The following is a 52362-nucleotide window of genomic DNA, read 5'->3' as shown; positions in this document are numbered from 1 at the left end:
ACATAGGTCGTCGGACACGGACTCACGTAAGGTGTAGCGAAAAATATGCTACCGTTATAACGGTAATATATAGCAGGGCTAAAAAATGGCATTCTGCAATTATGCTACCGTTACAACGGTAATATAAAGTAGCGCCCCAAAATAGCATTCTACGGTTTCACTGCTGAAAAAAAATAGTGCGCTGAGAGCACCTCAAATAACCAGTGCATTAATCGGCATTAAACATCAACCTGTAACGACCAGACGCTTACAATTAAAGCTAGGAGAAAGGGTGACTGATTATCCGAAACGCCTTCATGAAATTAGGGTATGGGGTGGGGCAACACCCAAGCCGTCAGGTATCTGGCCGCTTGGGTGTTATTACAAACCCTATAATCTTATTTAAGTGCGATATTAATAGAGTTAATAAGGTTTGTGCAGCCTTCAACCTCATTTACAGACAGCCCAATATAGCCTGACGCCGCATATAAAGAGAAGATATTAAGCAGCAGCTTGTGTTCTCTTTGAACAGCACTATTAACGTGTAATTTCACTTTTTCATTTTATAAAGTTGCAGTTAATCCAGTTTTTTGCACAAACTATATCAAACGCCTTCGCACCATATCCGAGAGAGATAATTTCTTCAGGCAAGAACTCGTCAAACTTATCTATTTTCTTCTCAAATACAGTGTGTGCAAGCTCTGTTGAGCTGGGGAGCTCTTTGATTGATAGGGACCGTAACGAATCCTCGACATCGCTTAAAGACGTTTTGCTGACTTCGATAACTCCCGCGTATACACCAGCTTCGTATCCATTAATAATAAGCAGTGCTGCTATCGTGTTGACGACTTTGTCACCACGCCATGTAAAGATGTATACGTCATTACCGTGTTGAAGCAATGAACTCTGCCGCAGCCCAGCCTCGTTAAAAAATGCCACGCTCTCCCTAAACAGCCCTCTAGCGTTAGCATCAGCAAAGTCTATTTGCTGGTCAGCAACAGCTATTCGGTAATCGCCATCACTCAGAATTTTAAACATCTCCTGGCGTACAACGTCATGTACCGACATACCACTACCGCCGAACTTTGGAGGCTTTCCTCCTTTTGCATGTTCAACATAAATAGTCTTTTTGTCGCTGTCGATATCTTTGACTATCCACCTTTTTCCGCCAAAAATGATGTGCTGGCCAACGAGTACCAATGAGTCGATAGGCAACGTACCCAGCGTTTTGGTACCACTGACAATCCTGAATTCTTCTGGGGTTTTGAACACGGCATAGAATGTGTAATGCCCAGTAATTCGTTCACCTAACACGCCTAACACTAACTCTCCACTACCAAGCTGAGTAATCAATTCTGAGCTTCCCATATGCAGCAGAACAGCCTTGTAGTCTGCGGGAGAAACGTTTTGGAAAGGCCCTTCTTTGCAGAGCAGGTTGTACAACTGATCCGCTCTAACGCCTCCCCACTGTGCAATTACCGCGAGGATTTGATGTAGTAGTGTCGAAAAGTGATAGAGCGATGTATCGGCCGGCTCATACCACTTACTGCTGATAAGCAGCCTTATCATTGCAAGAGACTGTATTAACTCTAAACGCAACTTATCAATAGGGTTTGAATCTTTAGTCAGCTCGTCTTCAGCAATCAACATCCTGAGAATTGAGGCGCCACCTCGGCGTCCTGAGCGCCCCATTCTTTGGCGAAGACTCGAAACAGAGTGAGGGGCAGTAACTTGGATAACGGAATGCACTTTCCCTATATCAATACCGAGTTCCAAGGTCATGGTGCATACCGCGGTTGTTGGATATTGTTCTTGCTGAAGACGCTTTTCGAGGCTTTCTCTAAGTTCTTTGGAGAGCGAACCATGGTGAGGGAAAAATTCATTCGGTACATATTGTTGGTCACACATGTCGCTTAACGTCGCCGCTATGCTTTCCGTTCTATTGCGGCTGTTGGCAAAGACAAGGTGGTTTCCACCGCGGCAAAATTTTAAGAGATCCTGGCAAATTTTGTATTCAGCATTGGTGGGATCTTCTACATCTACCTGCGTAGGATTAATGTAGCCTTTGACCTGGACTTTAAGTGTCGAGACAGAATTTGAGTCTCTAATAATTTTGCACGGTAACGATTGGTTTGGGCGCAGAGCCAAAGGGACTTTCTCTATTTCACCAAGCGTAGCGCTTAACGCCACCCTTGGAATGGGGGACTTTAATCTTCCTAAAAGATGTTCAAGCCTGTGGAGCAATGAGAGCAAATGGTGCCCACGCTCCGAGCCTAAAAAGGCATGGAACTCGTCAATGACAACGTATTTTAGATGAGAAAAAGCCGATTTAACCCAGCCGGCATCACGAATGAGTAGCGACTCAAGTGACTCAGGGGTGATTAAAACAATACCAGCAGGAGAGGTTTTCAGCCTATTTTTTTTGCTTTGTGGACTATCTCCATGCCAAGGTGTTACCGGCATATCAAGTAAGTCTGATAAGCTTTCCAAACGCCGGTCTTGGTCGTTTATTAGGGCTTTGAGTGGGCTGATATATAGAATACCAACCCCTTCCTGTTGTTCTGCAATAGCACTTATTGCAGGGAGAAAAAACGCCTCGGTCTTCCCCGCAGCAGTTGATGCACTGATTAAGACATCCGTTTTTGCAGATAAAATAGGCTCAATAGCAAGGCTTTGAATTTCTCTGAGGCCGGACCAGCCTTGCTGAAAAATCCAACGTTGAACTCTGACATCAAGCCTCTCATGGTCATCCCTCATAGCTTAAAGTCAGCCAGATCATCCTCAGTGTCTTCGATATCGAGCTCAACATCAGAAGGTTTTTCTTCTTCAATAGATACAGACGCGACGAGGCTATTCCAAGCTATGCTCGGATTCTGATCGATGACCGCAATCATATCTAAAAATGCCTTAATTGTGTTTCTGGGCGTTCTGAAATATGCATCACCGATAGTTTGGCTACAGTGTTTCAGAAACGCCTTTAACGATTCATCAGGAACAAGATACTTACTTTCATCACCTTCAGCGTAAACGTGACGCAAGTTCTTCAGCAGGATATAGAGCTCTTCTGGTGTTAAACTCGCCAGATGTAATGCAGGGGAAGAGTAATCGATAACACCGGCTTGTTTAGCAAAGGTGTTGCCAGCAAGCCTGGACTGTAAAGCCTCATAGCTATAGAGGCCTTTCCTGGGATCAAGAAGGAATTCGGGAGTACCACCAAGCAAGAAACCTAAATGCTCCGCAGTTCCTTGAAGACAGTCATTCAGGATACGTAAAATCTGTTCGTAGTTCGATGTTCTTGCTGTGGTGTTGTTAAGTTTGTACAGGTTTACCATCTCGTCAAGGTTTACTAATAATCCCTGATAGCCGGCTTGTAGAACAAACAAACTCATCAACTTGAGCGAGTCATAAAATGATGCATCAGAGATGATGGTTCTTACACCGAGGTCGTTGCGAGCATCGGTTTTAGTGGAGTATTCGGCGCGAAGCCATTTAATTGCATTTGATTTAAGGGTCTCGTTATCCGCTTCATGACCGGTCCAATAGGCCTCGATAACCTTGGCAAAATCATAGCCACCTACAAGCTCTGATAAAGACGCTAACTTTTCATGAATGACGGTATTGATGCTCTTACCTGTGCTATCGGCTTCCATCCGGGCTTCAGTAATAAACTTCTCGACGACACTTGTAAGAGCATTACCGTCAGGCTTATTACGCGTAGACATATTACGCATCAGCTCTGAATAAAGGTTTCTTGCCTGGCCGGCCGAGGCGTGGATCCGCCTGTCAGGTGATAGGTCTGCGTTTACGGTAACCAGCTTTCTTTCCAGCGCAATAGCTCTGACAACGCTCAAGAAAAAAGTTTTACCAGATCCATATTCCCCAATGATAAGCCTGAAGGCAGAACCTCCATCGGATATCCGTTCAATATCTTGGATCATGGCTTTGAGTTCATTAACCCGGCCCACCTGAATATGTTGGATCCCGACTTTGGGTGTCACACCTGATTTCAGTGACTGGATAATTGCGTCTCTTTCTTTTGCTCTAATTTTCTTAGCAATCATCATTTATCCTTTTAACTCTTCAACAATTTCGAGATCAACATAGATGTCACCATCGTCATCTAACACCGGTGCATCAACTTTTTCATACGCCCAATTGTTGATAGTTTCGATTGCACCATCAACCATTAAATTAAATTTGCTACATAGCTCGTGCACTTCTTTACGCGGCCAAATCGTTTTAGTTATCAATTCATCAAACAACGCTTTATGAGACATATCAAGGCTATCTTGCTGAGAGGATGAAGCAATTATTTGCTCTGATTCAGGCTCATCATCCACTGCAAAAATACTTTCTAACATTAATTTTGCGTCACTGGTATCACTCTCATGCATTGCCAAAATGTCTTCATCCAACTGAAACACATCTTTGGTTTTGCTTATATCTTGCTGCGGTGATAGCGGGCCATTTTGGGTCGTGGTCAGGTGATGAATATCGCTCGCTACGAGTGATTTATCCAACCCCAAGGATGTGTAAAGCTTTTCAATTTGTTTTATTTCGTGAGCATCTACCTTACCGTCTGCAAGGGCAATTGATATGATAAATTTCTTTAGGAACTGAATCTGAGTCTCGTTTAATTGCTCTATTCTAGCGCTCAATCCCGCTGTGTTAGCAGGGCTATTTAAGCGCCACGTCAGATAAGCAGATAATGAATTCTTTTCAGTTGGTGACAACTTATCATCATGCTCGATAATTCTTCGTAGTGCTCGCTCTTCGTCAAGTGCTATAACACCATCAATAGCAGCCACCATTGCGCCGAGTCTTAAGGCAAGCATTACCTCATGGAACGCAGGAGTAGACTCAAAGAACGCTCCATGGCCCAGTGAAAACAATACGATATTTCCGTCAGATTTGAATTTGGTCAGGTGAAAACGTTGGTCTGGTGCAATACCTATATCCGCCTTCGCAGCGAGATTAGTAAGCAGATCAATCTCCTTTTTGTTGAGGTTTTTTGGTAACGGCATACCAGTGTGAGACCAAAATTCTTTAACAGTTGTCAGCCCTTTTTGATCAGCAATAATTTGCTCAGCCCATTGCTTGAAAGAACCAATTACGGGAGAGCCAGACTCGTTCGCCAGCTCTTTGGGCAACAGCATTAATGCAGCGATATCATGCTTGGAAGTATCGGCTTTGCCTAAGTATCGGCTATAGCTATTTAACTCTTCAGTGCATTGCTCAGCGATTGGTATGAGTTTGTTCAGGGGCGCTTTAAGTACGCTGGGATCGGGTAAATCTTCTAAATTCAAGTCAACACTATGTATGCCGTTGCTTGCAGCATGGTAGGACAGCGTGAGTTTAGTTTTGTTGGGTTTTACCAGTATTCCGTCACCAAATTTGTCTCTAAACCTTATTTTAAATAGTCTCCTGAACTCGTCTTCGCACCTTCTAGCAGGCGTTTTCAGAGAGTATTCGAGTGTGTTTTTCAGCCAGTCTAGTGCCAGATCAGCGTTAACAGGTTGGCTATTAGCAATGGCGGTTGCCAGCTTAACTTTGAATGACAATCCATTGTTCGTCTCTGGAATATCTTTTGCCCTATGCTCAAGTAAAGCCGGCCTTAATAGAGTCATCAACTCCAGAAAGTTTGCCGAATATCCCCTGAAAGAACGGTTAGCATTGAACACGCTATTAAGGCGTAAAACCTCGTCAAATATGCCGAGGAACTCATGATCTGAGACCGTGTTATTTGTTTTGTTCTCAATAATGCGTCTTTCGAACCCATAAAAGTATATGAATACATAGCCAACAGGTGTCGTTGGGTCAGAACGGTCCGACGCTAAAAAATCAAGGTAGGCCCCTCTGCAACCTTTTGAAAGGGTTGCATAACTTGGCCAGTAACCGAGTGACTCATCAGTGTATAAATCTGAGCCGGATTTGAATGATTTAGTTAATGCCTGGCGCTTCTCATCGACGAGTGAAGGCTCAACACCATAGCCCGAGAGGGAGTTCAACACCCCACCGAAATAAAACAGACCTCTCGGCATTTGTCTTCCACTAATGGTTAGATGTTCATCATCTGCAACCCAACGACCTTTTTGTGTGTTAGATGATTTCTCCGCTTCTCTTCCATAACTTGAGTAGACCGTGAATGTTGCGAATTCATCATCTCGTGCACTGTCAGACTCAGAATTGACTGACGAACGAGCATTAGTTGAATAGTTATTGTTGCTATATGTTTTGACTGGTTTTCTGGTGTTGGTGCGAACGGAAGACTTTGATGTTGGTTTTCCAGCCCCGAGTTTATAGAGAAAATAAATAACAATTGCACCTATAATGAATTCCATTTTCTTGTCCTTATGGTGGCCGTGAATTTTTGTTGTGTCCAAATTAGGGCTTAAATTCCCTAAGAAAACAACTAAAAAAGATCTAAATCTTCTATCAGATTTTACCTTAACTGGCAATTTGACAACCTGGATGCAATAGCTGCCTGTAGAGACATTTGAACAAGTTGTACATTCTTGCTACCCAAGGTATTTTCGCTATAAAAGCGAGTAGAATGGACTTTTTGAATTACACCGTTCTCGATTAGTGTCTATTCATTTATAAGTTAGTGGACACCCAGAATCCCTCCTTCTAAACTGTCTATTAAATCGTTAAAAGCCTATATACGAGACATATTGTCTACATATCGATTTAGGAGACAGATTATGCGCCTTTTCGGTTATGCTCGCGTATCAACCAGCCAACAATCCCTCGACAACCAGGTGAATACCTTGTTGGAAAATGGTGTAGAGCCACATCGAGTCTTCGTGGACAAAGCCTCTGGCAGTCATCTCGAGCGGGATGGACTGAAGACGTTAATGATTAAAGTGGAAAAAGGTGATGTGGTTCTGGTCAAGAAGCTAGACCGACTGGGCCGGGACACATCAGACATGATTCAACTGGTTAAAGAGTTTGATAAAAATGGAGTCGCGATCCGTTTCTTGGATGACGGGATTAGTACCGAAGGTGAGATGGGGAAAATGGTTGTTACAATACTGTCAGCCGTTGCTCAAGCTGAACGCCATCGTATTTTGGAGCGCACTAATGAAGGCCGTCAGGAAGCTAAAGCAAAAGGGGTTAAGTTTGGCAGGAAGCCAAAAATTGACTCAATGAAGGTTCTACAGATGAGGGCGGAAGGCAAATCTGCGATTGAAATATCACGTGAGCTTTTAATTGGTCGCTCCACCGTTTACAAAATATGTAAGTGATTATTAAATCTTACTTTTATCCTCACTCTGACAAGTATTCAGTCAATTGCAATGTGTGAACAGGGTTAGCATACAGCTTGCTAGCAACATACCCAAAATAAGAACTAGACAAATGTAATGAAATAGTTGATTTTATTCAATCATCTCCAGCATGCATTTAATGGTCAGACAGACCGTGTGCGGATGCGAGTTAAATGGAATTGCCAAGCTAATAATAGGGATAAGAAATGGGCGAATACGGAGTTCCAGTCTATTGTCGTAATTCAGATATATTATCTGCTGAAAGCCTAAAATGTTGTTATCGGAGAGTAAGTTCCGGTAACGGCTATTATTCTTCGTCATTCACCTCGCAGCGGGATTGAACTGATGACAGGAAAAAACACTGATAAATTTTCAGCTGGCGAACAAGGCTTAGGGTACATTTATCAAATACGTCTCGCGCTATTACAATTGCTTCAATATCCAGAGGATACTGCGGTACATCTGGAGAAGGATGACGACCTCGACTTCATCGATGATAAAGGTGGTAAGTCGTTAGCATCATTAAAACATAAAGCGATCAACGATAGACTAACTGACCTCTCAACTGACTTCTGGAAGTCAGTCAATATTTGGTTGGCTCGGTACAAACGGGATGGGTGTGCTAAATCGAATCTACGATTCTTTTTATTCACTACGGGCTTAGTGTCATCTGACTCGTTTCTCACTCGATTTCTTCCCCATCAGGCGGTTACCACAGATGATATCAGGACGCTGACTGAGCTGGCGGATGCAGCGCTTGTCACTTCTGCATCAAAATTAATCACGCCGATTGCAGAGGCTTTCAATGAGCTTAACAGTCTCGAAAAACAGGACTTCCTCGAACGTATCCTGATCCTTGATAGTAGCCCACGCATCAGTGACATACCTGCACTTATAAAAGACAAACACATGAGGAGCATCCGCAGGGAGCATCGACCGTTTGTTTTCGAGCGACTGGAAGGATGGTGGACCGATGCAGTGATCCATCAATTGACTGGTGCCAATCCGGAAGGAATCTTCGGTTATGAGTTGTCGGATAAGCTTTCAAACATCGCAGAGGAATATAAGACTGATAATTTACCAATTACCTTCCGAGGAACGGCTCCTTCAGAAGAAATCAATACTGATACTGACCCCCGTCTGTTTGTCGCGCAATTACGCGAAATAGGAATCACTCCAAAGCGGATTAAGAATGCGATTTTGGACTACTACCGAGCGTTCTCACAACGATCGGCTTGGGCTAGAGAGAACTTGTTGGCATTGGGTGAAGTTGCAGAGTACGAGGATCGCTTAGTTGATGAATGGGAACGTTTCAAGGATTTTGCATATGAAAAGCTAGAAAACGATAGCCCTGAAGAAGCTCTGCGTGAAGCGGGTTCGAATCTCTATGCATGGGCTGAATTCGAGGCCGGTAACATTGAATCCCTGCGTATCCGTGCCCGGGTGACAGAGCCATATGTACTTCGAGGTAGTTTCCATATATTAGCTGATGGTTCGCCGAGCCCAAGAGTCTACTGGCATCCAAAATTCCTTGACCGTCTGAGCACGGTGCTAGGAGTTGAGTCATGAAGAGATGGGATCAGCGCCCGATTGAGATTCGCAACCTTTTCAACCCTGCATTCTGTGGATTGGTTTTGTTCCGCGCGCTGCACGGCTACGAGGAAGAGGATACCCGAGGTATGCCTTTCTCCCTAACACTGCTGATACTCCCGCTTTGTCTGCACAAGGACTCAAGGGAGGTTTTTGGCAGCAATCCTCGGAGCTATCTGCTCAAGACTGTGGAGAGAAACCAACAAATGATGGTTGGTTTAGCCGATCGAGTGACACAAATGATGCCCTTTGCTTTCGAAGCGTTTGGGCTGTTGATGGAAAAGAAGTGCATCATTGTCACAGAAGACGGCCGTATTAAAACGGTACCCAAGATGGTGCGTAAGACCGTCGACGGGACTGCTGAGAGTGTCGCTTGTCAGAAAGTGGCACGCATCATCGGAAAAGAATTCGCACGTATCGCTGACCGAGCAACTGTTTATACAACTTTTGGAATTCGACCATGAAGATTCGCTCTATCCATGTATACAGCCATGATGGCCAACGTCGTGACCTTAATTTTAAGGTAGATGGACTTAATGTTATAACTGGTCGCTCTTCCACAGGTAAATCAGCGCTTTCTGAGATCATAGAGTATTGCATGGGGCGCTCATCGTTTAACGTTCCGGAAGGCATTATCCGAGACAAGGTGGCCTGGTTTAGTGTGATCTATCAGTTCGATAGAGAACAGGTGCTAATTGCTAAGCCAACACCATACAGTGGAGGTGCAAGTTGCAGTACAGCAATGATTCGACGGGGTATTAAATTGCAGGTGCCTGCATTCGATGAGTTGATGGTAAATACTGATGACGATGGTGTCGTCGAACTGTTATCTAGGCTACTGGGCATTCCCGAGAACCGAACTCAGGTTGCGGTTGAACACAGCCGTAATAGTTTCGAGGCGAACATTAAACACACCCTCTATTACCTGTTTCAAAAGCAAGGGCTTGTTGCGAATAAAGATCAACTTTTCTACCGGCAGAGCGAGCAATATCAGCCACAGACAATCCGAGACACTCTGCCGATATTGCTAGGCGTGTCTTCGAGCAATCGTTATGAGTTGGAATCTAGGTTACGGATAGCCCAACGTGACCTGAGAATAAGTAACAAAAAGTTGGAGAAAGCCAACGACTTAGTCGATTCGTCGCATGAGCAAGTACTGAGCCTATACTCGGAAGCTAAGGCAGTAGGGATTATCAGGAGCTCCTTCGTGAGTTCTAATATTGATGACATTATCGAGGCATTCAGGTCTGCTCTTAACTGGATACCCGAAATAGTGCCGGGCGATGATAGCAGTCGTATTTCAATTTTGGAGGAGGAACTTGTTCAGTTGCGTCAAGATCGCAGAAATATTCAGGCGCGAACCGACGCCGCTCAGATATTTGCCAAAAGAGCAGGTGGTTATGAGAATGAAGCCGCTGAACAAATAAACCGACTTACCTCGATCAAGGCACTACCAAGGAACTCTGACAGTGGGGATTGGCAATGGCCTTTCAGTGAACAAAACTTAGCGCTTGAGTCCCCAATCGCAGTAGTTCTGCTCGCTGAGCTGGAATCCCTCGACAAAGAATTGCAAGTTGCAATTGGCCAACGTCCCAAACTCGAGGCCTATTTGACGGAGTTAAGAGTTAAGGTAGACGAGATAGTCAGCCTTATCCAGCTGAAAGAATCAGAGCTATGCGCGGCTATTGCCGCCAACGAAGTTATAGCCCAGATGGGTAGTCGGAACAATGCTGCGGCGCGAGTTGTCGGCCGTATCAGTCTGTTTTTAGAGACACTGTTGCCAAATGAGGATATAGCAAAACTAGAAGCCGAAAACCGCCGCCTCAACAATAAAGTCAAACAGCTCGAGGAGGAGATTGGCGCTGACGACAGTAATGAACGCCTCGACTCGATCCTTAACAGCATCTCAACTCAAGTCTCGCAGTACATTAAGAAATTCAACGCTGAGTTTGCTCCTTATCCGGCAAGATTTAACCTATCTCAGTTAACGATTATCTTTGATCGGCCTGAGCGCCCAGTGCCAATGAGCAGAACTGGGGGCGGTGAAAACCATCTTGCCTACCATTTGTCGGCTTTGCTGGCCATGCATGTATTTGCTGCGCAGAACAATTGCCCAATTCCACGCTTTATGCTGATCGACCAACCAACTCAAGTCTACTTTCCGTCTGAACAGGTATACAAAGATGCCGACGGTTCAGTACTGAACACAGAGAGGGATGCCGATCTAAATGCGGTGCGTCGGTTGTTCGAATTGTTACTTAAATTTACGCAGGAGGACGTTCCAGGCTTCCAACTAATCATTACTGAGCATGCGAATCTGCGTGAGCAATGGTTCCAAGATTCTCTGGTTGAAGAACCATGGACGAAGCCACCAGCACTGGTTCCTGCTGATTGGCGAGACATGTAACTCCTATTCAGAAAACATAAAGAAGGTGTCGAAAATGTCTGAACTAGAATATCTAATTGAGCAGGAGCAAGCTCATGCAGCACTACACGCAAACCATTGTTCTGATTTAATTAAAAAAGAGGGGCTCGCTTCTGCTTTACTGTACTGTCAGCTGCAAGGTATCGATCCGCCTCAATGCTCTCTGAAAGCTGAATCAAGTAATGCCAGGATGTTGAGGGAAAAAGCAGCAAGAATGCTAAGTGATATTAGGTGGTGGGAAAGACGATTAGGCACTAAAGCCGGGCGCGATTTTGAATATCAACAAATATTAAATGGAAAAGTAACTAACATTATTTCAGATGAATCGTTGGAATACGATTTAACTAAAAAGCGTCGTTAATTTTCGGCGCACCTGCGCCCATAAACATAATCAGGTGTACTGTGATATGACTAATCGAACTTTGTTTGAAATGTGGGGACCATTTCGGCAATCCATAATACGCAGTCACAAATTTTATGTTGAACAAGCCCACAGACGATTGCTCTCTCAGTTCGATAATATTAATAAGGATGCTGATCAAGCTGCTGAGGATTGGTTAGAAGCTCAGTCGTGTAATTTTGACCCTGAAAGACACGATCCTGCGGATTTCTACGAGCGTGCCAATGATGTTGGAATTGAATTTTACCAATTACTTGTCGACATGCATGAGAGAACTCGTCTCAGCGTAGTCGCTGGCATTTATCATGAGTGGGACAAGCAATTTCGTAAGTGGGTTTATGACGAAATTAGCCATTGGTATCGAGGTGAAATTGTTTTGGCAAAAATATGGACTGTCGACGTTGGGAAGCTATTTGAACTATTTTCTGCTCTCGGGTGGGAGATCCGTGACAAAAGTTACTTCCAGAAACTAAATACTTGTCGCTTAGTGGTGAATGTTTTTAAACACGGTGATGGAACATCTCTTGCCGAGCTTCAGCAGCACTATCCTGAATATTTGCACAACCCCTTTGACAGCTTTGGTGGACAACTCTCTGATGTAACACATCTTGATCACACAAATTTAAGAGTTAGTGATGAACATATTGATGAATTCTCTGAAGCAATGATTGAGTTTTGGTTAGATTTGCCAGAGCGAATTGTGAATTCGCCCTCAGCCTCACTACCAAAGTGGTTTGAGAGTGCAATCTTAATCGATCAAAAGAATGAAAATAACAACAAATAAATCTCAACAGTACATGAAGCAGTACTTGTTTGCGTGATTATTGAAGTTGCAACTGTCTAGAGCGTGTCGAGGGGTAATTATGGCAAGAATAAGAAAAATTGAGATCGCTAACTTCAGAGGTATTAAACAGCTTGTTTGGTTTCCATCACCAGGAATTAATTGCCTTATCGGAACAGGTGATAGCGGCAAATCCACAGTGCTCGATGCTATAGACCTATGTTTAGGGGCTCGCCGCAACATCCAAATATCAGATGCTGACTTTTTCGGTTTGGATATTACCAGCCCAATCAGCATAACTCTGACTCTGGGAGGGTTGGAAGATAACCTGATGTCACTAGAGAGTTACGGTTTATTTTTACATGGGTATAACTTAGCTACCGGGAATATTGAAGCGGAACCGTCGGTTGATTCAGAAGTTGTCATTTGCCTAAATCTCACTATTGGCAGTGACCTGGAACCGTCATGGAGTTTACTTTCAGAGCGCGCTGCCAAACAAGAAATTGTAAAGTCCCTTACCTGGAAGGATCGTGTGGCGCTAGCTCCGACCCGGATCGGTGCACTTGCGGATTATAATCTGGCGTGGCAACGCGGTTCGGTTTTGAATCGAATTTCGGAAGAGCGAGCGGATGCATCTTTAGCTCTGGTGAAAGCGGCTCGGGATGCCCGTAGTACTTTTGGAGACCAAGCAGAGAAACAATTGGCTGAAGCTCTAGGGGTGGTTTTCACAACGGCTCAGGAGCTGGGGGTTGGCATTGGTGCCAAAGCAAGAGCTCTGCTCGATTCTCATTCAGTGTCATTTAGCGGAGGAACTATTTCTCTTCACAGCGAAAGCGGAGTTCCGCTTCGCAGTCTGGGTATCGGGTCCACACGATTACTTGTTGCCGGTTTGCAGCGTAAAGCAGCTAATTGTGCGTCGATAGTGCTATCTGACGAGCTGGAGTATGGACTGGAGCCGCATCGCATCAATCGTTTCCTCAGTTCTCTCGGGGCAAAAGAAGATGCGCCACTTCAAGCATTTCTGACAACCCACTCTCCCGTTGCACTTAGAGAACTTTCGGGTAAACAGCTCTTTGTGCTTCGTCGTGGTCCTAACGGACATGAAATACGAACAGTAGGAGTTGATAACGATACTCAAAGTACAATTAGACTTTTTCCTGAAGCATTTTTGGCATCTTCAGTGATCATCTGTGAGGGCGCCAGTGAAATTGGCCTCTTACGTGGACTGGATTTGAATCGGCTGGAGCAAGGTGCGGTTTCTATGGCAGCGCAAAGCGTTGCATTGATAGATAGCGGGGGTGGTGAGGCCGATCGTCCCTATGCTCGTGCGGCCGTTTTTCAGTCTCTAGGATACAGAGTTATGGTTTTCCGTGATGATGACGTTAAACCTACACATGCTATAGAACAAGCCTTCCTACAAAAAGGAGGGACTGTTGTTAAGTATCGAGAAGGTCGTGCATTGGAAGACGAATTGTTTGGAAGCCTCTCTCCAGAAGCGTGCCAGCAACTTATCGTTTACGCTGACGAGCTTCATGGCGATGTAATTCACGAGCATTTGCGCACGGCGTCCAATAACTCAATTACAGTACAATCAGTCTGGGATGAGGTTCAGAGTTCAAAAGCGCTTTCCGCAGCATCTAGAGGTTATTTAGGAAAGGCGGCTCGAATCCGAAGGGCTGGCTGGTTTAAGTCAATTTCTTGGATGGAACATGTCGCGCGGACGATTGTTGCGAAGGACCTCAACAAGTGTGACCCAAATTTTTCATGGATGGTGAATCAAGTCTTCACATGGGCGGCCAATGGAAAGCAGTGAAGTAAACTTACTTACCGTTACACGTGGAGCGATTGCCGCCCCCGCTGGATGTGGCAAAACTCAGTTGATTGCTAAAGCTTTGGCAAATCACCGCGGCAATAAACCTATTCTAGTTCTCACCCACACAAATGCAGGTGTGGCAGCTCTACGTGGGCGGCTTGAGCGTGCGAGAGTGCCTACCGGCGCCTATAGACTCTACACGATTGACGGTTGGGCAATGCGGTTGATTGCCAATTTCCCAGCTCGCAGTGCTCATGACCCAGATATTCTCAGACTCTCCATACCTGCTCGCGATTACCCGTCAATTAGAGATGCAGCATGGGCACTACTACAGACTGGCCATGTGAATGGAGTTGTAAAAGCTTCTTATGCACAGCTCATTGTCGATGAGTATCAAGATTGCTCGGTGCCTCAGCATAATATTGTCTACTTTCTTTCTCTTATTCTGCCAACCTGCGTACTGGGCGACCCAATGCAGGCAATTTTCGGTTTTCGTGGCAATACATTGGTGGATTGGAATTTACAAGTTTGTGCGCATTTCCCTGTCGTTACTGAACTTACCACACCTTGGCGCTGGCGAAATGCCGGCGCTGAATCGTTTGGGCAATGGCTTCTGGAGTGTCGACGACGCTTGATGGCAAGTGAGTCAATTGATTTACTAACTGGGCCTCCTGAACATGTCACGTGGATTAAGACTACATCATCGGACGAGCACTCTCTTCGGTTGGCTGCTGCCCGAACGGCATCGCCAATTGCTGACGGGCGTGTGCTTATTATTGCTGATAGTCGTAACCGTGCAATTCAGCAGAACTTTGCCAGCCAAACGCCTGGTGCTTCTACAGTTGAAGCTGTCGACCTTCAAGATATGATTTCGTTCGGAAACAGTTTTGATGCCTTATCACCAAATGCTTTAGGGCAGTTACTGATGTTCGCTCAAAGCGTTATGACTAATGTCGGTGTCTCGGAATTAACTCGGCGTTTAGACTCATTGAGTCGTGGAACCGCGAAGAACCCACCCTCTATCGTGGAGAGTAATGCTTTGTCATTCCAGCGCATTCCATCGGTTAAGGCTGCAATTTTATTACTCTCGTCGTTACTCGAAACGGCTGGTGTTCGGGTTCATCGCCCAGCCATTCTTTACGGTGTACTCAAAGCTTTGCGAATTGCCGAGGCTGGCAACATACCACTTGCTGAAGCTGTATTACGAGTGAGGGAAGACAATCGTTTACTAGGCCGGCCGTTACCAAATCGCGCAGTTGGCAGCACATTACTACTCAAGGGATTGGAGGCTGAAGTTGCGGTGGTATTGCATACTGATGGGATGAGTGCACAGCATTTATATGTAGCGATGACGCGTGGTTCGATGAAACTCATTGTGTGTAGCGCCACTCATTTGCTGGGTTAGGCAGTCAGGAGATAATTTTAAAGGGTTCACGAGATGAAAAGAAATTCATTTCTTTGCCCAACTCACGCAATTGCATTAGTATATTTAACTGAATCCAAAGGATAAATTTAGGCGTACTGTTAAAGTGTAAAGTTTTCAGCTGCTTTTAATCAGTATCTTGACACTTTTTCTGCTGGAGTGATGTTAATGCGATTTTTGTCTAATGACAGGCGGTATGATTGTATGGTGCTCAATTTAATTAGATTTCACAGCCAAGCATGTCACACACACACTGAATCTTTACACAGAAGTTCCGGCACTTCCGTTCTAGGCTTACCTCAGGTCTATAGTGTAAAAATGTCAAGAAAGCCCTTACTTTAAGGGCTTTCTTGCTTTTAAACAGCGGTAGTTTGGTTGTTATATTAAGTGGTTGGAGCCGAGCATTACCGACGGCTCGCAACAGCGGCCAGCGTTCTTCTCATTGTTTGCTATAATAATGTTAGTACACGTATTCAAAAAACGGCGCAGATAATCTTAAATTATCAGGCAGCGATGAGTCGGAATTGGAAGTCTACGCGTAAACCCGTTAAGCTGAAGTTCATCTCTCTTCGCTACACTACTCAATTATCAATTGCATCATCACAGGTCAAGCCTGGCTCGGTCGATGTTTGGTTATTTTTACTGATGTATTCTAGCATCTGGAACATTAAGCATATGAACTAAAAGTAAGACAGGAGCATTATATGAGTATTAAACGTTCTCTACTTAGCTTAAGCGTTGCCTCTTTACTGGCAGCCTGCGGGGGCTCCGACAGCAGTGAGTCAACGCCCCCCATAGCAGTAACGCCTGCGCCACCGGTCAGTACCAATGTCACAACAACTGGGGTAATTACCGGTTTTGGCAGTGTAATCGTTAACGGTGTAAAGTACGAGACCAATGGCAGTGCCATTAGCACTGATGACAGCCCGGCAGCTACAGAGAGTGATCTGGCAGTGGGCATGGTTGTTAATATTGTCGGCACTCTGGATGATGATGGCCAGACTGGCAGAGCAAATGTTATTCGTTACAACGCTGAAGTTGAAGGCGTAGTTAATCGTATCGATCTGGCTAATCAACAACTCAGAGTGTTGGGTCAATGGATCAGTTATGATGATTTAACTGAATTTGACGATGTTAGTTTAACTGACTTGCGCGTTGGTGATGTTGTCGAAGTAAGCGGGTATCGCGTCGCTAATGGCAGCTTTTATGCCACCCGCATAGAACTGGAAGAGATGGATAAAGACTTGAAAGTGCGGGGCATTGTCTCTGAGCTAAATGCAGCGGCGCAGACCTTTATGCTCGGTGAGCTTACCGTAAACTATGCCGGCGCTGAATTAGATGATTTTGGCAGCACGGCGCTGGCAAACGATTTAATGGTAAAAGTTGAAGGTGAAGGCGGAAGCTATGATGTCATCAGTAATATTTTACTGGCAAGAGAAATAGAGCTGCAAGGTGATGCAGTTGACGCCAATGACGGTGATGTTCTGAAGCTGGAAGGTGCAATCAGTCATTATCTGACGGATGAGTCTTTTGAGTTAGCAGAGCGTACTATTTTCCTGGATGATGACACCGACTTTCGGTTTGGTTCTGCGCAAGATTTGGCCGATGGTGTGCGGATTAAAATCAAAGCAGAATACGAGGATGGTCGCTGGGAAGCCGAAGACATTGTGTTTATTCGGGACGCAATTACCAAACTTAGTGGGGAAGTGTCGTCTGTTGATTTAACTGCCAGCACACTGACCGTGTCCGGCGAGACCTTTTTGGTTACTGCACAAACTCAGTTTGAAGATGAGTCTGACAGTAAAGTGCGCGTATTTGATCTGTCTGCGTTGACTATTAATGACTTTGTTAAGGTGTTGGGTTTTACCAACGACGACGCAGTTCTGGTGGCACTTAAAGTGGAACGCGATAACGATGACAAGAATGAAATCGAACTCAAGGGCAAGCCAAGTGAGGTAGGTAGTGACTTTCTGCTGATATTTGGGAACACCATTACCGTTGATGCTGACACTGAATTTGATGACAACGACAGAGGTATAACGCAGCAAGAGTTTTTTTCGCGGATAAATACCGATACGTTAATTGAGGTTGAAGCAGTGCGCAGTGGTGATGTCCTTGTGGCGCGTGAAATGAAAATTGAACGCGATGATGATGAAGACGACATCGGTAAGGTTGAGTTTAAAGGCCTGATAACTGCAGTGCTGGAGAATGGTATTCAAGTGGACGGTACTGCGGTATTATTTGACGCCAATACAGAGCTTGAAATAGATGACGTTGAGTTATCGATAGATGCATTCTTAGCCGCAGTGATAGTGGGTGATCAAGCAGAAGTTGAAGGCTTCTATAATGAAAATAACCAGATAATTGCTGAAGAAGTTGAAGTCGAGCGCGACGACGACTAACCAAAAACTTATTATATCTGGTCCGGGCCATCTCTGTTATGCTCAGAGATGGCCCTTTCTATAGTATCACTGCTAACTTTTTATGCGGTTGCTTCAATATCATTAAGTGACACCTATAGTGCGATGTGCTTTTTGCTGTCAGCTGTACTATCAGGTATGATTTTGAGCTCAATTCACTAATAATTTCAGACATTGCGAATTCTTCATACCTCCGACTGGCATCTGGGCCAGCATTTTATTGGTAAAAGCCGGGCGGCTGAGCATGCAGCTTTTTTGCGTTGGCTGATTACGCAGGTCAACGAGCATCTTATCGATGCTATTATTGTCGCCGGTGACGTGTTTGATACCGTTACCCCGCCCAGTTATGCCCGCGAGTTGTATAACCAGTTTATTGTCGAGCTACAACCCAGTGGCTGTCAGCTGATAGTGTTAGGCGGCAACCACGACTCGCCCGCCGTGTTGGCCGAGAGTAAGCAATTGCTGGCACAGTTACATACCCAGGTGATTCCTGCAACTGCAGCTGAGCTAGAGCAGCAGCTGCTCATCTTGCCTGATCGTAGCGGTAAGGCTGCTTGCCTGCTGGCGGCAGTGCCTTTTCTACGCCCGCGTGATTTACTGCAAAGCCAGGCTGGGCAAACAGGCCAGCAGAAACAGCAGGATTTACAACAGGCCATCGCCGACCATTATCAGCAATTATTTGCGCTGGCTCAGCAGTATAACCAGCAACATCAGTTGCAGTTACCGATAGTGATGACCGGCCATTTAACGACGGTCGGCGTCAGCCAGTCGGAATCAGTACGCGATATTTATATCGGTACCTTAGAAGCCTTTTCGGCGAGCCGCTTTCCAGCGGCAGACTATATAGCGCTGGGCCATATTCATCAGGCGCAGCAGCTAAATAGCAGCACCGATATCCGTTACAGCGGCTCGCCTATCGCCTTAAGCTTTGATGAAGCCAGCCAGCAAAAGCAAGCCTGGCTTATTGAGTTTGCTGAGCAGCAAAAAACCGTTAGCAGCCTGCCTATTCCGTGCTTTCAGCCACTGGTCAGTATTAAAACCGATTTAACCAGCTTGCCGGCCTTGCTAAAACCACAGTTAGCCAAGTTGGCAAAGAACCAAAGTTTGTGGCTGGAGGTGGTGATCAACAGTAGCGATGGCTATCTGACCGACTTACAACCCCGGGTAGAGCAACTGCTTAGTGACTTGCCGGTGGAATTACTGCGACTGCGCCGCGACCGCAGCCAAACTGGTGCCAGCTTGCAGCAGCTGACGCAAACCAGCCTGGCCGAACTGGCACCCGCTGATGTCTGGCAGGCGCGGCTGGCTGATGAAGTGTTAACAGTGGAGCAGGCCCAACAACTGACCAAACTGCACCAGCAAGTATTGGCCAAGGTACTGGACGCTGACCCGCCAGGCAGCCCGGCGACTCAGGGAGAGCACAGATGAAAATTCTGGCGGTACGGCTGCAAAACCTGAACTCGTTACGCGGTGAATGGACTATAGATTTCCGGCTGCCACCGTTTGACAGCGCCAGTTTATTTGCCATTGTCGGCCCGACCGGCGCCGGTAAAACCACTATTCTCGATGCCATTTGTCTGGCGTTGTACCATCAGACGCCCCGTTTAAAAACCTCGCCAACCAGTAACGAGTTAATGAGCCGGCATAGCAGTGAGTGCTTAGCTGAGGTTGAGTTTGAAGTTGCGGGGCAGGGTTATCGCGCCTTCTGGAGTCAACGGCGGGCCCGCGGTCAGGCTGAGGGTAACTTGCAGGCCGCGAAAGTCGAATTGGCCCGGCTGGATGGCACCATCCTCGCTGAAAAAACCAATGAAAAACTGAAACTGATAACCGAACTTACCGGACTTGATTTTGGTCGCTTTACCAAGTCAATGTTGCTGGCCCAGGGCAGCTTTGCCGCTTTTTTAAATGCTGATGCTAACGAACGCGCAGAATTACTGGAAGAGCTGACCGGTACCGATATTTATGGCCGGATATCGATGCAGGTATTTAGCGATGCCCGTGAGCACAAAAACGCGTTGGAGCTGCTGCAGGCCAAGGCGTCTGCCACAGAATTGCTTTCTGCTGAGCAGCAGCAGGCGTTAACTGCTGAACTGGCGACGGTAAAAGTGCAGCTAAGCAAGCAGCAGCATGCAGTTAACAAGCAGCGGCAACTACTGCAATGGCGGCAGCAGATTACTGCTGCAGAGCAGGCTCTGGCACAAAGCCGGCAGGAAGCAGCAGAACTTAACACGGAGTTTACCCGCCAACAACCAAAGCTGGCCCGTCTGAAAAGCCACCAGCCGGCAAGTAAGCTGGCGCCGCTGTATCAGGCATTGCAGCAGGCGAAGCGGCGCCGGCAAGATTTGCGGGCTAACCAGCAACAGTTACAGCAAAATTTAGCATCAGGTTTCACTGAGCAAGCCACGCTGTTATGGCAGGGCCGGCAATGCTTGCTGGCAGAACAGCAGCGGGCAGAGCAGCAACAGCACAAACTCAGTCAGCAGCAACAGCAACTGCAGCAACAGCAAAGCCGGCTGGCGGCGACGCTGCAGCAGCAAACTGCAGCGCATGTAGCCATCCAGCAGCAACTGGCCCAGCTGGTGCAGGGCGGTGATGAGACGACTTTGCGTCAGCAACAACAGCAGCAGCGTGAACATTTATATCAACTACAACAGGCCCAGCGGTTGCTGGCACAGCAGCAAAAGTGGCAGCAGCAACTGGCTGAACTGCAACAGCAACTTAGCAACAAGCAACTGCAACTGGCTCCGCTGGCAGAGCAGTTGACCATGTTACGCAGCCGTTTTAAAAGCCTGAGCGAACAAATTAGCGATAAAAAGCAGTTATTGGCACAACAGCAACTGATTATGCAGTTATCTGAGCACCGAGCACATTTGCGCCCGGAGCAGCCTTGCCCGCTTTGCGGCAGCACCGAGCATCCTGCTGTTAGTGAGTATCAGCAGTTGGATGACACTGCCATCGTTAAACAACTGGTCGGAAAAGAGGCAGAGTTAACTAAGGTACAGTCTGAGGGCGAAGCGGCCCGCACCCGTCAGGCAGAGCTGAACAGTGCAATAGCGCACTTAAATCAACAGGTGTTGGGGCAGCAGACCGAGTTGAACGAACTGCAAAGCCAGTTACAACCCTTGCTGCAAGGTGTGGTTGAACCATCAAATGATGCAGATCTTACTCAGACACTGAACAAGCATTGCGACCAATTACAACAACAGCTTACTGCCACTGAACAACAGCTCAGCCAACTGGAGCAGCAGCAACAGCAGTTGCAGCAATTAACAACAGAGCAGCAGCAAACAGAGCGGCAGCAAACTGAGATAACTCATCAGCTGGCCTTACTGGCTCAGCAGCAACATAGCCTGACTGAGCAGCACGTGGCCCGGGCCAGTGAGTTAAGCCAATGGCAACAGCAATGGCAAGCTTTGCAGCAAGCCGAGCCGGAAATAACATCTGAACACCGTGATCTGGCCGATTTAAAAAACCGGCTGCAACAGCTACTACAGCAATTACAGCAGCTGGAAGGACAGCAGCAAGCGTTGCAGCGGCAGGTTGAACAGGCGGAAGCTGAACAGCAAGCTGCTATGCAGCAGTGGCAACAGGCCCTGGCAGCCAGTGACTTTAGCGATGAAGCTACCTTTCTGGCGGCATTGCTAAGCGATACGGAGCTTAGTGAACTTTCTGCACTACAACAGCAACTGCAACAAGCCGAGGTTGCCGCCAACCGGCTGCTTACTGACCGCCAGCAGCGTTTTGACGAGCTGGCCGGGCAACAGCTCAGCAGCGAATCAGAAGCGCAATTGCAGCAACAGTTACAACAGCTGGAGCAACAGGTACAGCAATTTACTGAGCAGCAGGGCCGGTTGCAACATCAGTTAAACAGTGATCAGCAGCGGCGCCTCAATCAGCAAAGTTTGCTGGCTGAGATCGCCAGAGCTGAACAGCAACTTGCGGTATGGCAGCGACTGAACAGCCTGATTGGTTCGAAAGAGGGGGATAAGTACCGGCGCTTTGCCCAGGGCCTGACTTTGCAACAGCTGGTGGTGCTGGCTAACCGTCAGCTGCAGTTGTTACACAACCGCTATCAGCTGGCGCGCCACCCAAGTGCTGAACTGGAGCTGCAGGTGCTTGATACCTGGCAGGCCGACGCGACCCGTGACACTAAAACCTTATCGGGTGGTGAGAGCTTTCTGGTTAGCCTGGCTCTGGCTTTGGCCCTATCAGATTTAGTCAGCAGTAAAACCAGTATCGATTCGTTATTTCTGGACGAGGGCTTTGGTACCCTGGATGCGGATACCCTGGAAAGCGCGCTGGCCGTGCTGGACCAGTTAAATGCCAGTGGCAAGATGATTGGTATTATCAGCCACGTCGAAGCGTTAAAACAGCGGGTGCCGGTGCAGATCAGGTTGGAAAAGCAGCAGGGCCTTGGCTTTAGCCAAATACGGATCAGTCAGTAGGGTTTTGTTGGCTACGACGTTGTTTGCACAACAGCTCAGCAAATTCAGCTGCCGGTACCGGCTTACTGAAATAGTAGCCCTGGTAATAATCACAACGTTGCTGGCGTAAAAAAGCCAGTTGTTCTGCTGTTTCTACTCCTTCAGCCAATACCTTAAAACGCAGGTTATGAGCCAGATCTATTATTGCTTTGGCGATACTTTGATCATCCTCGGCCGACGGTAAGTTTTCGATAAAACGTTTGTCTATTTTCAGCACATCCAGCGGCAGACGCTTTAAGTAGGCTAGCGAAGAATAACCGGTACCAAAGTCGTCGATCGCCAGTTTAATGCCAAGTCCACGCAGGGCCAGCATGGTTTTAATCACAACATCTTCGTCACCCATCAGGGCATTTTCTGTTACTTCCAGTTCCAGGCAGGCAGGGTTAAAGCCGGTTTCCTGCAAGATGCTGGTTATTTGCTGCTGTAAGTCACCTTTATTAAATTGCTGCGCCGACACGTTAATGGCCAGATTAATATTATTTAAGCCGGCTAACTGCCAGGCCTGGCCCTGGCGGCAGGCTTGCTGCAATACAAAGTGACCAATCGGATGGATCAGACCACTCGCTTCAGCCAGTGGGATAAAGGTATCCGGACCTATCATGCCATCAGTGGGATCAATCCAGCGTAATAACACTTCGGCACCAATAATCCGGCCAGTATTAATATCCAATTGCGGCTGGTAATAACAGATTAAGTGGTTTTGTTTGATGGCATTACGTAACCGCTGCTCCAGCACCAAACGAGTCCGTGCCTGTAATGTCAGGCTTTCTGCATAAAAGCTGTAAGTATTGCGGCCATCTGCCTTAGCCCGGTACAACGCAGCATCAGCACCCTGCAATAATGCTTCGGCACTGTCAGCATGCTCCGGATATATGCAGATGCCGATTGAAGCGGCCACGTTAACATCCGTTTGCTGCCCCAGAGTAAAGGGGGCATGCAGTTGTTGCAGAATTTTAGCGGCAACTCTGGCCGCGTCTTCCGGCTGACCCAGCTGTTCAACCAGAAACACAAATTCATCGCCCCCCAGCCGGGCCAGGGTATCGGTTTCCCGGCAACACAGATTCAGACGCTCTGTCACCTGTAGCAGCAGGCTGTCGCCGATCTGATGGCCAAAACTGTCATTAATATCTTTAAAATGATCGAGGTCGAGGATCATGACAGCCAGAAACTGTTGATTGCGTTTTGCCAACTTAACGGCGCTGGTTAAGCGGTTGCTGAAATGCTGACGGTTCGGCAGCTGGGTTAACGGGTCAAACTCGGCTAAAAAAGCCAGTTCTTTCGCCTGACGTTTACGTTCGGTTAAGTCAATATCAATACAGAAAATCTGTGGTGGTTTATCAGGCAGCTTTACCACGGCATGATTAGAGAATACCGAAATCAGCGAGCCATCTTTGCGTTTCAGGGTCAGCTCTTCAGCCGGAATTGGCTTGGCATGCTCGGCCATATAGGCTATCGCCCGGCGCACTTCTGGATGGGCTTCTTGAGGAATAATCAATTCCAGCAAGCTGCGGCCAAGCGCTTCTTCTTTGCTGTAACCATAAATCAGTTCGCTGGCACGATTCCAGTAAATGGTGATGCCAAACTGGTCATATCCCTGAACCGAAATTTGCGGCGCGTTATCAAGTAGGGTTCTGAAACGCAATTCGCTTTCAAAAAGCTGTTGCTCTGCCAATTTCTGCGCTGAGATATCCTGAACTACAGCGATAAAATACGGTGGGGCATCGCCGGTGTCTGGCGCTTTGGCAACAGCCATTTTTACCCAGACCACATTGCCTGCTTTGGTAAAATAGCGCTTTTCCAGGGTGTAGCTGGGGATCAGTTGCTGCAGCAGTTGGCTAAATTGCTGTTGATCATGATCTAAATCTTCCGGATGGGTTATTTGCTGGAAAGACATATTCAGCATTTCAGAGGGGCTGTAACCGAGCATTCGGGCAAAATGTCGGTTTACCCGCAATAACTGACCACTGGCGTTGGCGTGGGCAATACCAGCAGCGGCATGATCAAAGGTTTGACTGAAAGCTTGTTCACTGGCTTGCAATGACTCGGTCAGACGCTGGTGCTGCCGCAGTAGCAGCCAGGCAAGCAACCCTGTTAAGCCAATATAAAACAGGCCTTTATAGGTTTGATATCGAATAAGCTGCTCTGAACTGTCAGCCAGCAGAAGCAGTAAGTTATCACTAAATAATATCCAGATAGCACCAAGCAGAATATACATCAGTACACCCATAATTGGGTATAAACGCAGCATTCTGGCGGAGCGGTTCTGTTTCATTATTTACATCTCTGGTTCAAATAGCGGAATGCCGTTAATCGGCAGTTAGAAAATTAAGCATAGTTTAAAAATATTTTTTTAAAAGATTCTTATTAAATAAGAGTGCCTTAGTCGAGAAAAACGGCTAAGGCACGCTCAAATTAAAAAGAGTAGACCAGAGTAAGAGAGGTTTGGGTGTCGGTGTTTTCTTTATCTGGTTGCACGTCAGAGTCATTCTGAACCAGAAAAGCCGCTTTCATCTGCATCGCACCATTAATCTTGGCAGTCAGTGCAGTTTCAGCAATAGTACGGGTGTTATCATCACCATATTCAACACTAAGAGTCTGACTAAAGGCAGCCGATTCGCTGATTTGCCAGTTGTACGCTGCTGCACCACGGACAATAAAACCACTTTCAGACTCACCGGTTGCCCGGGCGCCACTAACATAACCCGGACCAATTTCAACATCCAGATGCTGGCTTTCAGCGTTATAAAGCCGGGTACCGTAACCGACAGCAAGCGTATTGTATTTTTCGAAAGCACCGAATTTGTCACTGGTGTGCGAGCCGATAACAAATAAATTATCATGTTCAGTAGCCAGCTTGTAAGCGCCTTTAGCTGAAATCAGGTAGCGCTCAGCAGAGCGTTCGGTAATAGTATTGCCTTCAGCGTCGGTTTTCTCATCTTCTTTAAAAAACGCACTGAAAATATACTGATTACTCCAGGACTCCAGTTCCTGGCGGGCATCAATCTTGCCGGTTATCGAGGTGCCTACGGTATTACCTGAGGTGGTGATGGCGCCCAGTTCGGCCGAGGTTTGCCATACCTTGTTTTCATCAGTTGCCGCTTCCTGCGCGCTGACGGCGCTGCTGACTGCCAGGCTGCCCAGCGCCAACACAGTGAATAACTTCATGCTTACTCCTTACTATCTGCTTGATCTTTAATTAAATGTACGTCCATTTGTGGGAATGGAATACCGATACCCTTTTCATCAAAGGTTAGTTTCACTTTTTCCAGGGTATCCCAGTATACGTCCCAGTAGTCGGCCGACTTTACCCAGGGACGAACATTTAAGTTAACTGATGAATCTGCCAAAGCACCTACTTTAATACTGAATGCCGGATCGGCCAGTACCCGCTCATCGTTTTGTAAAATTTCTTCCAGTAATTTTTTTGCCAGCAGTAGATCTGAGTCGTAGCTGATACCAATCACTAAGTCGACCCGACGAAGTGGTTCGGAAGAATAGTTGGTAATCGGGCCGCCAGTGATCTGGGCATTTGGAACAATCACCCGCTTGTTATCTGGGGTTTTCATCTGGGTCTGGAAAATCTCTATTTTTTCTACGGTACCTGAAACGCTTCCGGCATCGATAAAGTCACCGGCTTTAAAGGGACGAAACAGAATAATGAGAATGCCCGAGGCAAAATTAGCCAGCGAGCCTTGCAGCGCCAGACCGATAGCCAGACCTGCCGCACCCAGAATGGCGATAAAGGAGGTGGTTTGTACGCCAATTTGCGATAACGCCATCAGCACAGTAGCAATCAGCACAATAGCGTAAACGATACTCACCAGAAAGGCGACCACGGCTTTATCTACCGAGCGGGCTAAGAGGCCTCGTTCCAGCAAGCGTGACAGCCCCCTGGCGACAATCCGGCCAATATAAAAGATGACAATAGCGGCAACCAATTGCAGCATATAGCCCAGGATCAACTCATTGTTTTCCCGGAAAAACGTGTTTATCTCTTCCATGTCACACCCTTTAATTAAACATTTCAGTTAAAGATGGCAAGTTTAGCAATCTTGCGCCCGTGATGGTACGCCGGCACGGGTTTTAAACTAAAAAAACTTGGTTACGGCGGTAAATTTAGCTAAAATAGTGAGCGTTAACAACGGTGACTGTAGCTCAGTTGGTAGAGCCCCGGATTGTGATTCCGGTTGTCGTGGGTTCGAGCCCCATCAGTCACCCCACTTTTTGTTATCAACCCTACCTGTGCCAACATCTGGCTTAAACTGTCTTGCTTGACCCTGCAACTTCTGACCTCTATGGTTAAGATCACTTTCCTTGTATGCCAGTACTAAAATGGATTTAGCGTCACTGCAACAACAACTACAATGCCCTGATCTTGCGCCGGTAGAGAGTTGGCAACCCGAATTTTGTGGCGATTTACCTTTGTTAATCACCGCTGATGGCCGCTGGTTGTATCAGGGCAGTGAAATACGGCGCCCGCCAATTGTGCGGCTATTTGCCTCAGTGTTAATTTGCCAGCAACAGCAATACTTTTTGCAGACACCGGTAGAAAAAGTCCGGATCCAGGTAGAAGACGCGCCATTTCTGGTTGTCGCCAGCCAATGGCAGCGCACAGAAAACGGTCCTTTGTTAACACTCACCACTAATATTGGTGATGCAGTGAGTGTCACACCACAGTATCCGCTGCGTTTACGGTTGTTTGAGCAACAGCAGTTGCCCTATTTGCAATTGTGGCGTGGTTTATCTGCCCGTCTAAACCGCAATACCTATTATCAGCTAATCGGACAGTGCCATGAAGTCTACTGCAATGGTGCCAGTCACTATCAGCTGAAAAGTGCCGGCTATCCGTTTACTCTGGGCGTATTGGCCTGACATAGCCATTCATCTGACAAATTAAGGGCTGTATCGCAGGCTGGTTGCTAACATCTGGTTGGTGGGTGCACAGTGGATTAAAGATTGAAAGGAACCCACGCTATGCGCAAAGCACTATTATCCGCAGCGGTATGTCTGAGCTTCAACTGCACTGTTGTTAATGCGGCTACATTGATCCACGCCGGCAAGCTGGTTGATGTTGAAGACGGTAAAGTACTAACTGAGCAAACTATTGTAATTGACGGTGAGAAAATCTCTGCCATAGAAGCCGGTTTTCGTCAGCCTGCAGCCGGTGATACCCTGATTAACCTGAGCCAACATACCGTTATGCCTGGTTTAATGGATATGCATACCCACTTTTACACTCAGTTCAGCCCAACAGTTTACAGTGAAGGTCAGCGGTTGAATGAAGCTGACTTTGCACTTCGTGGTGCAGTGTTTGCTGAAAAAACCTTAATGGCTGGTTTTACTACAGTGCGTGAGCTTGGTGACGGTTATCATATCAGTGTGGCACTGCGCAAAGCTATCGGCCAGGGTTACGTTAAAGGGCCTAGAATTTATGCTGCCGGGAAGTCTATTGCAACTACCGGTGGTCATGCCGACCCGACAAATGGCGTTGCTTATGCTCAGATGGGCGACCCGGGCCCGAAAGATGGGGTGATTAATGGCCCGGATGAAGCCCGCAAAGCCGTGCGGCAGCGTTACAAAGAAGGCGCTGATTTAATTAAACTAACCGGCACCGGTGGCGTGCTGAGTGTAGCGAAAAGTGGCACTAACCCGCAGTTTACCGACGCTGAGTTCGCTGCTGTAGTAGAAACGGCCAAAGATTACGAGATGAAAGTGGCTGTGCATGCCCATGGTAAAGAAGGAATGGAGCGGGCAATTAAAGCTGGTGTAGATTCAATTGAGCATGGCACTTATATGGATAACGCCACCTTTGCCCTGATGCGCAAGCATGGTACCTACTATGTGCCAACAATAAGTGCCGGGAAATGGGCGGCAGAAAAGGCGGCGATAAACGGCTTTTTCCCGGAGTTGGTGCGGCCTAAAGCCGCTAATATTGGCAAATTAATCCAGCAAACTTTTGGTAATGCCTATAAAGCAGGGGTGAAAATAGCCTTTGGTACTGACGCTGGTGTGTTCCCTCATGGTGAAAACTGGCGTGAGTTTGTTTATATGACGGAAGCTGGCATGCCGGCAATGGCTGCTATTCAGTCAGCAACCATTGAAGGCGCAAGGTTACTGGGAGTTGAGGCTGAATTGGGTAGCATCAGCAGTGGTAAAATTGCCGATATCATTGCTGTGCCGGGTGACCCGCTGCAGGACATTAAGCTGATGGGTGATGTCAGGTTTGTAATGAAAGCCGGTACTGTTTATAAACAGTAATATGCGAAAATAGCCGGCCTGCTGTAATTAATGCCAGCTTAGTTAATACTTAAGCTGGCTTAAAGCGTTGTAGCAGCTTGCTGGTGTCGGTCATAATTTGTGGCGCTAAAGTTTTTTCAGCCTGCAGCCGCTGCTGATCCTGGGCTAAGGTAGCCTGTTTACTCTGCTGTTTCCGTGCCTGATGAGTCGGCATATCTTTCACTGTCTGATACATCTGGAAAATACCCGGATAGTCAGTTGCCAACGGCCCCTGCTGTTTTTCCGGTAAGCGGTTAAGCAACACCCATACCCGCAGCGCTCCCTCTGACAACTCACACTGGCCGGCAGCCACTGCTTTGCAAATAGTATAAATACTTTGCTCAACATACAGTTGATTTTGCAATTGTTGCTGCTGTTCTTTCTCCAGTAGCGCTGCTTGCTGCTTATTTTGTTGCTGTAACAACCACAACAGCTTGCCGGCATAAAATGCCAGGCCGGCAATTATCAATACTGCTATTACAACCAGCGCTATCAACCAGGGGTTTTGCATTAATCGTCATCACCTAAAATAGATTTACGCCAATCAGTACGCTCGAACTGGGCCAGCGGATCGTTATCTTCGGTAGTGTCAGTTTGTTCTGACAGGCCGAGTTGCTCAAGCAGCTGTTCCAGCCTGGCTGTTTTAGCATTAAAATACTTAGCCTCTTTGCCGGTCAGCACTTCGTTATTTTCTACCCGCTCCAGCAATTGCTGTAACAGGGTGTCGTTCTCAATCAAAGCCAGTTCTTCGGCGGCAGTTAAGCCCGGAGCCGCAGCTTTACTTAATCTGGCTTTTGGCTGCAGATCTGGCTTTAACTGTGGCGTCACTGTTAGTTCAGCAACCAGTGCTATTGGTTTTTTACTGCCGGTTCTGGGATCTTTCGGCCCGCTGTGTCCTGCTTGTTGCTCAGCTTTCTGCTCAACAATGGCGTTGCGGCTACCGGATTTTTTGCCCGCGCCTTTTTTCTTGGTTTCTTCTTTTGGCTGGCGCAGTTTGCGAGCTTCAGCTGCAGGCAAATGGCGCTGGCCATTGTTGCCGGTACTACGACTTTTCTTTTGACGCGTCATAACAGGATACCTGTAAAAAAGGGCGCGTATTTTAACCAGTTTTCTGCAGGATCACCACATCATTCGTTACAAAGTCAGCAGTCATTTTTGCCTGGACCGCCAGCCAGCTGAATGTATCCTGATGGAAAAAGCTGACATGAGTAGGGTCATTTTTATAATGCCAGCGGCTGAAAGCGGCTAAATCGGTGTAGCGTTTGGTCATTATTGCCAGTACACCCATTGGTTTAAGCAGCTGTTGCCAGAGTCGCCACTCGTTTTGTGGTGTAACAAAATGTTCTATCGCCTCACTGCAGCAGATAAAATCGTACTGTTGCTGCAGTGCGGCCGGGTTATCAGCAAAGTAAGGGTCCCACAGTTGCATTTGTTGGCCAGCCTCACTTAGCATCTTAGCCAGTAAAGGGCCCGGACCGCAGCCAAAATCCAGGCCACTATAGCCAGTGCCGGTTAATGACGCCAGTAACGGTACGCTTAGCCTGGTCAGAAATTGGCGGTAACCGTTGTCGTTCAAATCATTATTATGTAGCAGGTATTGCGCATGTTCGGCGTCACTGCTTAGCAAACTGGCGCGATCAGCAAATACCAGCGCGCAAATTTTGCACCTGAAATAACTACGTTGTTTATCCTGGTGATAAAAATCCGGAGCGGATGCCCGGCAAAGTGGGCAGTGGGAATTGGCAGACATCGCCTTAGTTAACCTCAATAAGTCAGCTGACTCTGAACAGTTACTATTGTAAAAAACAAAAGGGCGATAAGATAGCCTTATCGCCCCGTATACTTGTGTCTAGGTGGACACTTCTCTCAATTTCGCTAAATCATCCTGATGCGTTTACAACGACCCTGTTAATACAAGTTCCATATATTGTTGCTTATCTTCCTTGTATAAAATTTTATTCTTTACGACCATCCTGGTACTTTATTACTCATCCCTGGGCGTTTTGCAACGCTATGCACCTTCCTGATGCCAAATAGAGTGTACCGATATCGGCACTTACTTCCTTGCCGCTTGCGCAGTTCCCTGTTGTTATTTGCTACTAAACGTAACTGGGTTTAATTTACTCCGATCTCAGCGGATGACAAGTCTCTGCTGAAAAAAAATGCAATTTTAATAACTGCTTATTCAGTTAGTTTTTACAAATCAGTTGGTTAAGGTTTTTCAGTAAAATGAGAAAAGTTCAATATTTTTTAAGAAAGGGCAAATAACTTACAGCTTTGTGCGAAATATCGCACAAAATAACGGCAGTGACGGGGCCTGAGCCCCGTCAGCAGGGTGAGAATTAGTGCAAGCCGCCTAAATATTGCGACAGTATTTCAATATCTTCATCGGTAAGTTTTTTAGCAATGTCGCCCATCATACCGTTCAAGTCATTGGCACGAGTGCCATCACGAAACTCTAACAATGTCGCTTTCAGGTATGAGGCATGCTGGCTGGAGATTTTTGGAAAGCCCGCCAGGCTGGTGCCGACACCCCGTGGCCCATGACAAGCAATGCAGGCTGCGATACCACGATCTTGATCACCACCACGATATAATTGCTGGCCACGCTCAATAACATCTTCCGGTGTGGTGCCGCTGCTCATAGATTGTGAGGCAAAGTAAGCGGCCAGGTCTTTCATGTCCTGATCGCTCAGGGTCGCTACCATACCGAACATGATGGCATTGTTACGGCCATCTTTGCCGCCTGAGCTCATTCCCAGTTTATAATCAGTTAACTGCTTATAAAGATACTCAGCATGCTGGCCGGCAATCTTTGGATAGATATCTACCATGCTGTTGCCGTCTGTACCGTGACAGGCGACGCAGGTAGTTGATTTAGCTTTGCCTGCTTCAGCATCACCATCAAAGGCATGGGCTGTACCGATTAAACCGATTAACAGCGTCAGTGGAAGTACGAGTTTTTTCATTTTATATCCGTCTCTGTCCGCATTAAACCGCCAGCAAACTGGCAACCAAGTGAGTTTATAAGAATTAGTTAAGCCATTTTACACGAAACTGCCCAAAGTAAAATCCCATCTGCGTTGCAAAAGCTTCTTCCGATCCGCAAGATCCGTTACAATGGCCCAAATTTAAACGCCGGAGCAGGCTGTGTACAAAGCAAAATTCAATTATCAACAAGCGACTTTTTTAACCAGCGCCCCAGATATTAAGGCATTACCGGCAGACATCGGCATTGAAGTTGCTTTTGCCGGCCGTTCCAACGCAGGTAAATCCAGTGCATTAAATACGTTGACCAGACAAAATAGTTTAGCCAGAACCAGTAAAACGCCGGGCCGAACTCAACTTATTAATACCTTTGTCTTTGCTGAGAACAAAAGGCTGATTGATTTACCCGGTTATGGTTTTGCCAAAGTGCCACTGGCGGTAAAAGAAAAATGGCAAAAGTCATTGTCGCAATATCTGGAAAAGCGCCAGAGTTTGCAAGGCTTGGTCGTGCTGATGGATATCCGCCACCCATTGAAAGACCTGGATCAGCAGTTAGTACACTGGGCAGTGCAAAGCGAGTTGCCGGTGCTTATTTTATTAACTAAAGCAGATAAACTTGGTCCGGGTGCCCGCAAAAAAACCTTACTGGAAGTACGGGAAGCGTCGCTGGCGTTTATGGGGGATGTCACGGTACATATGTTCAGTTCATTAACCAAAATTGGGATGACTGAATTTGAGCAGACCCTGGATAACTGGTTTAGTACTGACAGCAACGCAAATACGGCAAAGGCGGCTGATTAACTAAAACGACAGTCATAAAAAAACCGACACTGAAAAGTGTCGGCTATAGCAATCGGGGAGAAGCTAATAATTCAAATCAACAGGGTGTCTTATCGCTAAGACGGCACCATTATACAATAAAACCCGGCCTTTTAAAGTATTTACTCTAAAAAATATTGCTTAATTTCAGTTTTTGCTGGTAGCAATTTATCTTAGTGCTTATTTTCAGATAAAAAAACGCCCCGCTGCAAAACAGCGGGGCGGCTAAATAAGCCTACTTTCTATAGCCCGCCATAGTGGCGTAGCCCTGAAAGATAGAACATCTTACCTCTGTACCCTACCAGCCAAATTTTAGCCACTCAGCCAATAATTGCAAGTTTTTTATGTAATAAAACAACAAAAAAATTAAAATAAGCTATTTTTAGCTGTTTAATGTAATTAAATTACCATTTCGGGCGGTGCTGGCACCGCTTAATGCGCCTGATCCCAGTTATCGCCGCTGCCAGCTTCAGCCAGTAACGGTACTTTTAAACTGGCGGCGCTTTCCATAATACTAACTAACTCAGCCTGCACCCGGGCTAAGTCGCTGGCGGGCACTTCAAATACCAGTTCATCGTGCACCTGCATAATCATTTTCACGTCATCGTTTTGCTGACTGCTCAGCCAGCTATCAACTTTGATCATTGCCATTTTTATAATGTCGGCGGCGGTGCCTTGCATTGGCGCATTAATGGCAGCCCGTTCTGCACCTTTTTGCCGGCCCATGTTACGGGCATTAATATCCGGCAAATAGAGCCGGCGGCCGAACAGGGTTTCGACATAGCCCAGTTCGTGAGCCTGCTTGCGGGTGTCTTCCATATAGCGTAATACGCCTGGAAAGCGCTCAAAGTAGCGGTTAACGTAGCTTTGGGCGTCACTGCGGCTGATCCCCAGCTGTTTTGCCAGACCAAAGGCTGACATACCATAAATCAAGCCAAAGTTTACAGCTTTGGCCTGACGCCGTTGTTCGCTGCTGACATCGCCAAGTGCTACCCCAAATACTTCTGCTGCAGTAGCTTTATGCACATCTAGGCCTTTAGCAAAGGCATCGAGCAGCGCCTTATCATCTGATAAGTGGGCCATGATTCTTAATTCAATTTGCGAATAATCGATGGCCAGAATTTTTTTACCGGCAGGGGCAATAAACGCCTGGCGAATGCGCCGGCCTTCTTCACTGCGGATAGGAATGTTCTGCAGGTTAGGCTCGGTTGAGCTCAGCCGACCGGTGGCAGCGATAGCCTGATGATAAGATGTGTGTACCCGGCCGGTTACCGGATTAACAACTTTGGGTAGTTTATCGGTATAGGTCGATTTTAATTTGCTTAAACCGCGATGCTCGGTAATCAGTTTCGGGAATTCATATTCCAGTGCTAATTCAGCCAAAACTTCTTCGGCGGTGGATGGGGTGCCGCCAGGAGTCTTTTTCAGTACCGGTAAGCCCATCTGGTTAAACAGAATTTCCTGCAATTGTTTGGGCGATGCCATATTAAAGGTCTGCCCCGCCTGCTGGTAAGCCAGTTCAGCCAGCTCATCAATCCGCTTCGCCAATTGCTGACTTTGCTGGCCCAGCACTTTACTGTCGATCAGCACGCCGTTTCGTTCGATTTTGCTAAGCACCGTAATCAGTGGCACTTCTATGTCGTTCAGAACTTTTGCCAGGCCGGGTTCAGCACTCAGCTGCGGCCACAATTTAAGATGTAGTTGCAAGGTCACGTCGGCGTCTTCAGCCGCATAAGGGGCAGCTTGTTCCAGCGCAATCTGATTAAAACTCAGTTGTTTGGCTCCTTTGCCAGCAATATCTTCAAAACTGATATTGCTATGGCCCAGATATTTCAGGGCCAGGCTGTCCATATCATGGCGACTGGCAACCGAATTAAACACATATGATTCCAGCATGGTATCGAACTGAATACCTTGCAAGACAATGTTGTAGCGGGCCAGCACACTGCAGTCATATTTCAGGTTCTGGCCGACTTTTGCTTTGTCGTTATCCTCAAGCCAGGGTTTTAATGCTGCCAGCACCTCGTCGCGGTTCAGTTGTGCTGGTGCACCGACATAATCGTGCGCCAACGGCAAATACCAGGCCTGGCCGGGCGCAACGGCAAATGACATACCGACCAGCTCGGCCTGCATATAGTCAAGGCTGGTGGTTTCGGTATCGAAAGCAGCAAGGTCGGCTTGTTCTAAGGTATGCAGCAATGTTTTAAAATCGTCCTGATTGAGGATGGTCTGATATTGGCTCCGATCCAAGGTCGGCAGCACGGCTGCAGCTTCTTGAGCAGCAGACTCAGTAAGCTGATCGTCGGTTACCGGCTGCTCCGGCGCTTTATCCTGTAATATTTCTGCCAGCCAGCGTTTAAATTCACAATGCCGGTATAACTCGGCCAGTTGCTGGCGGTCCGCCGGCTGAATAGCCAAGTCATCGAGCTGACAGTCCAGTTCCACATCCGTTTTAATGGTCGCCAGCTGATACGATAATTCCAGCTGTGCTTTATGTTCAGCCAGCTTAGCTGCCATGGTTTTGGCACCGCGGAAACTCAGTTCGGCTACTTTATCCAGTTGCTGGTAAATGTTGTCAATTGAGCCCAGTCCTTGCAGCAAAGCGGCAGCTGTTTTTTCGCCAACACCAGGCAGGCCCGGAATGTTATCTACCTTGTCACCCATCAGCGCCAGATAATCAATGATCGCTTCGGGGCCTACCCCGAATTTGCTGACCACAGATTCGGGATCAAGCAGGGTATTGGTCATGGTGTTAATCAGGGTGACATGAGCATCCACCAACTGTGCCATATCTTTATCGCCGGTTGAGATCAGGGTATGTCGTCCGGCAATGCTGGCCTGACGGGCCAGAGTGCCAATGACATCATCTGCCTCGACGCCACTGATACAAAGTAATGGCAGGCCCATCGCCCGCACTATCTGATGTATCGGCTCAATCTGGCTGCGCAGGTCATCTGGCATAGCAGGCCGGTGCGCTTTGTATTCACTGTACATCTCGTTGCGAAAAGTGGGACCTTTGGCATCAAAAACCACCGCCATATGGCTGGGATTATATTGGCGCAATAAGCTTTTCAGCATATTAATCACGCCGTAAATGGCACCGGTAGCCTCCCCCCGTGAATTAGTTAAATGTGGCGGTGAATGATAAGCGCGGAATAAATAAGAAGAACCATCAACTAATACTAACGGGTTTTTGGGGATATAAACCATGGTTACGCTGTCCTGCAGAAATTTGCTATAGCATGCCACAGCCGCCGGGTGACAGCCAGAAATGCTGCAAAGAGTCACGAGTGAATTTTAACGGATAAGCTGTGGATAACTTTGTGTAAAACTAATAAAGAACAACCACACATTAAAATAAATGATGGATAGGTTTGATATCTAACTTCATGATTTGTATTGTAAACGAAGGGAAATCGCGAACGCCCTTGTTATTATTATTTTTACATCCACTGTGTGGAAAAAACTTTCTACGGGGTCTGGGGTGGTACGACAACCTGGTCATTCCCTGACTGAGTAGGTCGATTAGACTACCACAAACCAGGCCGTTGCATAGTAGTTGTTTTAAATAATTTAGCTATTAAAAGTGAACCATTAAAGAAGCTAAAAGCATAAAGCAGACTTTGTGGGACTTAGCGGGCTGTCGGCTGGCAAAACGACGACTGATCTCCCCGTAGTTTAACGCCGTAAAAGCCGGAAAATAAGGTTGACTAATAAAACAGCAGTCAGGATCAGTATTGCAGTCTTTTAATTGCGCCAGCTTGCAGGCTATAATGGCAGCAATATTACTACTGCCTTAAGCTATGGGATACTTTTAATGAAGAAACTAACTTTTGCGCTGGCTTCGTTACTGCTTGCGGTTGGCGCCACAGCCAGTACGGATAACAACGAAGAATTAGCTAAGCGCATTGCGCCGGTAGGACAGGTTTATATTGCCGGCCAGCAAGCCGAAGTCGCAGCGCAGGCCAGTGGCCCGCGCTCAGGCGAGCAAGTATATAACTCTGCCTGTATTGCCTGCCATGGTACCGGTGCTTTAAATGCACCCAAACCAGGCGAAGAAAGCTGGAAACCGCGTATTGCCCAGGGCTTTGAGGTGATGTTAAAGCACTCGATTGAAGGGTTTAACAACATGCCGGCAATGGGCACCTGTGCAACCTGTAGTGAAGATGAAATTGCAGCGGCCATTCGCTTTATGACCGATGGTGTATAGTTTCTGACAGGATTAAATAAACAAAAGCCGTGCCATGCACGGCTTTTGTTTATAAAAAAGGCACTTAACACTATTAGTTTAGCTGCCGACCGCTTCCATGTGGCGAAACTTTGTGCATAATAACAACTACCTTTCCGCCAGCAAATACAGAGCAGAGATAAGTTGAAGCTAAAAGGATCGCAACTCCAACTGTTTAAAGCCAAAGCTCGCCGGCTCACCACACTTGTTAGCCGTTATAAGCAGGCCTATACCATTCAGGGCGCCTTGTTAAAGCTGTCTGAACTGGCCAGTACCATTAGTGATATGCGGGAATTCTACCCGGCTATCCATAAAATGGTATCGGAGTTGCTACATGCCGAAAACTTTTATGTGGTGTTGTATGACACCAGTACTAAGCAATACCAGCTGCAATATTTTTCTGACGAGAAAGACCAGCAATACATTAAACAGGTGCCATCTACGGCTTTCTCCAGCGGCCTGACCGGCTATGTAACTAAAACCGGCAAGCCGTTACTGTGCGACAGGGACCAGTTTAATGCCATGATTGCCAATGGCGACATTCAGGCACAGGGTTCACAATCCACTCACTGGATGGGTATTCCGCTTTGGCGGAATGAGCAACTGATTGGCGTTATGGCAATTCAAACCTATGACAGTGATTATCGTTATGGTGACGAAGAGTTGGCGATGTTCCTCAGTATTGGCGGCCATACTGTTACCGCACTGGATCGGGTAAAAAGTCGTGAGTTACTGGAGCTGACCGTACAGGAACGGACTCAGCAATTGCAGCTGATTAACCAGTCTTTGCAAAAAGAGATTAAAGAACGGACCAATGCTGAGCGCTTGCAGGCTGCGTTATATGAAATTTCTGAACTGACCGCCAGCAGCCGCGATATGCAAAGTTTCTATAAGGCAGTGCATAAGGTGCTTTCGGGTTTAATGTCGGCAGATAACTGCTATATCGCCCTGCTCAATGCTGACCAGACCAAGCTGACTTTTCCATTCTATCTTGACCAGTACTCACCACCAGCGCGGGAGCGGCCAATCAGCCGCGGTTTTACCGAATATGTTATTCGTTGCGGTGAAGCCAGACTAATTAACAGCGAAGCTGCTGAGCAACTAGCCACCGAAGGTGAAATTCGCCGGGGCATGGCTGACCCATTGCAACGCGGCCGTTTGTCCTCTTGCTGGCTGGGGGCGCCGTTAATGATTGACCAGCGGGTCATCGGGGTGCTTGCCGTGCAATCTTACGATAATGCTTACGATTACACCGAGCAGGAGCTTAGCATCTTGCGCTTTGTCTCGCAGCATATCGGGGTGGCTATTCAGCGCAAATTGGCGGCGGAAAAGCAAAGGCAGCATCAGGAAGAGCTTGAGCGCAAAGTATTTGAAAGTACCCGCGAGCTGCGCCAGACCAACTTATTTTTAAGGCTGCAGGTTGAAGAGCGTAAAAAAGCCGAGCAAAAGTTATTTTATGAAGCGAACCATGACTTACTGACCGGGTTGGCTAACCGCCAGATGTTCCTCGAGCAACTTAAGCGTCAGTTTGCTATATATAAGCGCCAGCCAGATGTTGGTATGGCATTGCTGTTTCTGGATTTAGATCGCTTTAAACTGATTAACGATACGCTGGGCCATCATATTGGCGATGCCTTTTTAATAGAAACCAGCAAACGTATTTTAAGTGCGGTGCGCGAACATGATTTAGCGGCCCGACTGGGTGGTGATGAGTTTGTAGTGCTGCTGCAAAATCTGCAAGGCGAGCATGATGCTGAAGATGTGGCGCAGCGGATTATCGAAAAAATGCGCGAAACTTTTTACCTCGACGGGCAACAAATTAATTCCGGGGTCAGTATTGGCATTGCTTTAATGCTTTCGGAGTACGGTAACGGCGAGCAACTGCTGCGCGATGCCGATGCCGCTATGTATCATGCTAAGGCTCTGGGGCGCGGCCGTTACGCAATATTCCAGGACAAAATGCGCGACCAGATGCTCAGGGCTCTTGGCGCGGAATAGCGACGGTTAGTCTTTTTTCAACATCTGGCGCAGCCGCTCAAGATGAGCCTGGCCGGTTTGCTGGCGCTGCTGTTCGGTTTTCGCCGGCGCTGCCTGTTGCCATTCCAAATCGTCCTGCGGTAGTTCATGCAAAAACCGGCTTGGCTCCGGTCTTATTACTTCACCATACTGACGCCGCTCTTTGGCATAGGTAAAGATTAACTCACGCTGCGCCCGGGTAACCCCAACATAGGCCAGCCGCCGCTCTTCTTCGACGTTATCTTCATCAATACTGCTCTGGTGCGGCAATAAACCTTCTTCCATACCCACCATAAATACATAGGGAAACTCCAGGCCTTTAGACGCATGTAGCGTAAGCAATTGCACCTGATCGGCGTTGTCTTCCTGTTGCTGCCGCTCCATCATATCGCGCAGGGTCAGCCGGGTAACGACTTCAGGCAGGGTCATGGCTTCATGCTCGTCGTCACCTTCCAGCATGGTGCTGATCCAGCGGTACAGCTCATTAACGTTCTTCAGCGCCATTTCGGCTGCTTTCGGGCTGTTACTGGTTTCGAATAACCAGGCTTCATAGTGGCTTTGCCGGATCAAATCACGCACCGCTTCAGCCGGATCAGCGCGCTGGGCGTTATCAGCCACCAGGTTTATCCAGTTAGCAAACTGCTGCACCGCCTGCTGAGCCCGGGCCGATAAATGCATCGACAGCTCCATATCACAGCAAGCCGCAAATAAGCTGATATTCTTACTGTTGGCCAGGTTACCTACCTGCTGCAAGGTCGCCGCACCAATTTCGCGCCTCGGTACATTAATAATCCGCAACAGAGCGTTATCGTCATCCTGGTTCACCAATAGCCGCAGATAAGCCATCACATCTTTAATTTCACTGCGGGCAAAAAATGAGGTACCGCCGGAAATTTTATAGGGAATGCGGTTGGTCATCAGCGCTTTTTCAAATACCCGCGCCTGATGGTTGCCGCGATACAACAGCGCATAGTCGCGATACTCGCTGCGATTCATAAAGCGGTGCGAAATAATCTCAGCCACCACTTTTTCGGCTTCGTCTTCTTCGTGTTTGCAGGGCAATACTCTTAGCGGTACACCGTAGCTATTCTGACTAAACAGCTTTTTTTCGAATTCGTGCGGGTTATTGGCGATCAAAATATTGGCTGCTTTTAGAATCCGTTCGGCCGAGCGATAGTTCTGTTCCAGTTTAATCACATTTAAGTTGGGGAAATCGGTTTTCAGCAACACCAGATTCTGCGGCCGGGCGCCACGCCAGGAGTAAATTGACTGGTCGTCATCGCCGACCACGGTAAAGCGCTGGCGCTCGCCTACCAGGGCTTTTACCAGTTCATACTGGCTGGTATTGGTGTCCTGATATTCATCTACCAGTAAATACTGAATTTTCTGCTGCCACTTTTGCCGTACTTCATTATTGTGCTGAAACAACAACGTAGGGATCAGGATCAAATCATCAAAATCCAGCGCGTTATAGGCTTTTAACTGGTCACTGTACTGCTGATAATAATTGGCAAAATTAATACTCTGCGGATCACTGGCTTGCTTTATGGCTAAAGCCGGCAGGGTTAAATCATTTTTCCAGCCGGATATTTTACTTTGCAGCGCTTTTAATAAGTCTTTGTCACCCTGAAACTCATTGCCGGTCAGTTCCTTTAACAGCGCCATGCTGTCCTGATCGTCAAACAGGCTGAAGCTGGGTTTATAGCCGATATGGCGGTATTCCTTTTTGATGATTTCCAGGCCCAGGGTGTGAAAAGTGGAAATAGTCAGGCCACGGGTAGCCGTTTTCGGTAGTTGCGCCTGGATCCGCTCGCGCATTTCCCGTGCGGCCTTATTGGTAAAGGTTACTGCGGCAATATGGCGTGCAGGCAGTTGGCATTGCTGAATTAAATAAGCAATTTTATTGATAATCACCCGGGTTTTGCCACTGCCGGCGCCGGCCAGCACCAGACAAGGGCCGGCGATAAATGTTACTGCGGCGTTTTGTTGCGAATTTAACTGCATAACCTATACCTTAAACCGGGGCGGGCATTGTAACCAAAATATGCGGCAAATAGCATTCGCGTTCTGGATTTATCTCCGTAGAATAGATGGATAACCACGTTAACCCGGGTAAATGGAGAAATGTATGTTAGATCCGAAAAAAATTGAAGATATCGCCAAGCAAATTGGCAATGCGTTGCCACCGCAAATAAAGCAATTTGCTGATGATACCGAGGCCAAAGTGAAGCAGGTATTGCAGCAAAAACTGGCCAACCTGGATTTTGTCAGCCGTGAGGAGTTTGATGTGCAGCGTCAGGTACTGCTGCGCACCCGCGAGAAGGTTGAGCAGCTGGAGCTGCAGTTGGCGGCCCTACTGGCGCAAAATGTAAAGCCTGACAGCCAAACCGATTTACCTACTGCCGATCAGCAGTAATGAATTGCCGCCCTAGTTGTTGGCCGGCTACCGCAAATCAAACAACAGGGCTTCGCTCTGCTGACTGGCGGTTAACTGCAGCGCCGCTTCGCCACTGACCATCAGGCCATCGCCGGGCCGCATGGTGATGTTGTCCAGTTGCAGCTCACCACTTATCAGGTGCAGATATACCTTGCGACCTGGCAGTGGATAACTTAGCTGATCATCTGCAGCCATGCTAACCCGCAACAACTGTGCTTGTTGTTTCAGTGTTAAGCTGCCATCACGGCCGTCAGGCGAGGCAACTATTGTTAAACCTGGCTTACTGGCAAAATGCTGTTGCTGATAGCCCGGCGCGCCGCCTTGCTTATCGGGCATGATCCAGATCTGTAAAAAACGCAGTTCATCACTCTGGCTGGCGTTGTATTCCGAGTGGTAGACACCACTGCCGGCACTCATTAACTGAAATTCACCTGCCGGCAGTATCTTCTCGTTACCAGCTGAATCTTTATGAACGATGGCGCCTTGCAGCACCAGGGTAATAATTTCCATATCGCGGTGGCCATGGGTATCAAAACCGGCACCGGGGGCAACCCAGTCATCGTTTATGACTCTTAAAGCCGAAAAACCCATATGCGCCGGGTCGTAGTAGCTGCCAAAAGAAAAACTGTGGCGGCTTTTCAGCCAGCCGAAATGGGCTTTGCCGCGTTCGTCGGCTTTGCGTAAGGTAATCATCTGGCTCTCCTTATTACTAAATAATATGGCTACTTATTGCGGTGTGCGGTGTAAATGCAAGGTAGCCGGCATACTGACGTAACAGCAGCAGGGATGCTGCGCAGGCTGAAGGGGCACATGGATGTGATCCTTGAAGCCGGTGAAGTCAGTGTGTCGGCTTCCTTGTATGCCGAATCTGCTAATATGCCGGGATAACAAGCAATTAGCTATTCAGTCTTTTGGCAAGTAGTTCATCAACAGACAATTTGCCTGCACCGCTAAACAGCAGCGAAACACTGGCCGCTAACAGCGCCAGACCAAATTCGTAACCGTTGTTGGCCATAAACAAGCCATTTTCAAAATGCACAGCAAAAATGGCGACCAGCATTGCTACGGCCAGGGCTGCTGCTGCCGGGCGGGTTAACAGGCCAACAATTAATGCCAGGCCACCAAAAAACTCAGCCGCGCCAGCCAGCAGCGCCATCAGCATACCTGGGTTTAAACCAATACTGTCCATCCAGCCGGCAGTGCCCTCCAGGCCGTAGCCACCAAACCAGCCAAACAGCTTTTGCGCACCATGTGCCGCAAAAATAATGCCGATAGGAAGCCGTAGTGCCAGTGCCGACCAGCCGGCCTGGGTAACAGTAAGTTTTGCAATTAATGTTTTCATAAATCACCTGTCAAATTTTTTAATGGTTAAGTGCAGTTTGGTTATCCGCTCGACCGCAAACATCCTGTCGATGTGCTAAAGATAGCGCTATACTTAGTGCTATAAAAGCGGAGCTTTTTGCATAATTAATTCAAATAATTTGAACATAAGCTAACGTTATAGGTGTCAGCAACTGGGGTAATACAGCGAATGCAGCAACTGATTAATTTAGATGCGTTAAGGGCACTTGATGCCATAGACCGTAAAGGCAGCTTTGCCGCGGCGGCCGAAGCGCTATACAAAGTACCGTCGGCACTTAGCTACACTATGGCGCAGCTGGAGCAAAACCTTGGGGTAAGTTTATTTGATCGCAGCAAGCAAAAAGCCCGCTTAACCCCGGCCGGTCAGTTACTCCTGCAACAAGGCCGTGAACTGCTCAAGGCCGCTGATCAGCTACAAAAGGCGGTGCAGCAACTGGACAGTGGCTGGGAGGCTGAGCTTACCCTGGCCCTGGACAGTGTGGTGCCGGCCGAGCCGGTTTTTGCCTTAATAAGCCAGTTTTTGCAACTGGGCAAACTTACCCGGGTGGCACTGCGCCAGGAGGTAATGGCCGGCGGCTGGGAGGCATTAAGTACCGGCCGCGCCGACATTGCCATTGGCGTACCGGCTAGTCAGCATAGCGGCTCTTATCATTTGCAGTTACTGGGCGAAGTGGAGTTTGTATTTGCCGTGGCTCCGCATCATCGGCTGGCACAGCTGGATAAAGTGCTGACGCTGGCCGACGTGCAGCAGGAGACGGCGATAATCGTCGCCGACTCGGCCATCGACAGCCAGAAGCTGTCCAGTGGCTTGTTCGACAGCCGCCAGAAAGTCATTGTCGCCAACCTGGCGCAAAAAATTACTGCCCAGCAACAAGGTTTAGGCGTTGGCTTTTTGCCGCGCCATCTGGTACAGCAGCAGCTGGCCCGCGGCGAACTCATTGCCAAGCAGCACACCATTCCGCGCGACAGCGCTAAGTTATATCTGGCCTGGCACAAACAACAGCAAGGCAATGCCCTCAGCTGGTTTTGCCAACAGTTATGCCAGTATCCGTGGCAGCAGGTTTTTAGAGTCAGTTAATCGTCGGTATGTCGCGCTGACGTTGTCGCATTGGCGTCAGTTGGTTGAGTTTCGGTGCGCTCTGTTGCCGTTGGCTCAAAGTCAGCGCTGTTATCTGTATCCTCCGGGTAGCTGGGCTTGTGGTCCTCTACCCATTGTTCATCCTGACGTGGGTCCAGTTGGGCCAGTGACGCCCCCGACGCTGCCGGTACTGCAACAAACACACTTAACTGCTCATTGGCAATCCGCTCTGAGGTTAAGGCATAGCCACCCAACAGCAGTGCTGCTAAAGCCAGCATGGTAAAAAACAGGCCGCCCGATACGCCCAGTACTGCGCCCAGGATTAACGGGGCCAAAAACGAGCCTATGCCATAGGCAAACAGCAAACTACGGCTGATTTCCACCAAATCTTTACCATGATCTAACCTGTCATTCGCCCGGGCAACACTTAGCGGATAAATACTGAACAGGCTGGTGCCGAGTAAAAATCCCAGCAGATAGAACAGCCAGGTCTGGCTGGCCAGCAGGGCAAGTAGCAGGCAAATAACAAAACTGAACAGGCCAGCCCAGGCTAATAACTTACGCCGGCCGTAGCGGTCTGACAGGGTGCCGACCGGCCATTGCGCCAGCAGGCCACCTAAAATGCTAATTGCCATAAAGGATGCTACTACCGATTGCTGGCCATAGGTATTAAGCACAAATACCGGCACCATGGTGTAAAAACCGCCGACAAAAAAGCCGCCAATGACGCTGCCAACGAGTGCCAGAGGTGCAATATGCAGTACTTTAGGTAAGCTGTAGCGCTCAAATGGAGGTAATACCGGTTGGCTAATCCGGGTAATCGCCACTAAAAATAATGAGGCCAGCACCAGCACTGACCCCAGCACAAACACCAGATGCGATGTGATGTCCATGCTTAAAATCAGCTGGCCAATGGCCGTGGCCATAAAGAACACCACTGTGTACACCGCCAGCACCCGGCCGCGGTCATCCGAGCTGCTTTTTTCATTCAGCCAGCTTTCCAGCACAATTAACAATGCATAAAACGCAAAACCTGACAACAGGCGCAAGCCAGCCCAGAACCAAGGATCGTAATATAAAGTATGGCCCAGAAACGCCATTACCATCACCGCAGAAAAAGCAGAAAAACTGCGGGCATGGCCAACGGAGACAATTAACTTCTGGCTGAACACGGCAGCCAGTAAAGCTCCCAGGAAAAATGCTGAGTTAATAATACCAATGGCCATTTCCGACAAGCCGGCTTGCTTTAAATACAAGCCGATGTAAGTCATCAGCATGCCATAGCCAGTGGCCAGAAAGGCAATCGAGATAAATAAAGACGAAATGGGCAATAACGCTTGCCTGAAAAACATCGGACCTGCTCTTATTCAATAAATCAATGGTTTAACCATAGTTTGCCTTAGATGGTCAAGCAAGTGATAACCTGTGACATAGACTACGGTTCAATACTTATTGCAATGCCAGCTCAGCGGCGCTGCGGGCATGGATGCTGGTGGTATCAAATAGTGGCACAGCAGAGTCCTGCTGCGATACCAGCAGCGAGATTTCGGTGCAGCCGAGGATAATGGCCTCGGCACCGTGAGCGACAAGCTCGGCAATGATCTGGCGATATTGCTCTCTGGACTCTGGTAAAATTTTACCGACACAAAGCTCATCATAAATTATTTGGTGTACTTGTTGACGCTCTGCTTCATTGGGCACAAGCACATTCAGGCCGTGCTGCTCTGTTAGCCGGGCTTTGTAAAAAGGCTGCTCCATGGTGAATTGGGTGCCTAGCAAGCCAACTGTTTTATAGCCTGTAGCCTTAACCGCTATGGCCGTAGCATCGGCAATATGCAGCAGTGGCAGAGTCGTTGCTTCCTCAATAGCGCCCGCTACTTTATGCATGGTGTTGGTACAAAGCACAATAAAGTCGGCACCGGCTGCTTGAAGGCGGGTGGCGGCCTCAGCCAGCAGCTGCCCGGCAGCTTGCCAGTCACCAGTACGTTGCATCTGCTCAATTTCTGCAAAATTAAGGCTGTATAAAATAACTTTAGCCGAGTGCAGGCCACCGAGCTGCTGCTTTACGGTTTCATTAATTATGCGGTAGTAAGGAATAGTCGACTGCCAACTCATTCCGCCCAGCAAGCCAATTGTTTTCATATGTTGTTACTCAAAAAATAAAAGCCAGCATTCTGCTGGCTTGTTGGTTATTCAGGTTCACCCTACTTTACGCAACAGGGGGGCTAGTTACCACCTGGCCGGGCTATTTTCAGTATTTCAGTCAGGCCGGCGACGGCGCCGCCGATATTGGCCAGTTCTGCTGGTACTATCATGGTGTTGTTGGTTTTCGCCAGGTTACCAAACTCTTTCACATATTGCTCGGCTACCCGCAGGCTCACTGCTTCCTGGCCACCCGGGTGATTAATGGCTTCGGCAATTTGACGGATACCTTCAGCGGTAGCAATGGCAATCAGCTCAATCTCGCGGGCGCGACCTTCTGCTTCGTTGATCTGGCGCATCTTGTCACCTTCTGACAGGTTTATCACTTCCTGTTTCTGGCCTTCTGACACGTTAATCATCGCCTGGCGTTCACCTTCTGATTTAGCAATAGCCGCCCGGCGTTCCCGCTCGGCCCGCATTTGCTGTTCTAAGGCATCTTTAATGCTTAGTGGCAATTCGATATCGGAAATTTCATAGCGAAGAACTTTAATCCCCCATGGCGAGGCAGCCTCGTCCAGTGCTTTTACCACTTCTTCGTTAATTTTAGCCCGCTCTTCAAAGGTTTTATCCAGGTCGGTCTGGCCAATCACCGAACGCATGGTAGTTTGTGCCAGCTGCGAAGCGGCATAGCGGTAATCGTTAATTCCGTAACTGGCTTTATGCGGGTCAACCACCTGCAAATACAGCACGCCGTTAATGCCAACCTGAATGTTGTCTCTGGTAACACAGGTTTGGCGTTCTACGTCGATCACTTCTTCTTTTAAGCTGTGGGTGTAGGCCACTTTATCAATAAACGGAATAAGAATATGAAAGCCCGAGTCGAGGGTACGGGAGTATTTACCAAGGCGCTCTATCACAAAGTTTGATTTTTGCGGTACCACCCGGGCAGTTTTGATAATGGTGATAACCACCGCTACGGCAAAGCCCAGCGTTAGTATCGTTTGAATATTAATCTCTTCCATCTTTGGTTTTCCCTTTTAAACTAACAATTAAACTGGTTGTTGGGCCGATACAATTAAGTGAATGCCTTCATTGGCAATAACCCAGGCTACTTCGCCTGCTTTTAATGGCTCGCTGGAGCGGGCGTCCCATTGCACACCATTTAAAACGACCCGGCCGGCGCCTTGCTGGAAATCGGCCAATACTACTACCCGGTTACCAATATCGTCTTTTAAGCGGCTGGGTTGTTCGCCTTGATCTGCGGTATAGCCGGTAAACCAGCGTTTAAAATGGCCGCGGGCCAGCAATAACAACGCCAGGCTGACTACCCCGAAAGTAAGGTACTGCATGGTAGCTGATTCTATCCAGCCCAGTTGCAATAATATACCTACCACAATAGCGCCAATACCCAGAAACACTGCAACAATACTGGTTGCCAGCAGTTCCGACAGAATTAACAGCACGCCAACGATGATCCAGATCATTGCGATACTCATAGCTTTATCCTGTATAAGTAATTTAGCGACAAACAGTAACTGATGTTAGATAAAAGGGTCAATCAATTTAATAGCTTGCTGCTGTTTCATTTGTAAGAAACTATGACGGCCTGGTTGCTTGGCATAGCAGCTTGTTGTCTGCAGCAATGCCCGTTATGTTATTGGTCATTATGTTGAGGAATATCAAAAAGTAGCAGAACGATGGCAGAGCGGAAAATATACGAGTTACTGGTTAATGAAGAAGACGCCCGTGCCTGTCGGGATATCCCGGATAGTGCATGTACCAAAGTACCGAAAAACTTTGTGCTGGTGTTGCTGAGCCAGCTGCTATTAAGCCTGGGCGATTTACTGACCAGCCCGAAAACCGTTTTAACCTGGTTGATGAGCGTTGTGGGTGCGCCGGCCGCGATGGTGGCATGGCTGGTGCCCATTCGCGAATCCGGTTCGATGTTACCGCAGTTGCTAATCGGCGCCTGGGTGCGGCGCTATACTATTCGTAAAACGTTCTGGATTGCCGGCAGCTTAGTTCAGGGCAGTTGTGTGCTGGCAATGGCGCTGGTGGTCAGCCAATGGCAGGGTGCTGTGGCTGGCCTGTCAATTATTGGTCTGCTACTACTGTTTAGCTTAGGCCGTGGCCTCTGTTCAGTGGCTATGAAAGACGTGCAGGGCAAAACTATTCCTAAAGGCCAGCGTGGTCAGTTGACAGGTATAGCCGGCACGGTATCCGGCGTATTAACGCTGTTAGTGTCGCTTTGGCTGTTACGCCAGGAGCCCGATAACCTTATTGTTTATATCGTGTTGCTGGTGGCTGCAGCCTTGTTGTGGTTCAGCGCCGCCGCTATTTTCAGTCAGGTGCAGGAGCAAGCCGGCGAAACCGATGGTGGGGCTAATGCGCTGCAACTGGCCTGGCAAAACCTGAGCTTACTTAAAACAGATAGTCATTTCCGTCAGTTTGTACTATGCAGAGCCTTATTGCTGGGGTCGGCGCTGGTTTCACCTTTTCTGGTGTTGCTGGCCCAGCAACACCACGGCAATGGCCAGACATTGGCCTGGTTTTTAATCTGTGCCAGCCTGGCCAGCGCAATAAGTGCCGCGTTCTGGGGCAGGCTGGCTGATCGCAGCAGTCGCAAGGTTATTATTATTGCCGCAGCCATGGCGCTTACCGGCTGTGCCGTGCTGGCTGCGCTGCACCTGTTCGTCGGACAACTTGCGTTGTATGGTTACCTGCTGCTTTTTTTACTGTTAAGCATTGGCCATGCCGGGGTGCGGGTAGGTCGTAAAACCTATTTGCTGGATATGGCATCGGGTAACAAGCGTACCGACTATGTGTCGGTCAGCAATTCGCTGATTGGGGTATTATTGTTAGTGGTCGGCGGCATAAGCAGTCTGCTGGCCTGGTGGTCATTGCTGGCAGTACTGTGGTTTTTTACCGCCAGTTGCCTGGCGGGTTTGCTGTATGCACTAAAATTACCTGAAGTGTCAAAAGCTGACTAAACGGGCGTTTAGTGAAACCAGCCAGGGTTTAACTCCCTGGCCAGATACTATTCCACGATTGCCGCTTTTTTACGGGCGAAAAGCTGCTGTTCCAGGCTTTTACCTTTGCTCAGCTGTTTATATTGCCAGCCGTTAGCGGCCAGGCATTGCAACAAGCGGATATCAAAATCATCTACCGCTTGTGGCTGATAACTTAACTGATACTCGTGGTTTCGTCCCGCTGTTACTTCTTTCACGCCCGCTAATTGCCGCAGTTGCTGGCACACCTCGCTGCTGTCAACCGCAGCAGCCTCTGCCCCGGCGGCAAGTTGCAGGCTTAAATGTACTGTGCTTTCACTTGGCTGGGCATGGTGTTGCTGTAACTGACCATCCTGTAAATACAACACCTTATTACACAGCCGCTCCAGCTCGAAAATATTATGTGAGCTGATTAAAAAACTGGCGTGCTGGCTTAAATCACTAATCAGTTCCCGAATATGCAGCGCATTGGCTGGATCAAGCCCGGCAGTCGGTTCGTCCAGTAAAATAAGTGCAGGCGAGCCAATAAACGCCTGCGCCATACAGGCCCGCTTACGCATGCCGTGGCTAAGTGCACCCGCTTTGGTCTGGTAGTGCGCTGCCAAATCAACCAACGCTAGCACCCGTTCGGTTTCTGAGCGAGCGGCCCGGGCAGTTAAGCCCTGCAGCTGGCCATAGAAACTCAGTTGCTCGCCGATACTAAAGGCCGGATCCAGCTGGGCATCCTGTGGTAACGCAGATACTTTACCAAATAAAGCCTGGCTGCCAGGCTGCTGCCCTAAAAGCTGCATACTGCCACTATCGGCTTTAATGTAACCGCATAGCAAGCTGAACAAGGTGGTTTTGCCGGCGCCGTTCTGGCCTATCAGTGCTACGGTTTCGCCTCTGTTAACTTCAAAGCTGATGTTATTCAGCACTTTATGCCGGCCATAACTTTTTGTCAGCTGGTTAACTTTGATAATAGGGTTATTCATTACAGCGCCCTCCGGCTCAAAATTTGTTGGGCAATTAACAGCAGAACGGCAGTCTGAGCTAACGGTAGTGCGGCCAGTTGCAGGCTTTGCCAACCCTGGGCCGGAATAAGCTGCCATATTTGCGCGCCTGGCATATATTCCAGTAAAAATGCGGCGTCGGGCTGATGATAAATAAGCCAGCTAAGCAGGCCAAAAACCACGCCCAAGCTGACGATTGCCAGGCTAAGGGCAAGCCGGGACGAACGGGCTAAGGCGGAGAATACCGTCATTAGCGCGGTAAAAGGCATTAACACGATCAGCAGATGGCAGCTTATTAGCAAAGCAGCTTCAATAGCCTGCCAGTTAAGGCCATCTTGTCGTACCGCGCTGATAATCAGCGTCGCGGTAAGCGACAACAGAATTAAGCACAGCTGCACTACTAACTGGCCACAAAAGCGGCCAAGCACAATGGCAGTACGGCTGCTGCGCAGGCTGATAAAGCGTAAGGTACCGCGGGCGGCATCGCTCGACAGCTGGTTGGCGGTAAAAACCAGGCTTAAAAACGGCAGTAGCACCAGGCTCAGCATCCAGTAAAGGGTCAGTTCCGGGGCTGGCCAGTTTAATAACTGATGCAGGCCCAACATGCCAAAGGCCGCTGTCAGCGATTTCTGGAAATTCGGTTCCTGTAGAATTTCGCTGGCCGGGGCAATGGCATACCGCAACAGGAAAAACCAGACTACGGCGGTGGCCGCCAGAGTCATCAGGCCGCGGCGGGTTAGCCATAGCCGGGATAGTTCTACCTGGCTAAACAGCCTGATCTGCCGTAGTAACAACATTATCGACATAAACACTTCCTTATTAGTTTTATTTATTTTTCTATCCATGATTTGCACAAAGAGTGCCAGATTTTTAGTTGTTATATATCATGTGGTTAATTAAATAAAGAGCATTTATAAATACTCTGGCCGGTGATAACGGCCAACAAAATGGTTAATTTAACCACTTTGTTGGTTACCAGGCAGCAGACAGATTAGCTCGGGGTTAGGTGTTGATCCAGCAGTTGAATAAAGCTCAGCACGGTTTCGCTTACCTGAAGGTAGAAGTCGCGGTCGACTTTTTCAAAGGTATCACGCACCGTATGATAGTCGGCATGGTCGGCCACCCCAAAATAGATAAAAGGCACCTGATGCTGATGAAAGATGCCGTGATCGGAGCTTAAGGTCCAGTCCTGCGTGTTGCCTGCCCGGTACCAGGGCCGGTCGTGGCCAGCGATAACTTTTACCGCACTTTGTTGCTGCAGCTGCTGTAGCAGCGGGGTTAGCCAGGGTTGCTGGTAGCTGCCTACCGCAAACAGCAACTGCTCAGTGTCGCGGCTCAGCATATCCATGTTAACGTTAAAGGCCAGTTGCTCAGGTGCAAGTAGCTGGTGTTTAAATAGTGCGACTGCGCCTTGCAAGCCACCTTCTTCGGCGTCCAGCGCTACAAACAATAGCGGGTGGGCAAGCGGGTTTTCGCGAAAATACCGTGCCAGGCCAAGCAGAGTGGCAACGCCGGAGGCATTATCGTCAGCGCCTGCAAACAGCTCGCCGTTTTCCACCCCCAGGTGATCATAATGGGCGGTCAGCACTATTGGTTTTAAGCCAGGGTTTAAACCAGGCAGCAGGCCCAGCACATTGGCGGCGTTTTCAGCTGCCGGCACTGTCGGCTGTTTGCCTCTTAACCAGCGGCTTAATACAAAATGTTGCTCTACACTAAAGGGCTGCAGGTAACCCTCACTGCCAGCCGGTTGCAAGCCAATATCGGCAAACTGTTGGGCCAGCCAGTTGCGGGCCTCAATGCCGCCGCGGGTACCTGGCTTACGACCTTGCCGGTCAGGATGGGCCAGCCAGCTTAGGTCAGCCAGTAACTGCTGATGGTCTAACCGCTGTTGCGCTGCAACTGGGGTTGCCGCTGCCTGCAGCTGAGCCAGCCGGGTACTTTCCCGCTCGGTTAACTGCTGCTGCCAGGCCGGCCAGGCCAGGGTGTATAATAAAATAGTGGCAATAACCAATGCGGCTAAGCCGGCCAGATACAGCCTTTTGGTGACAGACATCAAAATTCCTTACTGCATAATTAAACTGCGAACAGCTTAGCAAATTACTGCGGGTAGCCGCTGTAAAAAATAATCACTCTGACCCATTTTAATTAAAATAATCACTCTGACCCTGAGGTATCCCCACAAAATTGTTAGCTAAAACAAAAAGATGAATTCAGAAGGAACATTCATGGCGTTCGGTGATCAGATCTATCGCCAAACAAACCTATCAAGGACACGCCATGAATGTTCTGCAAATGCTAACCCGTTTTGTGAAAGCCGTCACGCCCAATATGCACAGCCAGCGCCGACAGGCGCTTGAAGCCTGTGTGAAAAGTGCAGTGCATCAGAACAAGCTAACCATTACCCAGCTTGGCCGTGGAATTCACGGTAAAGCT

41 protein-coding genes and 1 tRNA gene are annotated in these 52362 nt (G+C 48.0%); 21 read left to right on the top strand and 21 right to left on the bottom strand.

The features are described from left to right. Nucleotides 1–537 precede the first annotated feature (537 nt). Genes H141_RS0116895 through H141_RS0116885 form a run of 3 tightly spaced genes read right to left on the bottom strand, consistent with a single transcriptional unit; the run spans nucleotide 538 to nucleotide 6320 of the window. Nucleotides 538–2736, bottom strand: a complete 2199-nt coding sequence (locus H141_RS0116895) for a DEAD/DEAH box helicase (protein WP_019677469.1) — start codon at nucleotides 2734–2736, stop codon at nucleotides 538–540. Beyond that, nucleotides 2733–4043 (bottom strand): ATP-binding protein, encoded by a 1311-nt coding sequence (locus H141_RS0116890; RefSeq protein ID WP_019677468.1) that lies wholly within the window; start codon nucleotides 4041–4043, stop codon nucleotides 2733–2735. The genes H141_RS0116895 and H141_RS0116890 overlap by 4 nt, the downstream gene beginning before the upstream one ends. Further along, nucleotides 4044–6320 (bottom strand): tellurite resistance TerB family protein, encoded by a 2277-nt coding sequence (locus H141_RS0116885; RefSeq protein ID WP_019677467.1) that lies wholly within the window; start codon nucleotides 6318–6320, stop codon nucleotides 4044–4046. A gap of 363 nt (nucleotides 6321–6683) precedes the next feature. On the opposite strand from H141_RS0116885, the gene H141_RS0116880 reads away from it, so the two are divergent. The 11 genes from H141_RS0116880 (at nucleotide 6684) to sbcC (ending at nucleotide 22544) form a co-directional block, all read left to right on the top strand. Then, on the top strand, nucleotides 6684–7226 hold the full coding sequence (locus H141_RS0116880; protein WP_019677466.1) for a recombinase family protein: 543 nt from the start codon (nucleotides 6684–6686) through the stop codon (nucleotides 7224–7226). Between the two features lie 366 nt (nucleotides 7227–7592). After that, a complete protein-coding gene (locus H141_RS0116875) occupies nucleotides 7593–8816 on the top strand; it encodes an ABC-three component system protein (RefSeq protein WP_019677465.1) in 1224 nt (407 codons plus the stop codon). Further along, nucleotides 8813–9301, top strand: coding sequence for a three component ABC system middle component (locus tag H141_RS0116870; RefSeq protein ID WP_019677464.1), 489 nt, complete (start codon nucleotides 8813–8815; stop codon nucleotides 9299–9301). Before H141_RS0116875 ends, H141_RS0116870 begins: the two co-directional genes overlap by 4 nt. After that, nucleotides 9298–11244: a DUF3732 domain-containing protein gene (locus tag H141_RS0116865; protein ID WP_019677463.1), complete on the top strand. Its 1947-nt coding sequence runs from the start codon at nucleotides 9298–9300 to the stop codon at nucleotides 11242–11244. The genes H141_RS0116870 and H141_RS0116865 overlap by 4 nt, the downstream gene beginning before the upstream one ends. Before the next feature lie 34 nt (nucleotides 11245–11278). Further along, complete coding sequence (locus tag H141_RS0116860) at nucleotides 11279–11623, top strand: hypothetical protein (protein ID WP_019677462.1); 345 nt, start codon at nucleotides 11279–11281, stop codon at nucleotides 11621–11623. A gap of 46 nt (nucleotides 11624–11669) precedes the next feature. Then, nucleotides 11670–12446 carry a hypothetical protein gene (locus H141_RS0116855; RefSeq protein ID WP_019677461.1) on the top strand — a complete coding sequence of 259 codons (777 nt, stop codon included), beginning with the start codon at nucleotides 11670–11672 and terminating at the stop codon, nucleotides 12444–12446. Nucleotides 12447–12525: 79 nt separating this feature from the next. Further along, nucleotides 12526–14256, top strand: coding sequence for an ATP-dependent nuclease (locus H141_RS0116850; RefSeq protein WP_019677460.1), 1731 nt, complete (start codon nucleotides 12526–12528; stop codon nucleotides 14254–14256). Further along, nucleotides 14243–15661, top strand: a complete 1419-nt coding sequence (locus H141_RS0116845; RefSeq protein WP_019677459.1) for a UvrD-helicase domain-containing protein — start codon at nucleotides 14243–14245, stop codon at nucleotides 15659–15661. The genes H141_RS0116850 and H141_RS0116845 overlap by 14 nt, the downstream gene beginning before the upstream one ends. A 722-nt stretch (nucleotides 15662–16383) precedes the next feature. Further along, nucleotides 16384–18081, top strand: a complete 1698-nt coding sequence (locus H141_RS0116840; RefSeq protein ID WP_019677458.1) for a DUF5666 domain-containing protein — start codon at nucleotides 16384–16386, stop codon at nucleotides 18079–18081. 192 nt (nucleotides 18082–18273) lie between these two features. Beyond that, nucleotides 18274–19527, top strand: coding sequence for an exonuclease subunit SbcD (gene sbcD / locus H141_RS0116835; protein ID WP_019677457.1), 1254 nt, complete (start codon nucleotides 18274–18276; stop codon nucleotides 19525–19527). Next, nucleotides 19524–22544 (top strand): exonuclease subunit SbcC, encoded by a 3021-nt coding sequence (gene sbcC, locus H141_RS0116830; RefSeq protein WP_019677456.1) that lies wholly within the window; start codon nucleotides 19524–19526, stop codon nucleotides 22542–22544. The genes sbcD and sbcC overlap by 4 nt, the downstream gene beginning before the upstream one ends. Here the strand turns inward: sbcC and H141_RS0116825 are convergent. From H141_RS0116825 to H141_RS0116815, 3 genes are all read right to left on the bottom strand, one after another. Then, entirely contained in the window at nucleotides 22534–24855 is a 2322-nt protein-coding gene (locus H141_RS0116825; protein ID WP_019677455.1) for a sensor domain-containing protein, read from the bottom strand. The two genes, sbcC and H141_RS0116825, sit on opposite strands and share 11 nt — an antisense overlap. 140 nt (nucleotides 24856–24995) lie before the next feature. Then, nucleotides 24996–25748 (bottom strand): DUF481 domain-containing protein, encoded by a 753-nt coding sequence (locus H141_RS0116820; RefSeq protein WP_019677454.1) that lies wholly within the window; start codon nucleotides 25746–25748, stop codon nucleotides 24996–24998. 2 nt (nucleotides 25749–25750) lie between these two features. Beyond that, complete coding sequence (locus tag H141_RS0116815) at nucleotides 25751–26584, bottom strand: mechanosensitive ion channel domain-containing protein (RefSeq protein WP_019677453.1); 834 nt, start codon at nucleotides 26582–26584, stop codon at nucleotides 25751–25753. A 143-nt stretch (nucleotides 26585–26727) separates the two neighbouring features. On the opposite strand from H141_RS0116815, the gene H141_RS0116810 reads away from it, so the two are divergent. The 3 genes from H141_RS0116810 to H141_RS0116800 all read left to right on the top strand — a co-directional run bounded on the left by H141_RS0116810 (nucleotide 26728) and on the right by H141_RS0116800 (nucleotide 28841). After that, nucleotides 26728–26803 (top strand) — tRNA-His (locus H141_RS0116810). Between the two features lie 112 nt (nucleotides 26804–26915). Continuing rightward, complete coding sequence (locus H141_RS0116805; RefSeq protein ID WP_019677452.1) at nucleotides 26916–27455, top strand: DUF1285 domain-containing protein; 540 nt, start codon at nucleotides 26916–26918, stop codon at nucleotides 27453–27455. A 102-nt stretch (nucleotides 27456–27557) separates the two neighbouring features. Continuing rightward, nucleotides 27558–28841 carry a metal-dependent hydrolase family protein gene (locus tag H141_RS0116800; protein ID WP_019677451.1) on the top strand — a complete coding sequence of 428 codons (1284 nt, stop codon included), beginning with the start codon at nucleotides 27558–27560 and terminating at the stop codon, nucleotides 28839–28841. 49 nt (nucleotides 28842–28890) lie between these two features. Here the strand turns inward: H141_RS0116800 and H141_RS0116795 are convergent, their stop codons facing one another. The 4 genes from H141_RS0116795 to H141_RS0116780 form a co-directional block, all read right to left on the bottom strand. Next, a complete protein-coding gene (locus H141_RS0116795; RefSeq protein WP_019677450.1) occupies nucleotides 28891–29370 on the bottom strand; it encodes a DUF2489 domain-containing protein in 480 nt (159 codons plus the stop codon). Continuing rightward, entirely contained in the window at nucleotides 29370–29927 is a 558-nt protein-coding gene (gene yihI / locus H141_RS0116790) for a Der GTPase-activating protein YihI (RefSeq protein WP_019677449.1), read from the bottom strand. The genes H141_RS0116795 and yihI overlap by 1 nt, the downstream gene beginning before the upstream one ends. A gap of 31 nt (nucleotides 29928–29958) precedes the next feature. After that, on the bottom strand, nucleotides 29959–30609 hold the full coding sequence (locus H141_RS0116785) for a methyltransferase domain-containing protein (protein WP_019677448.1): 651 nt from the start codon (nucleotides 30607–30609) through the stop codon (nucleotides 29959–29961). A 592-nt stretch (nucleotides 30610–31201) separates the two neighbouring features. Next, nucleotides 31202–31828 (bottom strand): c-type cytochrome, encoded by a 627-nt coding sequence (locus H141_RS0116780; protein WP_019677447.1) that lies wholly within the window; start codon nucleotides 31826–31828, stop codon nucleotides 31202–31204. Nucleotides 31829–32009: 181 nt separating this feature from the next. Here H141_RS0116780 and yihA point away from each other — a divergent pair, with 181 nt between their 5' ends. Next, entirely contained in the window at nucleotides 32010–32648 is a 639-nt protein-coding gene (gene yihA / locus H141_RS0116775; protein ID WP_019677446.1) for a ribosome biogenesis GTP-binding protein YihA/YsxC, read from the top strand. A gap of 450 nt (nucleotides 32649–33098) precedes the next feature. On the opposite strand, the gene polA is transcribed toward yihA, so the two are convergent. After that, nucleotides 33099–35876, bottom strand: a complete 2778-nt coding sequence (gene polA / locus H141_RS0116770) for a DNA polymerase I (protein ID WP_026349520.1) — start codon at nucleotides 35874–35876, stop codon at nucleotides 33099–33101. A 607-nt stretch (nucleotides 35877–36483) separates the two neighbouring features. On the opposite strand from polA, the gene H141_RS0116765 reads away from it, so the two are divergent. Then, nucleotides 36484–36876, top strand: a complete 393-nt coding sequence (locus H141_RS0116765) for a c-type cytochrome (RefSeq protein WP_026349519.1) — start codon at nucleotides 36484–36486, stop codon at nucleotides 36874–36876. 162 nt (nucleotides 36877–37038) lie between these two features. Beyond that, nucleotides 37039–38892 carry a sensor domain-containing diguanylate cyclase gene (locus H141_RS0116760; protein WP_019677443.1) on the top strand — a complete coding sequence of 618 codons (1854 nt, stop codon included), beginning with the start codon at nucleotides 37039–37041 and terminating at the stop codon, nucleotides 38890–38892. A gap of 6 nt (nucleotides 38893–38898) precedes the next feature. On the opposite strand, the gene rep is transcribed toward H141_RS0116760, so the two are convergent. Continuing rightward, nucleotides 38899–40914 carry a DNA helicase Rep gene (gene rep / locus H141_RS0116755; RefSeq protein WP_019677442.1) on the bottom strand — a complete coding sequence of 672 codons (2016 nt, stop codon included), beginning with the start codon at nucleotides 40912–40914 and terminating at the stop codon, nucleotides 38899–38901. 124 nt (nucleotides 40915–41038) lie between these two features. On the opposite strand from rep, the gene ubiK reads away from it, so the two are divergent. Next, nucleotides 41039–41326, top strand: a complete 288-nt coding sequence (gene ubiK, locus H141_RS0116750; RefSeq protein WP_019677441.1) for a ubiquinone biosynthesis accessory factor UbiK — start codon at nucleotides 41039–41041, stop codon at nucleotides 41324–41326. A 27-nt stretch (nucleotides 41327–41353) separates the two neighbouring features. Here ubiK and H141_RS0116745 read toward each other — a convergent pair whose 3' ends face one another. After that, on the bottom strand, nucleotides 41354–42040 hold the full coding sequence (locus tag H141_RS0116745; RefSeq protein ID WP_019677440.1) for a pirin family protein: 687 nt from the start codon (nucleotides 42038–42040) through the stop codon (nucleotides 41354–41356). 54 nt (nucleotides 42041–42094) lie between these two features. Between H141_RS0116745 and H141_RS21545 the strand changes: the two genes are divergently transcribed. Next, a complete protein-coding gene (locus H141_RS21545; RefSeq protein WP_157610995.1) occupies nucleotides 42095–42235 on the top strand; it encodes a hypothetical protein in 141 nt (46 codons plus the stop codon). A 7-nt stretch (nucleotides 42236–42242) separates the two neighbouring features. Here H141_RS21545 and H141_RS0116735 read toward each other — a convergent pair whose 3' ends face one another. Beyond that, complete coding sequence (locus H141_RS0116735; protein ID WP_019677438.1) at nucleotides 42243–42689, bottom strand: DoxX family protein; 447 nt, start codon at nucleotides 42687–42689, stop codon at nucleotides 42243–42245. A 189-nt stretch (nucleotides 42690–42878) separates the two neighbouring features. Between H141_RS0116735 and H141_RS0116730 the strand changes: the two genes are divergently transcribed. Beyond that, complete coding sequence (locus H141_RS0116730) at nucleotides 42879–43787, top strand: LysR family transcriptional regulator (RefSeq protein ID WP_019677437.1); 909 nt, start codon at nucleotides 42879–42881, stop codon at nucleotides 43785–43787. On the opposite strand, the gene H141_RS0116725 is transcribed toward H141_RS0116730, so the two are convergent. From H141_RS0116725 to H141_RS0116710, 4 genes are all read right to left on the bottom strand, one after another. Next, entirely contained in the window at nucleotides 43784–45139 is a 1356-nt protein-coding gene (locus H141_RS0116725; RefSeq protein ID WP_019677436.1) for an MFS transporter, read from the bottom strand. The genes H141_RS0116730 and H141_RS0116725 overlap by 4 nt on opposite strands. Before the next feature lie 97 nt (nucleotides 45140–45236). Beyond that, nucleotides 45237–45929, bottom strand: coding sequence for an aspartate/glutamate racemase family protein (locus H141_RS0116720; protein WP_019677435.1), 693 nt, complete (start codon nucleotides 45927–45929; stop codon nucleotides 45237–45239). Between the two features lie 83 nt (nucleotides 45930–46012). Beyond that, a complete protein-coding gene (locus H141_RS0116715; RefSeq protein WP_019677434.1) occupies nucleotides 46013–46951 on the bottom strand; it encodes an SPFH domain-containing protein in 939 nt (312 codons plus the stop codon). A gap of 27 nt (nucleotides 46952–46978) precedes the next feature. Further along, entirely contained in the window at nucleotides 46979–47425 is a 447-nt protein-coding gene (locus H141_RS0116710; RefSeq protein WP_019677433.1) for an NfeD family protein, read from the bottom strand. 201 nt (nucleotides 47426–47626) lie between these two features. Here H141_RS0116710 and H141_RS0116705 point away from each other — a divergent pair, with 201 nt between their 5' ends. Continuing rightward, nucleotides 47627–48919: an MFS transporter gene (locus H141_RS0116705; protein ID WP_019677432.1), complete on the top strand. Its 1293-nt coding sequence runs from the start codon at nucleotides 47627–47629 to the stop codon at nucleotides 48917–48919. A 47-nt stretch (nucleotides 48920–48966) separates the two neighbouring features. Here the strand turns inward: H141_RS0116705 and H141_RS0116700 are convergent, their stop codons facing one another. The 3 genes from H141_RS0116700 to H141_RS0116690 form a co-directional block, all read right to left on the bottom strand. Next, nucleotides 48967–49911, bottom strand: a complete 945-nt coding sequence (locus tag H141_RS0116700; RefSeq protein ID WP_019677431.1) for an ABC transporter ATP-binding protein — start codon at nucleotides 49909–49911, stop codon at nucleotides 48967–48969. Continuing rightward, on the bottom strand, nucleotides 49911–50735 hold the full coding sequence (locus H141_RS0116695; RefSeq protein ID WP_019677430.1) for an ABC transporter permease subunit: 825 nt from the start codon (nucleotides 50733–50735) through the stop codon (nucleotides 49911–49913). The genes H141_RS0116700 and H141_RS0116695 overlap by 1 nt, the downstream gene beginning before the upstream one ends. 185 nt (nucleotides 50736–50920) lie before the next feature. Further along, nucleotides 50921–51982 (bottom strand): M28 family peptidase, encoded by a 1062-nt coding sequence (locus tag H141_RS0116690; RefSeq protein WP_019677429.1) that lies wholly within the window; start codon nucleotides 51980–51982, stop codon nucleotides 50921–50923. Nucleotides 51983–52362 lie beyond the last annotated feature (380 nt).

The sequence above is a fragment of the Arsukibacterium perlucidum DSM 18276 genome (genome assembly GCF_000382165.1).
GTDB classification, from domain to species: Bacteria; Pseudomonadota; Gammaproteobacteria; order Enterobacterales; family Alteromonadaceae; genus Alishewanella; species Alishewanella perlucidum.
Note: the sequence above shows the minus strand (reverse complement) of the source record. Positions and strands in the feature narration are given on the sequence as shown.

Bases quoted from the DNA above. Each gene is read 5' to 3' on its own strand.
- H141_RS0116895 (WP_019677469.1), bottom strand. From the start codon at position 2,736: ATGAGGGATGACCATGAGAGGCTTGATGTCAGAGTTCAACGTTGGATT.
- H141_RS0116890 (WP_019677468.1), bottom strand. From the start codon at position 4,043: ATGATGATTGCTAAGAAAATTAGAGCAAAAGAAAGAGACGCAATTATC.
- H141_RS0116885 (WP_019677467.1), bottom strand. From the start codon at position 6,320: ATGGAATTCATTATAGGTGCAATTGTTATTTATTTTCTCTATAAACTC.
- H141_RS0116880 (WP_019677466.1), top strand. From the start codon at position 6,684: ATGCGCCTTTTCGGTTATGCTCGCGTATCAACCAGCCAACAATCCCTC.
- H141_RS0116875 (WP_019677465.1), top strand. From the start codon at position 7,593: ATGACAGGAAAAAACACTGATAAATTTTCAGCTGGCGAACAAGGCTTA.
- H141_RS0116870 (WP_019677464.1), top strand. From the start codon at position 8,813: ATGAAGAGATGGGATCAGCGCCCGATTGAGATTCGCAACCTTTTCAAC.
- H141_RS0116865 (WP_019677463.1), top strand. From the start codon at position 9,298: ATGAAGATTCGCTCTATCCATGTATACAGCCATGATGGCCAACGTCGT.
- H141_RS0116860 (WP_019677462.1), top strand. From the start codon at position 11,279: ATGTCTGAACTAGAATATCTAATTGAGCAGGAGCAAGCTCATGCAGCA.
- H141_RS0116855 (WP_019677461.1), top strand. From the start codon at position 11,670: ATGACTAATCGAACTTTGTTTGAAATGTGGGGACCATTTCGGCAATCC.
- H141_RS0116850 (WP_019677460.1), top strand. From the start codon at position 12,526: ATGGCAAGAATAAGAAAAATTGAGATCGCTAACTTCAGAGGTATTAAA.
- H141_RS0116845 (WP_019677459.1), top strand. From the start codon at position 14,243: ATGGAAAGCAGTGAAGTAAACTTACTTACCGTTACACGTGGAGCGATT.
- H141_RS0116840 (WP_019677458.1), top strand. From the start codon at position 16,384: ATGAGTATTAAACGTTCTCTACTTAGCTTAAGCGTTGCCTCTTTACTG.
- sbcC (WP_019677456.1), top strand. From the start codon at position 19,524: ATGAAAATTCTGGCGGTACGGCTGCAAAACCTGAACTCGTTACGCGGT.
- H141_RS0116825 (WP_019677455.1), bottom strand. From the start codon at position 24,855: ATGAAACAGAACCGCTCCGCCAGAATGCTGCGTTTATACCCAATTATG.
- H141_RS0116820 (WP_019677454.1), bottom strand. From the start codon at position 25,748: ATGAAGTTATTCACTGTGTTGGCGCTGGGCAGCCTGGCAGTCAGCAGC.
- H141_RS0116815 (WP_019677453.1), bottom strand. From the start codon at position 26,584: ATGGAAGAGATAAACACGTTTTTCCGGGAAAACAATGAGTTGATCCTG.
- H141_RS0116805 (WP_019677452.1), top strand. From the start codon at position 26,916: ATGGATTTAGCGTCACTGCAACAACAACTACAATGCCCTGATCTTGCG.
- H141_RS0116800 (WP_019677451.1), top strand. From the start codon at position 27,558: ATGCGCAAAGCACTATTATCCGCAGCGGTATGTCTGAGCTTCAACTGC.
- H141_RS0116795 (WP_019677450.1), bottom strand. From the start codon at position 29,370: ATGCAAAACCCCTGGTTGATAGCGCTGGTTGTAATAGCAGTATTGATA.
- yihI (WP_019677449.1), bottom strand. From the start codon at position 29,927: ATGACGCGTCAAAAGAAAAGTCGTAGTACCGGCAACAATGGCCAGCGC.
- H141_RS0116785 (WP_019677448.1), bottom strand. From the start codon at position 30,609: ATGTCTGCCAATTCCCACTGCCCACTTTGCCGGGCATCCGCTCCGGAT.
- H141_RS0116780 (WP_019677447.1), bottom strand. From the start codon at position 31,828: ATGAAAAAACTCGTACTTCCACTGACGCTGTTAATCGGTTTAATCGGT.
- polA (WP_026349520.1), bottom strand. From the start codon at position 35,876: ATGGTTTATATCCCCAAAAACCCGTTAGTATTAGTTGATGGTTCTTCT.
- H141_RS0116765 (WP_026349519.1), top strand. From the start codon at position 36,484: ATGAAGAAACTAACTTTTGCGCTGGCTTCGTTACTGCTTGCGGTTGGC.
- rep (WP_019677442.1), bottom strand. From the start codon at position 40,914: ATGCAGTTAAATTCGCAACAAAACGCCGCAGTAACATTTATCGCCGGC.
- ubiK (WP_019677441.1), top strand. From the start codon at position 41,039: ATGTTAGATCCGAAAAAAATTGAAGATATCGCCAAGCAAATTGGCAAT.
- H141_RS0116745 (WP_019677440.1), bottom strand. From the start codon at position 42,040: ATGATTACCTTACGCAAAGCCGACGAACGCGGCAAAGCCCATTTCGGC.
- H141_RS21545 (WP_157610995.1), top strand. From the start codon at position 42,095: ATGCAAGGTAGCCGGCATACTGACGTAACAGCAGCAGGGATGCTGCGC.
- H141_RS0116735 (WP_019677438.1), bottom strand. From the start codon at position 42,689: ATGAAAACATTAATTGCAAAACTTACTGTTACCCAGGCCGGCTGGTCG.
- H141_RS0116730 (WP_019677437.1), top strand. From the start codon at position 42,879: ATGCAGCAACTGATTAATTTAGATGCGTTAAGGGCACTTGATGCCATA.
- H141_RS0116725 (WP_019677436.1), bottom strand. From the start codon at position 45,139: ATGTTTTTCAGGCAAGCGTTATTGCCCATTTCGTCTTTATTTATCTCG.
- H141_RS0116720 (WP_019677435.1), bottom strand. From the start codon at position 45,929: ATGAAAACAATTGGCTTGCTGGGCGGAATGAGTTGGCAGTCGACTATT.
- H141_RS0116715 (WP_019677434.1), bottom strand. From the start codon at position 46,951: ATGGAAGAGATTAATATTCAAACGATACTAACGCTGGGCTTTGCCGTA.
- H141_RS0116710 (WP_019677433.1), bottom strand. From the start codon at position 47,425: ATGAGTATCGCAATGATCTGGATCATCGTTGGCGTGCTGTTAATTCTG.
- H141_RS0116705 (WP_019677432.1), top strand. From the start codon at position 47,627: ATGGCAGAGCGGAAAATATACGAGTTACTGGTTAATGAAGAAGACGCC.
- H141_RS0116700 (WP_019677431.1), bottom strand. From the start codon at position 49,911: ATGAATAACCCTATTATCAAAGTTAACCAGCTGACAAAAAGTTATGGC.
- H141_RS0116695 (WP_019677430.1), bottom strand. From the start codon at position 50,735: ATGTCGATAATGTTGTTACTACGGCAGATCAGGCTGTTTAGCCAGGTA.
- H141_RS0116690 (WP_019677429.1), bottom strand. From the start codon at position 51,982: ATGTCTGTCACCAAAAGGCTGTATCTGGCCGGCTTAGCCGCATTGGTT.